48 protein-coding genes and 1 pseudogene (1 of these 49 running past the window's edge) are annotated in these 57,671 nt (G+C 61.0%); 26 read left to right on the top strand and 23 right to left on the bottom strand.

The genetic code is table 11. The features are described 5' to 3' along the window. The 4 genes and pseudogenes from trmD to ffh form a co-directional block, all read right to left on the bottom strand. Nucleotides 1–562, bottom strand: the 5' portion of a protein-coding gene (trmD, locus tag SH809_21130) for a tRNA (guanosine(37)-N1)-methyltransferase TrmD (GenBank protein MDZ4702227.1). The gene continues 137 nt to the left of window position 1, outside the view; 562 of the gene's 699 nt are visible here — the first part of the coding sequence; the start codon lies at nucleotides 560–562; the stop codon falls past the left edge of the window. 26 nt (nucleotides 563–588) lie between these two features. After that, a complete protein-coding gene (gene rimM / locus SH809_21125; protein ID MDZ4702226.1) occupies nucleotides 589–1,128 on the bottom strand; it encodes a ribosome maturation factor RimM in 540 nt (179 codons plus the stop codon). Nucleotides 1,129–1,580: 452 nt separating this feature from the next. Continuing rightward, nucleotides 1,581–1,820, bottom strand: a pseudogene (rpsP, locus tag SH809_21120) (30S ribosomal protein S16). 62 nt (nucleotides 1,821–1,882) lie between these two features. Beyond that, a complete protein-coding gene (gene ffh, locus SH809_21115) occupies nucleotides 1,883–3,232 on the bottom strand; it encodes a signal recognition particle protein (protein ID MDZ4702225.1) in 1,350 nt (449 codons plus the stop codon). A gap of 266 nt (nucleotides 3,233–3,498) precedes the next feature. Here ffh and SH809_21110 point away from each other — a divergent pair, with 266 nt between their 5' ends. The 3 genes from SH809_21110 to SH809_21100 all read left to right on the top strand — a co-directional run bounded on the left by SH809_21110 (nucleotide 3,499) and on the right by SH809_21100 (nucleotide 5,219). Next, nucleotides 3,499–4,113: a 5-formyltetrahydrofolate cyclo-ligase gene (locus SH809_21110; GenBank protein MDZ4702224.1), complete on the top strand. Its 615-nt coding sequence runs from the start codon at nucleotides 3,499–3,501 to the stop codon at nucleotides 4,111–4,113. Between the two features lie 138 nt (nucleotides 4,114–4,251). Further along, nucleotides 4,252–4,884 (top strand): PspC domain-containing protein, encoded by a 633-nt coding sequence (locus SH809_21105; protein ID MDZ4702223.1) that lies wholly within the window; start codon nucleotides 4,252–4,254, stop codon nucleotides 4,882–4,884. A gap of 143 nt (nucleotides 4,885–5,027) precedes the next feature. Continuing rightward, the gene (locus tag SH809_21100) at nucleotides 5,028–5,219 is read left to right on the top strand and encodes a PspC domain-containing protein (GenBank protein ID MDZ4702222.1); all 192 of its coding nucleotides are present in this window, start codon (nucleotides 5,028–5,030) and stop codon (nucleotides 5,217–5,219) included. Here the strand turns inward: SH809_21100 and SH809_21095 are convergent. Both SH809_21095 and SH809_21090 read right to left on the bottom strand, forming a co-directional pair. Beyond that, the gene (locus tag SH809_21095; GenBank protein MDZ4702221.1) at nucleotides 5,203–6,486 is read right to left on the bottom strand and encodes a pitrilysin family protein; all 1,284 of its coding nucleotides are present in this window, start codon (nucleotides 6,484–6,486) and stop codon (nucleotides 5,203–5,205) included. The genes SH809_21100 and SH809_21095 overlap by 17 nt on opposite strands. Nucleotides 6,487–6,560: 74 nt before the next feature. Beyond that, nucleotides 6,561–7,886, bottom strand: coding sequence for a pitrilysin family protein (locus SH809_21090; protein ID MDZ4702220.1), 1,326 nt, complete (start codon nucleotides 7,884–7,886; stop codon nucleotides 6,561–6,563). 251 nt (nucleotides 7,887–8,137) lie between these two features. Between SH809_21090 and SH809_21085 the strand changes: the two genes are divergently transcribed. Beyond that, nucleotides 8,138–9,685: a PA14 domain-containing protein gene (locus tag SH809_21085; protein ID MDZ4702219.1), complete on the top strand. Its 1,548-nt coding sequence runs from the start codon at nucleotides 8,138–8,140 to the stop codon at nucleotides 9,683–9,685. Nucleotides 9,686–9,752: 67 nt separating this feature from the next. Here the strand turns inward: SH809_21085 and SH809_21080 are convergent, their stop codons facing one another. The 3 genes from SH809_21080 to polA form a co-directional block, all read right to left on the bottom strand. Then, nucleotides 9,753–11,807 carry a DUF5916 domain-containing protein gene (locus tag SH809_21080; protein ID MDZ4702218.1) on the bottom strand — a complete coding sequence of 685 codons (2,055 nt, stop codon included), beginning with the start codon at nucleotides 11,805–11,807 and terminating at the stop codon, nucleotides 9,753–9,755. 18 nt (nucleotides 11,808–11,825) lie between these two features. Further along, nucleotides 11,826–11,999 (bottom strand): hypothetical protein, encoded by a 174-nt coding sequence (locus SH809_21075; GenBank protein ID MDZ4702217.1) that lies wholly within the window; start codon nucleotides 11,997–11,999, stop codon nucleotides 11,826–11,828. Nucleotides 12,000–12,175: 176 nt separating this feature from the next. Continuing rightward, nucleotides 12,176–14,977, bottom strand: a complete 2,802-nt coding sequence (polA, locus tag SH809_21070) for a DNA polymerase I (GenBank protein MDZ4702216.1) — start codon at nucleotides 14,975–14,977, stop codon at nucleotides 12,176–12,178. 308 nt (nucleotides 14,978–15,285) lie between these two features. Between polA and rfbB the strand changes: the two genes are divergently transcribed. The 3 genes from rfbB (at nucleotide 15,286) to SH809_21055 (ending at nucleotide 18,105) form a co-directional block, all read left to right on the top strand. After that, on the top strand, nucleotides 15,286–16,362 hold the full coding sequence (gene rfbB, locus SH809_21065; GenBank protein ID MDZ4702215.1) for a dTDP-glucose 4,6-dehydratase: 1,077 nt from the start codon (nucleotides 15,286–15,288) through the stop codon (nucleotides 16,360–16,362). A gap of 109 nt (nucleotides 16,363–16,471) precedes the next feature. Then, on the top strand, nucleotides 16,472–17,224 hold the full coding sequence (locus tag SH809_21060) for a sugar phosphate nucleotidyltransferase (GenBank protein MDZ4702214.1): 753 nt from the start codon (nucleotides 16,472–16,474) through the stop codon (nucleotides 17,222–17,224). A 404-nt stretch (nucleotides 17,225–17,628) separates the two neighbouring features. Further along, on the top strand, nucleotides 17,629–18,105 hold the full coding sequence (locus SH809_21055; GenBank protein ID MDZ4702213.1) for a dTDP-4-dehydrorhamnose 3,5-epimerase family protein: 477 nt from the start codon (nucleotides 17,629–17,631) through the stop codon (nucleotides 18,103–18,105). An 80-nt stretch (nucleotides 18,106–18,185) separates the two neighbouring features. On the opposite strand, the gene SH809_21050 is transcribed toward SH809_21055, so the two are convergent. Both SH809_21050 and SH809_21045 read right to left on the bottom strand, forming a co-directional pair. Further along, nucleotides 18,186–18,335 carry a hypothetical protein gene (locus tag SH809_21050; GenBank protein ID MDZ4702212.1) on the bottom strand — a complete coding sequence of 50 codons (150 nt, stop codon included), beginning with the start codon at nucleotides 18,333–18,335 and terminating at the stop codon, nucleotides 18,186–18,188. A gap of 151 nt (nucleotides 18,336–18,486) precedes the next feature. Next, on the bottom strand, nucleotides 18,487–19,095 hold the full coding sequence (locus SH809_21045; GenBank protein MDZ4702211.1) for a T9SS type A sorting domain-containing protein: 609 nt from the start codon (nucleotides 19,093–19,095) through the stop codon (nucleotides 18,487–18,489). A gap of 617 nt (nucleotides 19,096–19,712) precedes the next feature. Between SH809_21045 and SH809_21040 the strand changes: the two genes are divergently transcribed. After that, complete coding sequence (locus SH809_21040) at nucleotides 19,713–20,402, top strand: HAD hydrolase-like protein (protein MDZ4702210.1); 690 nt, start codon at nucleotides 19,713–19,715, stop codon at nucleotides 20,400–20,402. On the opposite strand, the gene SH809_21035 is transcribed toward SH809_21040, so the two are convergent. Continuing rightward, nucleotides 20,374–20,904 (bottom strand): SET domain-containing methyltransferase, encoded by a 531-nt coding sequence (locus tag SH809_21035; GenBank protein ID MDZ4702209.1) that lies wholly within the window; start codon nucleotides 20,902–20,904, stop codon nucleotides 20,374–20,376. The two genes, SH809_21040 and SH809_21035, sit on opposite strands and share 29 nt — an antisense overlap. Before the next feature lie 629 nt (nucleotides 20,905–21,533). After that, the gene (locus SH809_21030) at nucleotides 21,534–22,004 is read right to left on the bottom strand and encodes a low molecular weight protein-tyrosine-phosphatase (GenBank protein MDZ4702208.1); all 471 of its coding nucleotides are present in this window, start codon (nucleotides 22,002–22,004) and stop codon (nucleotides 21,534–21,536) included. 149 nt (nucleotides 22,005–22,153) lie between these two features. Here SH809_21030 and xseA point away from each other — a divergent pair, with 149 nt between their 5' ends. The 4 genes from xseA (at nucleotide 22,154) to SH809_21010 (ending at nucleotide 27,295) form a co-directional block, all read left to right on the top strand. Beyond that, complete coding sequence (xseA, locus tag SH809_21025; protein MDZ4702207.1) at nucleotides 22,154–23,395, top strand: exodeoxyribonuclease VII large subunit; 1,242 nt, start codon at nucleotides 22,154–22,156, stop codon at nucleotides 23,393–23,395. 335 nt (nucleotides 23,396–23,730) lie between these two features. Next, nucleotides 23,731–24,789, top strand: a complete 1,059-nt coding sequence (locus tag SH809_21020) for a hypothetical protein (protein MDZ4702206.1) — start codon at nucleotides 23,731–23,733, stop codon at nucleotides 24,787–24,789. A gap of 492 nt (nucleotides 24,790–25,281) precedes the next feature. Further along, complete coding sequence (locus SH809_21015) at nucleotides 25,282–25,884, top strand: TetR/AcrR family transcriptional regulator (GenBank protein MDZ4702205.1); 603 nt, start codon at nucleotides 25,282–25,284, stop codon at nucleotides 25,882–25,884. A 202-nt stretch (nucleotides 25,885–26,086) separates the two neighbouring features. After that, nucleotides 26,087–27,295 carry a family 16 glycoside hydrolase gene (locus SH809_21010; GenBank protein MDZ4702204.1) on the top strand — a complete coding sequence of 403 codons (1,209 nt, stop codon included), beginning with the start codon at nucleotides 26,087–26,089 and terminating at the stop codon, nucleotides 27,293–27,295. 106 nt (nucleotides 27,296–27,401) lie between these two features. Here SH809_21010 and SH809_21005 read toward each other — a convergent pair whose 3' ends face one another. Next, nucleotides 27,402–27,569 carry a hypothetical protein gene (locus SH809_21005; GenBank protein MDZ4702203.1) on the bottom strand — a complete coding sequence of 56 codons (168 nt, stop codon included), beginning with the start codon at nucleotides 27,567–27,569 and terminating at the stop codon, nucleotides 27,402–27,404. Here SH809_21005 and SH809_21000 point away from each other — a divergent pair. The 4 genes from SH809_21000 (at nucleotide 27,522) to SH809_20985 (ending at nucleotide 34,329) form a co-directional block, all read left to right on the top strand. Next, entirely contained in the window at nucleotides 27,522–28,241 is a 720-nt protein-coding gene (locus SH809_21000) for a DUF6807 family protein (GenBank protein ID MDZ4702202.1), read from the top strand. The two genes, SH809_21005 and SH809_21000, sit on opposite strands and share 48 nt — an antisense overlap. Before the next feature lie 51 nt (nucleotides 28,242–28,292). Next, nucleotides 28,293–30,554, top strand: coding sequence for a PQQ-binding-like beta-propeller repeat protein (locus tag SH809_20995; GenBank protein ID MDZ4702201.1), 2,262 nt, complete (start codon nucleotides 28,293–28,295; stop codon nucleotides 30,552–30,554). A 118-nt stretch (nucleotides 30,555–30,672) separates the two neighbouring features. After that, on the top strand, nucleotides 30,673–31,953 hold the full coding sequence (locus SH809_20990) for a VCBS repeat-containing protein (protein MDZ4702200.1): 1,281 nt from the start codon (nucleotides 30,673–30,675) through the stop codon (nucleotides 31,951–31,953). An 828-nt stretch (nucleotides 31,954–32,781) separates the two neighbouring features. Further along, nucleotides 32,782–34,329 (top strand): FAD-dependent oxidoreductase, encoded by a 1,548-nt coding sequence (locus SH809_20985; protein MDZ4702199.1) that lies wholly within the window; start codon nucleotides 32,782–32,784, stop codon nucleotides 34,327–34,329. A 300-nt stretch (nucleotides 34,330–34,629) separates the two neighbouring features. Here SH809_20985 and SH809_20980 read toward each other — a convergent pair whose 3' ends face one another. Continuing rightward, entirely contained in the window at nucleotides 34,630–35,409 is a 780-nt protein-coding gene (locus SH809_20980; protein MDZ4702198.1) for an SDR family oxidoreductase, read from the bottom strand. Nucleotides 35,410–35,625: 216 nt separating this feature from the next. On the opposite strand from SH809_20980, the gene xseB reads away from it, so the two are divergent. Further along, nucleotides 35,626–35,835 carry an exodeoxyribonuclease VII small subunit gene (xseB, locus tag SH809_20975; GenBank protein ID MDZ4702197.1) on the top strand — a complete coding sequence of 70 codons (210 nt, stop codon included), beginning with the start codon at nucleotides 35,626–35,628 and terminating at the stop codon, nucleotides 35,833–35,835. After that, on the top strand, nucleotides 35,750–36,613 hold the full coding sequence (locus SH809_20970) for a tetratricopeptide repeat protein (protein ID MDZ4702196.1): 864 nt from the start codon (nucleotides 35,750–35,752) through the stop codon (nucleotides 36,611–36,613). The genes xseB and SH809_20970 overlap by 86 nt, the downstream gene beginning before the upstream one ends. Nucleotides 36,614–36,620: 7 nt before the next feature. On the opposite strand, the gene SH809_20965 is transcribed toward SH809_20970, so the two are convergent. Together SH809_20965 and SH809_20960 are read right to left on the bottom strand one after the other, a co-directional pair. Then, the gene (locus SH809_20965) at nucleotides 36,621–37,454 is read right to left on the bottom strand and encodes an MBL fold metallo-hydrolase (protein MDZ4702195.1); all 834 of its coding nucleotides are present in this window, start codon (nucleotides 37,452–37,454) and stop codon (nucleotides 36,621–36,623) included. A gap of 58 nt (nucleotides 37,455–37,512) precedes the next feature. Then, nucleotides 37,513–38,307: a DUF5706 domain-containing protein gene (locus SH809_20960; GenBank protein ID MDZ4702194.1), complete on the bottom strand. Its 795-nt coding sequence runs from the start codon at nucleotides 38,305–38,307 to the stop codon at nucleotides 37,513–37,515. A gap of 233 nt (nucleotides 38,308–38,540) precedes the next feature. Here SH809_20960 and SH809_20955 point away from each other — a divergent pair, with 233 nt between their 5' ends. Continuing rightward, entirely contained in the window at nucleotides 38,541–39,446 is a 906-nt protein-coding gene (locus SH809_20955; GenBank protein MDZ4702193.1) for an SdiA-regulated domain-containing protein, read from the top strand. A 34-nt stretch (nucleotides 39,447–39,480) separates the two neighbouring features. Then, a complete protein-coding gene (locus SH809_20950; protein MDZ4702192.1) occupies nucleotides 39,481–43,209 on the top strand; it encodes a BamA/TamA family outer membrane protein in 3,729 nt (1,242 codons plus the stop codon). Nucleotides 43,210–43,230: 21 nt separating this feature from the next. Here the strand turns inward: SH809_20950 and SH809_20945 are convergent, their stop codons facing one another. Next, on the bottom strand, nucleotides 43,231–44,085 hold the full coding sequence (locus SH809_20945; protein ID MDZ4702191.1) for a phosphatidylinositol-specific phospholipase C/glycerophosphodiester phosphodiesterase family protein: 855 nt from the start codon (nucleotides 44,083–44,085) through the stop codon (nucleotides 43,231–43,233). Nucleotides 44,086–44,225: 140 nt separating this feature from the next. Between SH809_20945 and SH809_20940 the strand changes: the two genes are divergently transcribed. Then, entirely contained in the window at nucleotides 44,226–45,602 is a 1,377-nt protein-coding gene (locus SH809_20940) for a DUF839 domain-containing protein (protein ID MDZ4702190.1), read from the top strand. Here SH809_20940 and ppk1 read toward each other — a convergent pair. Together ppk1 and folB are read right to left on the bottom strand one after the other, a co-directional pair. Further along, entirely contained in the window at nucleotides 45,571–47,631 is a 2,061-nt protein-coding gene (gene ppk1, locus SH809_20935; GenBank protein MDZ4702189.1) for a polyphosphate kinase 1, read from the bottom strand. The genes SH809_20940 and ppk1 overlap by 32 nt on opposite strands. Before the next feature lie 4 nt (nucleotides 47,632–47,635). Then, nucleotides 47,636–48,007 (bottom strand): dihydroneopterin aldolase, encoded by a 372-nt coding sequence (gene folB, locus SH809_20930; GenBank protein ID MDZ4702188.1) that lies wholly within the window; start codon nucleotides 48,005–48,007, stop codon nucleotides 47,636–47,638. 504 nt (nucleotides 48,008–48,511) lie between these two features. On the opposite strand from folB, the gene SH809_20925 reads away from it, so the two are divergent. Continuing rightward, the gene (locus SH809_20925; protein ID MDZ4702187.1) at nucleotides 48,512–48,994 is read left to right on the top strand and encodes a hypothetical protein; all 483 of its coding nucleotides are present in this window, start codon (nucleotides 48,512–48,514) and stop codon (nucleotides 48,992–48,994) included. On the opposite strand, the gene SH809_20920 is transcribed toward SH809_20925, so the two are convergent. The 3 genes from SH809_20920 to SH809_20910 all read right to left on the bottom strand — a co-directional run bounded on the left by SH809_20920 (nucleotide 48,980) and on the right by SH809_20910 (nucleotide 51,090). Beyond that, nucleotides 48,980–49,930 carry a PfkB family carbohydrate kinase gene (locus SH809_20920; protein MDZ4702186.1) on the bottom strand — a complete coding sequence of 317 codons (951 nt, stop codon included), beginning with the start codon at nucleotides 49,928–49,930 and terminating at the stop codon, nucleotides 48,980–48,982. The two genes, SH809_20925 and SH809_20920, sit on opposite strands and share 15 nt — an antisense overlap. 108 nt (nucleotides 49,931–50,038) lie before the next feature. Next, nucleotides 50,039–50,776, bottom strand: coding sequence for a hypothetical protein (locus SH809_20915; protein ID MDZ4702185.1), 738 nt, complete (start codon nucleotides 50,774–50,776; stop codon nucleotides 50,039–50,041). Nucleotides 50,777–50,856: 80 nt separating this feature from the next. Further along, on the bottom strand, nucleotides 50,857–51,090 hold the full coding sequence (locus tag SH809_20910) for a hypothetical protein (protein MDZ4702184.1): 234 nt from the start codon (nucleotides 51,088–51,090) through the stop codon (nucleotides 50,857–50,859). 85 nt (nucleotides 51,091–51,175) lie between these two features. Between SH809_20910 and SH809_20905 the strand changes: the two genes are divergently transcribed. The 4 genes from SH809_20905 to SH809_20890 form a co-directional block, all read left to right on the top strand. After that, on the top strand, nucleotides 51,176–54,208 hold the full coding sequence (locus tag SH809_20905; protein ID MDZ4702183.1) for a tetratricopeptide repeat protein: 3,033 nt from the start codon (nucleotides 51,176–51,178) through the stop codon (nucleotides 54,206–54,208). A gap of 11 nt (nucleotides 54,209–54,219) precedes the next feature. After that, the gene (locus tag SH809_20900; GenBank protein ID MDZ4702182.1) at nucleotides 54,220–55,971 is read left to right on the top strand and encodes a hypothetical protein; all 1,752 of its coding nucleotides are present in this window, start codon (nucleotides 54,220–54,222) and stop codon (nucleotides 55,969–55,971) included. A 185-nt stretch (nucleotides 55,972–56,156) separates the two neighbouring features. Further along, the gene (locus tag SH809_20895; protein ID MDZ4702181.1) at nucleotides 56,157–56,363 is read left to right on the top strand and encodes an HU family DNA-binding protein; all 207 of its coding nucleotides are present in this window, start codon (nucleotides 56,157–56,159) and stop codon (nucleotides 56,361–56,363) included. 49 nt (nucleotides 56,364–56,412) lie between these two features. Beyond that, nucleotides 56,413–57,671 (top strand): hypothetical protein (locus SH809_20890; protein ID MDZ4702180.1); only part of this gene is annotated, 1,259 nt, incomplete at its 3' end.

Raw genomic sequence — 57,671 nt, 5'->3', positions numbered from 1 at the left:
GGCGGGTGTAGACGGGTGGCGCAAGGAGGCCGTCCTGGTGCGAATCGGTTAGCGCCGACGACGCATCGCCGAGCACCCCCGGCACAAGCCGAACGAGGGCATCGACGAGGACGAGGGCAGGCAGCTCACCACCGCTCAGCACATAGTCCCCGATCGAAATCTCGCGGGTAACGAGGGCATCGCGCACACGCTGATCGACGCCTTTATAGTGGCCGGCGAGCAGGATCAGATGGCGCCGCAAGGAGAGCTGGTTGGCTATCGCTTGCTGGAACACTTCGCCATCCGGCGTGAGGTACACTACCTCGTCTACCGGTTCGCCGCGCTGTTCCGCCTCCGCCTGGATCGCTTCGATGCAGGCGAAGATCGGCTCCGGCTTGAGCACCATGCCGGCGCCTCCGCCGAACGGGTAATCGTCCACTTGTCGATGCTTATCGAACGTGAAGTCCCGTATGTCGTGCACAACAATCGACACGATCCCGGCAGCGCGGGCGCGTTGGATGATGCTGTGTTCGAGCGGACCGCGGACGATGTCCGGCAGTGCGGTGACGATATCGATTCGCACGGATCGGAACCCGGTATGCGCTCGCCTCAGTCTTCCAACAGGCCCTCGATGGGCCGGATGACCAGACGGCCGGCGGCAAGATCAATCGTTTCAATGAACGCTGGCACAGCCGGCACGAGGGCATCGGGCCGACCTTCCCGCGCAATCACGAGCACGTGATGCGCGGGCATTTCCAGCACATCGTGGATACGGCCAATGGGCGCGCCGTCGGCAAAGGCTTCGAGCCCGACCAGCAGGTCGCGATCGTATGCTTCGCCATCGGATACCGGTAGGTCTGCCGCCGCCGCGAATACCTCGCGACCACGCATCGCCTCCGCGGCCTCGCGGCCCACGACTCCGGCCACTCGCAGGAGAACGAGCCGGCCTTTCGCGTTATGCTGAAAGCGGACGCACTCCACGGCGTGTGCCGTTGCCTGATCCGGCGCTCCGCCGATCCAGACCCGAGGGAGTGTCGCCAGACCCTCGATATCCGCAACCGACGGCAATACCTTCAGCTCCCCCAGGACGCCGTGCGCGCGTAAGATCCGCCCGATGCGGCGTAACGAATGCGCGTCCGTAGCTGACATGGGATGGCCTCTGGCGCGTGTCAGCTGGCGTTGGTCTCACCGGCCGCGGGTTCATCAGCGGCAGGCGTTTCTGCGGGCGCCTCAGCGGCAGCGTCGGCGGCAGGCGCTGCTTCAGCCGGCGTTTCCGCGCCGGCCTGAGCCGCATTGGCTGCTTCCTGCGCGGCTTTGGCTTCGGCCGCAGCGGCTTCCTTCTGCCTCAGACGCTCTTCAGCGGCCATTCGGCGCGCGGCATCGGCTTCGGCTTCGGCTTTCGCCTCGGCTTCGGCGCGGGCCTTTGCGTTCTCGACTTCACGCTTGGAGGCTTCCTGGCGTTCGAGGGCGAGCGCGTCGCGACGCTGGTCGGCGACCGTGCGCTTACGCGGCTGCTTGTCCGCGCGCTGTGTCAGGAACGCCTGGACGGCTTCCTCGACTTCCGCTTCGGATTTGCCCTTTCGGCGCAGGTTGGCCGCCAGCATGAGGCCATGCCGGCTGAAGATGCTGCGCACGGTATCGGTCGGCTGCGCGCCCTGTGAGAGCCAGTAGAGGATCCGATCGCGCTGAAGTTCAACACGAACCGGCTCATCGACGGCATAATAGCGGCCCAGGTCCTCGATGTATTTACCATCGCGGGGGTTGCGCTCATCGGTCGCCACTACGGCGTAGATCGGGTGTTTTTTACGCCCCATGCGGCGTAGACGGAGTTTTACTGCCACCTTGCTTCTCTCCTTTGTATCGCTTCTTGGTTACGAAGTGAACTCGTGTTGTGCTCGTACGGCTATCGCGCCCCCAGGAGCCCCTGGAGGTCGACATTTCTACCTTTACCCATCAACTTGGACATCGTCTTCATCATCTTTTTCATCTCATGAAACTGCTTGATGAGCTGATTGACGTCCTTGACCTCCATGCCACAGCCGTCGGCAATGCGCCGGCGACGGTTACCGTTAAGCAGATCCGGCTTGCGCCGTTCCAGGGGGGTCATGGAGTTGATGATGGCCTCGATGTGTTTAAACGCGTCGTCGTCCACGTCCAGGTCTCGGACCTGCTTGCCGACTCCAGGGATCATGCCGAGCAGATCTTTCAGCGAGCCCATGCTCTTGATGCGCTGCAGCTGTTCGTAAAAATCCTCGAGGTTAAAATCCTCCGAGCGGATCTGCCGCTGGAGTTTATCGGCCTCTTTCTCATCGAACTGCTCCTGGGCGCGCTCGACGAAGGAGACGACGTCCCCCATACCCAGAATCCGCTGCGCCATCCGATCCGGATAAAACGGCGTCAGCGCGTCTAACTTCTCACCCGTCGAGGCAAACTTGATCGGTTTCTGAACCACCGAGCGGATAGAGAGCGCAGCGCCGCCGCGGGTGTCTCCATCGAGTTTCGTAAGCACGACGCCGTCGAAGTTCAGCCGCTTATTAAACTCGAGCGCCGTATTGACGGCATCCTGACCCGTCATGCTGTCGACGACGAACAAGATCTCGGTAGGCGAAACGGCGTCCCTGATCTGCTCGACTTCGCGCATCATCTCCTCATCCACATGCAAGCGGCCTGCGGTGTCGATGATGAGCAGGTTACGCGCGGTCCGACGCGCTTCAGCCAGCGCTTCACGGGCCACGCGAACGGCATCGCGGACAACCACCCCGTCCTCCACGATCGCATACACCGGCACGTCGATGGAGGCGGCGAGGGTTTTGAGCTGATCCACAGCCGCGGGACGGTATACGTCCGCCGCGGCGAGCATGGGGGCAAAACCTTTGGCTTTATAATAAGCGGCGAGTTTACCGCAAAACGTCGTTTTTCCTGAGCCCTGGAGGCCGGCGACCAGCACCACCGTCGGCGGCTTGGCCGACGTCTTGATCTCTACCTGGACCGACCCGAGCAGGTCCACCAGCTCATCGTAGATGATCTTCACGAGCTGCTGCCCCGGCGAGACCGCGTTGAGCACCTTGCTCCCGAGAACCTGGTCTTTTACCTTGTCCGTAAACTCCCGCGCCACCTGATAATTGACGTCCGCATCGAGCAATGCACGCCGGATCTCACGCATCGTCTCGGCGATGTTGAGTTCGTTGATGCGCCCCTGCCCCGCGAGGGACTTTAACGCAACGTCCAGCTTGTCGCTCAGATTTTCGAACATTCCGGGATTTCCAGGTGATGTATTCAGCGCGTGCGATCAGTGAGCTCGCAGGTGCCAGGCCCATTCATTGGCGCTTAACGTATGGCTCGCTTCCTTCGCTTCGTTTACATCGCGCGTTTACTCTACAGCGTAGAAAGGCCAAAATAGATGATACAAACGGCTAATCCAACGTCGCCGACGCTTTCACGTTCTGAACAAACATCGAATTTTTGACGAGTTAGGGAACGCACGTCCCTCGCCACGCCTTCATTTTTGCGCCTACCACCTTGACGACCTCCACAGCCCAGCACGAAAAAAACAGCTATCGCGCCCGTTTTGATGCCTATCGGCGTAGTCTGAGCGCCGATACCCACGCCGTCTGTTCAGCCGCCATTGTCGAACGCATCGAGGCCTTGCCGGCATACCGGTCCGCTCGATGTATTCATGCCTACTGGCCGATGGTCCACCGCGGCGAAATCGATATTCGCCCGCTTCTGCTCGCCGGCCACCGTGCCGGAAAACAAATTCTGCTGCCGGCGGTCACATCGAGCCAGGGCGCCGTTATGACGCCCCGTATGACGCCCCGTATGACACACCGCCTCTTTGAAGGCGAAGATCGGCTCCAACCGGGTCCGTGGGGCGTGCATGAACCCATGGAGGGCAAAACCGTTCCAGATAAGGCGATCGACCTGGTTCTGACGCCAGCGCTTGGAGCGGATCTGCTGGGTTTTCGGTTGGGCTATGGAAAAGGATATTACGATAGCTTCCTGGCCGGCCTCGGTGCGACGGTCGTCTGTCCGGTATTCGATGCGTGTGTGGTTGATCTACTACCCCATGAACCGCATGACATCCCGGTTTCGTATCTTGCGACGGAAAGTCGTCTACTCCGCGTTCTTGAGTGAACGTTACGCGTGGGCTGTACGGAGACACGATGTTTTGTGTCTCTACTCCCGTCGATGCGTAACACCCCTCCTAAAATCGACGCAACATCCCGGTCATCGGCCTCGTAACGGCCGGGTACCTGTTTAGCAACCTGTACCATGAAGACACGCACACGAAAACAGAACGAAGACCATCTCAGTTTCGGATCCGAAAACAACGAGTTGAACCTCGAACAGCTGTCGGATGAGGAACTGGAGAGCTTGTTGTTCGAGGACGAGCCCAAAAAGAAGGAGGGGATATTTAACCTCCCGACCGTCGCCGGCCTCTCGCTCATTCTCGTGGGCATCGCCTACATTCTGCAGGAGCTCGGGTGGCAGGGCATCGGCTTTCCGAACCTGGACGCCCTCGTGGGCATGTTGCCCTGGCTGGCCGGCATCTTGATCATTCTGCTCGGCTTCGGCGTGCTCTCGTGGCGGCCGAAAAAGAAAAAGAGCAAGGTCAAGGTCCGGGTAGCCAGCCGCACCATCGAAACCGAGGCGCCCCCCGAGGTCACCGGAAAGGAGAAGCGGAAACTGTGGAAGTCGCGTGATAAAAAGGTGGCCGGCGTTGCCGGCGGGATCGCGGAATATTTCAGCATCGACCCCACGCTGGTTCGCATCGCGTTTGTGATCGGTACCATCGTCACCGAAGGCGGCTTCCTCCTGGCTTACCTTATTCTTTCCGCCGTGATGCCCAAGCCCGAATCCCGCCCCCGGGAGAAACAGATCACCATCATTCGGGATCAGGGATGATCACTAAAAAGTGAAAAGTGAAAAGTGAAAAGTGAAAAGTGGAAAGTGGAAATTACGATGATTGGGCAGTTACCTGATCAATCATCGTCTGTAATGTCCAATTTTTGACTTTTAATCGCTTTCCCAAGCAAACGAGGCGGACCATGAGCGAAAAAAAAATCCATCGATCGATGGACAACAAGATGATTGCCGGCGTCTGCGCCGGGCTGGCGGATTATTTTGAAATCGACCCCACCCTGGTGCGTGTGGCCTATGTGCTGCTCAGCTTCATCATGGTGGGCTTTCCCGGGCTGATCCTCTACATCATCCTCGCGGTGGTTATTCCGGAGGGATAACGCTCCTGTCGGGCAGGGTGCCGGCGATGGCGACATCGAAGTGATCGGGCGCAAAATACCGGGCGATGGCCGCGCGCGTCTCGGCCTCTGTCAGCGACGCGATTCGCTCTGGCCAAGCGTCCAGATGCCCTGTCCCGGCCCCGATCTTTAGCCCTCCCAGGATGGCATCGGCCAACCCACCGGTCGTGGCAAGCTTGACCTTGTATGAGCCGGTAATCGTGGTGATGTTTTCTTCTAACTCGCGCGCGGTCGGGCCCTCGTCCACGAAACGGGTCACCTCGGCAAGGGTGGCCGCGATGCCACGCTCGAGGTTTTCCTGGCTGAGGGTGACGGAGATGTTCCAGTGGCCGTCGTACCGCGAGGAGATTCCTGCAATGGTCGAGTGGATACCGTACGTGAGGCCCATATCGTCCCGCACGATGTCCATCAGGCGAGATGAAAAGTTGCCTCCCAGGATGTGATTGGCCAGATACAGCGGCGCGTAGTCGGGCGAATCGCGACGTAGGCGGAGCGCGTGGCCGATGCGGACATCCAGATTCATGCGGTCCGGCATGGCATGCACGAGGCGGGCGCCGCCAGTTGTCGGATGGGCCTCTGCAGCATAACCGGCCGGCGTCGGGCGCCCCTCCCACGACTCGAGCCCCTCGCGGGCGGCGTTCAGCGCCTGGCCCTCGTCGAGGTCGCCCACCATGACCATCAGCAGCTCGTTCGCGCCCACATGGCGCTCGTAAAACGCGATCACCTCCTCGCGTTGGACGCGCCGCAACTGGTCGAGCTCTTCCTCGGACGACAGGCTGTAGTTCGGGTGGGCCGGCGGATAAAGCCGGCGCAGGATCTGGCTCGAAGCCTGATGCCCGGTGCTTTCCATCCCACGACGCACGGACGCCGTAAGCCGTTGCCGGGCTTTCTCAAATTCATCGGCGTCAAACAACGGCTCCCGCAACTGCTCGGCCATGACGCCCAGAACGGTCGACACATCTCCCTTAAGCGCGCGCCCCCAGAACCCGATCCGCAACCCGCTGACGTTGAAGCCCAGCTGGGCCCCGCGGTTTTCGAGCACATCGGCGATGGCGAATCGATCCCGCCGCTTCGTGCCCTTATCCAGCAACGCGACCAGGAGATGCATCAGCATCTCATCCCCCCGATCAAACACCGGATTCGCCACAATCACTCCCCGCCAGGAGACGACGTCCTCGATCCCGGTCTGCAACGTGTAGAGCTTGCCCGACCCGATGGAATGCTCGTGAATCCTATCTTGAAAACGCATGGGGAAAGGAAAAAGGAAAAAGAGAAAAGGAAAAACAGGTCGTATTCCAATCGATAATCGCTACTTCTTGATCGCTAATCGCCACTCTCCCCCGCTTCCGGTACATAGTATCCGACGGTGCAGCGGTCGTCGATCAGATAGGTTTGGGCGACACGGTGAACGTCTTCCGTTGTCACTTGGTTGACGCGTTCCATGTACGAGGTATACAGTTTCCAATCGCCGGCGGCGATGGCTTCGTTGAGGTGAGAGGCAACCGCAAACGGACCATCCCGGCCGAACGCTTCGTGGGCGTGCATAACACTTTTTGCGCGCGCCAGTTCATCCTCGGTGACCCCATCCTTCCTGAGGATAGCGATGGTTTCCCGGAGAGCGGACTCCACCTGCGCGTGGGTATAATCTGGCGCCAGAAACGCGTACAGGGAAAACAGCCCGGGGTCGCGGAACGAGGTCATCGAGGCGGAAGCATTGGTGGTGAGGCCACGATCCGTCAGCCGCTGGAAAAGTCGGCTTCGTTTGCCGCTGCCAAGTACCACCGAGAGGACGTCAAGCGCATCGGCGTCCGGGTGGCGGGCCTCGGGAGCTTTGTAGGCGAGCATGAGGGAGCCGAGTTCGCCGGCCTTTTTGACGACGACACGCCGCTCGCCCCGCTGCTCAGGTTCATCGACGCGAAGTGTGGGAATGGGATGTGGTGAAGCGGGGATGGCGCCGAAGCGTTCCGCCACCTGGCGGAGCACGTCGTAGGTATCCACATCTCCGATGACAGAGATCACCGCGTTGTTCGGCCAGTAGTAGGTGTCGTAAAACTGGCGGAGGCCGGCCGGCGTCACCTGCTCAATGTCGGACCGCCAGCCGAGCGTCGGATGATGGTAGGGATGAGCAAGGTAGGCAAGGCTCCAGACCGTCTGGTACAACTTCCGAAACGGCTCGTTATCCCCCCGGTCGTACTCGTTCAAAATAACAGTACGTTCATGTTCCATCTCAACAGGATCGATCAGCGCCCCCCGCATCCGATCCGCCTCGATGTCGATGGCCAGGCCGAGGCTTTCGCGCGGCAGCAACTCGTAGTAGTTCGTGCGATCGTTCCAGGTCGTCGCATTGATCTGCGCGCCGACGCGCTGGAGGGCACGGTCGATCGTCAGGCCGGCCGTTTTATTATAGCGCTCGGTACCCTTGAACATGAGATGTTCGAGGAAGTGGGTGGCGCCCGTAGTTCCAATCGACTCGTTTCGACTGCCTACCAGGTAGGTGATCATGAACGTGGCCACGGGCGCGGCAGCGTTCGGCAGGACGAGGACCGTAAGGCCATTGGTATCCAGCACGTAGTGCGAAACGCCGCCGGAGGTTTCGACAAAACGGAACCCGGCCGGCGGCGTGGGCGCGTCATGGGAAGAGTGGGACATGAATCCGGTTCAGCGTGAGATCGAAACAGGGATGGGGAGATTCCTGTCGTCTAACCGAAGCCTCTCGCCGCTGTTTCCGTCGGACGGCTGAAGGCGGCAAACCTCCGCCAGGGGTCTCGCGGGTCGAAAGTCGGGAGGTATGGCGTATCGCGGCATGCGCTTTTGGCGCATAACTATGTTTTTGGTAGGATCTGGCATATTCCTTGGGTAATGCCTTTTTGCTTTCCGCCCCATCCCCCACGTACAGCCCTATGACGTTCACGCCATCCGCTTCACATTTCGCCAGCCGCCTGCCGGCGCTATTTCTCGCGCTCGTTGCCCTCGTTGCCGGGCCCCGCTACACCCTCGCCCAGGGCGCGGTGTATCTGCCGCAGAACGGCCTTGTAGTGGTGCAGGCCGAGTCGCTGCCCCTGACGGGCCAATGGGTAATCGAGTCCTCCGAGGCCGGCCACACCGGAAGTGGCTATCTGCGATATGACGGTCCGAACTCCCTGAACACACCCGGCAACGGGACGCTCGCCCTTTCGTTTCGGGTGGATGATCCCGGCGAGTACTTTGTCAAGCTCCGCATGTCGCATCTGGGGGCGCCGGCCGGCGACCAGGAAAACGACTGCTGGCTGAAGGTGAACGACGGCGATTGGGACAAAGCCGTTCACCCGAGCGGCCGCATGAACGAGGGATTCACGTTCCACACCGTAATGGAGCCCAGTGGCGGCGTGTTCACCAGCCCGTTGTTTGATCTCGCCGCCGGCGTCAACACCGTCTATCTGTCCGGCCGCTCGAACAACTTCCGTGTGGACCGCATCCACATTTACAAAAGCTCGGGCGTCTCCGATCCCGAGAATCTCACCTACCCGGAATCGCCAAAAGAAGGCGCCGGAGGCGGCAGCGGCTCGCTCACCGTGGTAAATGGCACGGGAGACGGCACGTACCCGCCGGGAACGACGATCACGGTCCGCGCCGACGCCGCGCCGGCCGACCAGGTGTTCGATCGGTGGACCGGCGCCACGACGCACCTCGCCAACGCCCTGGCCGCGACGACGACCCTCACGATGCCGGCGTTTGACGTGTCTATCACGGCAACGTACAAGAACGAAGGGACGGTGGGCGACCTGCGCGAGCCCGAAAACCCGGCCGGCGCCGTGCAGGGCATCGCGTTCGAGTATTATGAGCAGACCTGGGATTTTCTGGGGGATTTCGACGCTCTGACGCCAGTCGCGACGGGTGTGACAGATGACATCGACCTGGACGAGTCGATCATCGCCGACGGCTACCTCCTCCGCTTCACCGGCTACCTCAACGCCCCTAACGACGGCCAGTACACGCTCTACACCGCCTCCGACGACGGTAGCCAAATGTATATCGGGGACCGGCTGGTGGTGGACAATGACAGCATCCAGTCCATTCAGGAACGCAGCGGAACGATCGGGCTCAAGGCCGGCCTGCACGCCATCACGGTCGGCTATTTCGAGCGCACCGGCGACGCCGCGTTATCCACCAGCTGGGCCGGACCGGGCTTTTCGAAAACCGAGATCCCGGCCACGGCCTTCTTCTACGCAGGCGGAGGCGGTGGGCCGGCGCTGGGCGATGTGTCGCTGAATGGTACGATCTCCGCGCTGGACGCCTCACAGATTCTCATCCACGCCGTCGGGCAGATCCTGCTCGAGCCGGCTTCGCTGGCCGTGGGTGATGTATCCGGAAATGGCGACGTATCTGCGTTTGACGCCGCGCTGATCCTGCAATTCGTCGCCGGCCTGCGGACGTGTTTCCCGGTCGAGGCGGGATGTACGGATGGGTGAAGGGAGATGGTTGATGGATGATTTTCTGCCATCGACCATGAACAATCGACCATCAATCCCCCTTTCGTTACCGGATAAACGTGTACGTGTACTTCACCAGCACTGTCCGGAAGTCCAGTTCAGGCAAGATAGGCGTCACGGCGTAGCGGTCCGTGAATCGTCCTTCGTTGTACACCAGCCAGAGGTCGCTCCCCTCGCGGAAGTTATACCGGAATCGAAAATTGCTGGTAAAAGAATCCGTGGATGTGTTGTATTGCAAGAAGGTGCTCAGCGACATCCTCGTCGTGAAACCGAGTTGTGCACGCACGCGGGCGAGGTGAACATAAAACTCCTCCTGGCGCTCGGGGAATCGAACGCGGTTAAACTGGTAGGTGGCCCCCAACTCGAGCAAGCGCGACACGTTCCAGGTAGGTTCGGCCTGGATGCCTACGTTCCAGCCGTCGAAAAACGCGCCGGCCGTCACCTGGGCGTTGGTGCGGAGCAGACTGCCGTCACGCATCCGGAATTCCCACTGGACCGACGGATAGAGGTAGTCACCGGCGGGTACCAGGGTATTTTCAGGAAAATCGACCGGTTCGCGGAGGTCTTCATAGGCGGTTTCGATCTGTAACGTGTGCATATCGCCGGACTTCATGAGCATCTCGAATTCGGCCTGGTACATGCCCGACTCGAGGACGCCGTCGGCGTTGCGTACATAGGTATTGGCGAAGAGGCCGGGCCGCAGCGAGCGAATGCGGGAGCTTTCGCCGGCGAACCAGCCATACGACACCCGAAAAAAGGGCTGCACGAAGTCGGTCCGCGACACAAACCCGATGCCCGGGTTGAAGTCGGCCCCCTGCCAGGTTACCAATGCGATATAGGACAGGCCAATCACTCCGCGTCGTTCGATCCGGGCGCGCCCGTATCCGGTCTGGGAAGGGGCGTACCCGCGGCCGTTGTTGGTGGAGTCGTCAAAGGACTGCGCCCACTTGATCTCCATGTACTCGGCTGCCCCGACGCGTACGATCGCGTCGAGCCCGTAGGCGTAGTTCGAGCTGCCATCTTCTCCGAGGCGTGAGGTGAACATGCCGCCCCCGTACGAATTGGCATTAAGCACTTGCCGCCGGAACCGGAACACCCCGAAATTCTCCGACGGCAGCAGGGTGTGCCGGGCCGTTTGCATGTCGATGAGGCCCATATCCCACTTACCTACCCGGCCCACCATGCGTGCGCCGGCGATGATGGGGATGGTCTGGCCCTCGTATAGGCCGATCTGGCGGGTGTTAAAGAGGCGGTCGTCGCGGCCCTGCGTTCGAAAATCGAACAGGCCGGCTCGCTCCTGGAAGAATTGCCGTTTTTCGGGGAAAAACAGCGAGAACCGGGTGAGGTTCACCTGCTCGTCGTCGGACTCGGCCTGCGCGAAATCGGTATTAACGGTCAGGTCGAGGGTGAGGTTGCTGGTCAGGTTATACTTGAGATCCACCCCCACGTCCCCGGTGGCGTCATCGCCGCGGACGTACGCGGTTCCGTCCGGATTAAGGGCATTCACCTGCGAGAGCCCGCCGGCGGCGTACGGCGTTACGTATAGCGGCCGCTGGCTACGAGCGCCCCGGAGGCGGACAGCCTGGAACAGGGAGGGTTTTAGAAAGGCCTGCATCCAATTAGGCGGTACGGCCGGAAATACGTGGCGTTCGTTTTTACGCGCGATATACCGGTGGGCGCTGATGCCCATTTCTACCACGCCATTGCGGTCCTGGAAACCGAGGCTTGAAAACGGGATACGCATTTCGGCGAACCAGCCCTCGGCGGTTCGGGTGGTGGCGACATCCCAGTAGGTGTTCCAGCTTGAGCTGACGTTGCGCCCGAAAGGCGCTGCTCGGTTCGTGCCGCCGCCCCCCATCTCACCATCGTTCGAAATCGCCAGATCGAGCCGGATGCCGTTGGGTGTGGTCATGAACCACAACGCGTTTTCCCGGTCGTTGAAGGTATCCACGATCAGCGCGAACGTATCGTCCCCACTGTACAGGTCGCGGTACATGGAGTTCGCCCGGATGCCGGCCGGCTCCGAGTCGAACATCTTTCCCGATACATACAGGAACTGATCGTCGTATCCAATGCGGATTTCCGTGTGTTCGGTTTTCACCCCACCGAAGCTCGGCTCTTACATGGTAAGCGGCAGCGGTGCGACGGCGTCCCATGCCGCCTCGTCCACGACTCCGTCCAGGTTAACGGCCTCCGTCAGGCGCGTGATCTCCAGCACCCCGCCCACTTCCTGAGCTCCCACATGTCGCCCGGTCACGCTCAACAGCAGCAGAAATACAACAAATTTCGACATCAATTTATATGAAGGTACCGTAAGGCCACGCGATGGCTTCTCCCCACAGGCTTTTCCCGGCCATCGCGCGTCTCGGGCTAAGCAAAAGAGAATACACCCCGGGTTCCGGTATTCAAGAGGCGTTTTATTACATCCGTACGGCGCGTTTTTCGATTTATTCGAGTCCGCTGAACGGATCAATGGGCATCCAGCCAGTTGTTCGCCACGTTGATGTCTACCTCGATCGGCAGATCCAGACGCAGCGCATTGACCATTTCATGTTCTACGAGTCCCCGGATCGCATCCACTTCCGCCGGCGGAAGCGTGAGCACCAGTTCGTCGTGCACCTGCAGGATCATCCGGGCGGCGCGTTGCTCGGCGTGGAGGCGGTTGTAGATACGGATCATGGCGAGCTTGATCATGTCCGCCTGGGTGCCCTGGATGGGCATGTTGACGGAGATCCGCTCGGCGGAGGAACGTTCGTTCCGGTTGCGGGCGTTGATGTTCGGGACATACCGCCGGCGCCCGAGCAGCGTCTCGCAATACCCTTTTTCACGGGCTTTTTCCACCTGGGCCGCCAGAAAGCCGGCGACCGCCGGGTAAGCCTGCTGGTACTGGTCGATCAGCATCTGCGCCTCGGCACGCGGGCACCGCAGCCGCTGGGCGAGCCCAAAGGCCGAGATGCCGTACGGGATGCCATAGTTCACCTCCTTCGCCTTCCGGCGCTGGTCCTTCGTCACCTGGTCGATGGGGATTTTATAGACCAGCGCGGCGGTGGCCGTGTGGATGTCCTCCCCCTTCTCGAACGCGGCCTTGAGCCCCGGGTCGCCGCTCATGTGAGCGAGGATGCGGAGTTCAATCTGGACATAGTCCGCCGCCATCAACACATGGCCTTCGATGGGGATAAAGGCTTTGCGGACAGCCTGGCCCTGCGGGGTGCGGACGGGGATGTTCTGGAGGTTCGGGTTGGTGGACGAGAGCCGGCCCGTCGCCGCGATCGTCTGGTTGTAGTTCGTGTGGATCCGGCCGGTCTCGGGGTTGACGAGCTCGGGCAGGCTGTCGACATACGTGCTTTTGAGCTTGGCCAGCTCGCGCCAGTCCAGGATGAGGCCCGGTAGCGGATGTTCGGTCGCCAGCTCCTCGAGGACGCGCTCACGGGTCGAGGCCTGGCCCTTCGGCGTTTTTTCGATGACCGGCAGGCCCAGTTTATCGAACAGGATGACACCGAGTTGAACGGGCGAGCCGATGTTGAAGGATTCGCCGGCGGCCTCGTAAATCTGCTTCTCGAACGCCGCGATGTCGATCTCCATCTGCTTCGAAAGCCGGGCAAGCACGTCGCGGTCCACGCGAACGCCCGTCATCTCCATCTCCACCAAGACATCCATCAGCGGAAATTCGATGCCGTCGGCGATCTTCCGGAGGTCTTCCCGGTCCAGGTCCGCCGCGAGGATGTCCGCCAGCTGCAGGGCGATATCCGCATCCTCGGCGGCATACGGCCCGATCTGGTCGAGCGGGACGTCGCGCATCGACATCTGGTTTTTGCCGGTCCCGATGAGGTCGCTGATCGGGATCATCTTGTAGCCGAGGACCGCCTGGGCGACGAAGTCGAGCCCGTGTTGCTCGTCTGGCGCCAGCAAGTAGTGCGCGATCATCGTGTCGAAATACGGCCCCACCACCTCCACCCCGTGCCGGCGGAATACCGTGATGTCGTACTTCAAGTTGTGACCGATCTTCTCTTTTTTAACTTGCAATAACGGACCAATAACGGCGAGGATATCTGGAGTCGAGGTACCGTCGGGCAGCGGCGTGGGGATAAAGACGCCCTGGTCGGCCTCCCATGCGAACGACATCCCGACGAGCGCGGCGGACATGGCGTCGACGGAGGTGGTTTCGGTGTCGAAGGCGAACCGCGGCTGCGCGGCGAGGGTTTTCGCCACTCCCTCCAGCTCCTGCCGGTTGCGGACGATCTGGTAGCGGGCCCGTGCGGGGTCGTGGCGGCGGAGGGTTTCGGGCGCGCCGAGGTCGAGCGAGAGGGTCTGCCCCACCTCGGGCTCCGCCGGCGCTTTCGGCCGGGCGAACAGGGTGCCGGCGTCTTCTTCGCCGAGGATCATCCGGGCCTTCGTGAGCAGTTTTTCACGGAGGCCTCCAAATTCCATGAGCTGGCAGATCCGGTCGATCTCGGTGAGGTTTGGCTTCTCGATGCGTAGCTGGTGCCAGTCGAGATCCACATCCAGATCCGTCACGATCGTTACCAGCTTCTTGCTCAGCAGCGCCGCCTCGCGGTGTTCGATGAGCCCTTCGCGCGCCCGTTTGGCCTTGATCTCCGGAGCGCGTTCGACGAGCGCCTCGACGCTCCCGTATTCTTGCACGAGCTGGATGGCCCCTTTTTCGCCGATCCCTGGCACGCCGGGGACGTTGTCGGCCGTATCCCCCATCAAGGCCAGGATGTCGATAAACTGGATGGGCTCGACGCCGAATTTCTCGCGGAAACGTTCGAGCGTGATCGGGTCGAACTCCTCGCCCCGGTACGCCGGCCGGTACTGGGTGATTTTTTCGGAGATGAGCTGCTGGAAGTCCTTGTCGGGAGAGACAATGACCACCTTCTGTCCGTCCGCTTCCGCGAGGCGGGCCAGCGTGCCGATGACGTCATCCGCCTCGAACCCTTCCCGTTCGACGACCGGGATGTCGAACGCCTGGACGAGGGCTTTGATGACCGGGATGTTGGCGAGGAGTTCTTCGGGGGGCGGGTCGCGGTGCGCCTTATAGTCGCCATACAGCTCGTCGCGAAAGGTGCCGCCTTCGCCCATCACGTCGAACACGACGGCGATGTGGTCGATCTTGTGGTCCTCGATGAGTTTCAACAGCGCCGAGGCGAAGCCGTAGGTGGCGGAGGTGTTCTGTCCTTTGGAGTTGATGAGGGGCCGGCTGATGAAGATAAAATGCGAGCGATAGGCGAGGGCCATCGCGTCCAGAAGGTAGAGGGTGTTGTTGGTGGCCACGGCGGAAGCTTGGTCGAGTGGAACGGGGAGGCAATGTACGAAGGGGCCGTGGGATTTCGCGAATCGCCCTCTCGTCATCCCGCACTTGAAGCGGGATCCAGACGAATTGCAAGCCGGATGAATCCCCGTTCTAAGCCTGCGGCAGGCACCGAACCCGAACCGGGCTAGCGTCGTTGGAGAGTCACCTATGTTTTGGCCAGAATCCTCCCAATGTAAACTTGTCATCCCGCACTCGATGCGGGATCCAGACGAATTGCAAGTCGGCTGGATCCCCGATCGGGGTCGGGGATGACGCCTGGAAAAGGAATTTGCGACAGACGAATACAACCCATCGCCCAGAGCGCGTCCTGGTGACGGGCGGCGCCGGCTTCATCGGGTCCAACCTGCTGCTTCACTTGGTGCCACGGCATCCCGAGGTGGTGTTTGTCAATCTGGATAAACTCACCTACGCCGGCAACCTGGCGAACCTGCGGGCCATCGAGACGGCGCCCAACTACCACTTCGTGCAGGGAGATATCGGGGATCTGGAGGCGCTCCATGCCCTGTTCGACGAACACCGCTTCACGACGGTGATCCACCTCGCGGCGGAGTCGCATGTGGACCGCTCGATCCTGGACCCGCTGGCGTTTGCGCGGACGAACGTGATGGGGACGATGGCGCTGCTGGAGGCCGCCCGCCGGCACTGGACGGACGGGGGCGATTACCGCTTCTACCACGTCTCCACCGACGAGGTCTTTGGCAGCCTCGGCGACGAGGGCTCCTTCAGCGAAACGACCCCCTACGACCCCCGTTCGCCGTACTCAGCCTCCAAGGCGGCGTCCGACCATTTCGTGCGTGCCTACCACCACACCTACCGGCTGCCGGTTGTCCTCTCCAATTGCTCGAATAATTACGGCCCGTACCAGTTTCCCGAGAAGCTCATCCCGCTGTTTATCCTCAACGCGCTGCACGGAAAACCGGTGCCGGTCTACGGCCAGGGGAAAAATGTGCGGGACTGGCTGTATGTGGAGGACCACGCCGAGGCCATCGAAACCATCCTCCTCCATGGCGAAACGGGCGCGACGTACGCCATCGGCGGCGACAGCGAGCGGCCCAACATCGAACTCGTCCGGCTCCTGCTGGATCTCGTGGATGAACTCACGGGTTCACCCGCCGGCACCAGCCAGCGCCTGATCACCTACGTGACCGACCGCGCCGGCCACGACTTCCGCTATGCGATGGACCACGCGCGCCTGACCGAGGCCCTGGGCTGGAAACCCCGCCACACCCTCGAAACCGGGCTGCGACGGACGGTCGACTGGTACCTGGCAAACCAGGACTGGCTTGCGGCCGTTGTGGACAAATCGTACCTGGAGTATTACACCAGGCAATACCACGGGAGGTAGGTAGTTGCAGGTTACAGGTTTTCAGGTTGCAGGTTATTATACTGCAATCATGTGCCACCTGTTACCCGTATCCCCTGCCAACTTGCCAACCTGAAACCTGCCAACCAATTTGAACCCCTTAAAAGGCATCGTCCTCGCCGGCGGGACTGGCAGCCGACTCTATCCGCTGACAAAGGTTACGAACAAGCACCTGTTACCGGTGGGGCTGTATCCCATGATCTACCACCCGCTGATGCGGCTCCGACGGGCCGGCGTGCGCGAGGTGGCGATTGTCACGAGCCCCGAACACATGGGCGACGTGGTCAACCTCCTCGGCAGCGGCCGGGCGTTGGGGCTGGACCTCACGTACCGCGTGCAGGACGAACCCGGCGGCATCGCCCAGGCCATGGCGCTGTGTGAGGTATACACCGGAGCCGACCCGTTCCTGGTGATCCTGGGCGACAACATCCTCGCCGAGGACATCACGGATGAAGTGGCGGCGTACCGGGATCAGCTCGCGCGTGACGGCGGCGGGGCGCGGATCCTGCTCAAAGAAGTGCATGACCCCGAGCGCTACGGCGTCCCGCGGTTCGAGGACGGGCGGATTATCGAGATCATCGAAAAGCCGGCGCAGCCGCCGAGTAATTTCTCCGTCACCGGCATCTATTTTTACGACGCCACGGTGTACGACATCATCCGCGCCCTCAAACCGAGCGCCCGCGGCGAATACGAGGTGAGCGATGTGAGCAGCGCCTACGTGCGCCAGGGCCGGCTCACGCACGGCGTCCTGAAGGGCTGGTGGGGCGATGCCGGCACGCTGGAGGGGTGGCACGAGGCCAACGAGCTGGCGCGGGACCTGGTGTATGAAGAGCTGGGAGAGTAGCGATTAGCGAATAGACGATTAGCGAGTAATGCGAATCAGGAGTTGGATTACATATTTTCCGTGGTTTCAGGCCACATAACAATTCAAATTCATCAAAAATCCCGTCATCCCCGCGAAAGCGGGGAACCATGCGAGCTTCACTGATGGCGAAGTTGCGAGCAAGGAACAGCAAGTGAGCTATTCTCAACTGTTTTATGGATCCCCGATCGGGGTCGGGGATGACGAACCGAGTAGTAGGAACCATTGGTTCAACCTTTTCAACTCCTGATTCGCATGAGTAGCGATTTATGCGAAAGCAGTACTCAAGCCCCCCAAAAAAATGTCATCTCGACCGGAGTCGACGGCTTGCCGGCGACGAAGCGGAGAGACCTCCTTAAGCCGAGCAATATCCGATCTCACCTCCCATGACCTCCTGGACCGACGGCGCCATCGCCGGCATCACCCTAACTCCCCTCCGGAAGTTCACCGATTCCCGGGGCTGGCTGGGGGAGTTTTTTCGGCATGACGAGCTGCCGGCGGGCCTCCACCCGGCGATGGGGTACCTCTCCCTCACCCGCCCCGGCGTGGCGCGGGGGCCGCACGAACATGTGGATCAGACGGACCTTTTCCTCTTTTACAGCGGCACATTCCGCCTCTACCTGTGGGATGCCCGCGAGGCGTCGCCCACCTACGGCGTCCGCACCGTTATCGATGTCGGCGAGGCCCATCCAATCATCGCCATCGTCCCGCCCGGCGTGGTGCATGCCTACCGCAACATCGGGGAAGTCGACGCGCTGGTGGTGAACTGCCCGAACCGGCTGTACGCCGGCGAGGGCAAACGCGGTCCGGTGGATGAAATCCGCCACGAGGAGCGGGAGGGGTCGGGGTTTGTGATGGAGTGAGGGGGCAAGGCAAAAGGGAAAAGGCAAAAGGGAAAAGGAAAAAGAAACACTGTTTTGCCTTTTACCTTTTACCCTTTGCCTTATTTCAACAGCGTCAGCGTCCGGCTCTGCGTCTCCATCCGGCCGTCACCCGCCACGAATCGGGCGCGGACGAGGTAGATGCCGCTGGAGAGCCGGCCGGCATCAAACGTCACCGAATAGGCGCTGTAATGCCCCAGCTGATTGCGCACTTACGCTAGAAGGTGTGGCAATGATCATGATCATCCCTACAGTAACAATTACATGTTTCATTAGTATTCTCCGGCTAAAACCCTTGGCGGTACTACCAATATTCTGAGGTCTACAAAGCTGCTTATTCAACATACCGTTTAACCAATCTTGCTACGGAGCTACAACCCAATTTTGAGTTCTGAGCGGCACTCCATCACGGCTCAGTCGAATGAAATAAACACCGGAAGTCATACTACTCCGTTCCTCAATTTCTACATTCCAGCGCTGGTCGGTAGGCATGAGCTGCATCGATCTAAACAGGTACCGCCCGAGGGTGTCATAAACATCAATCTGGTACAAACCTGTTTCTCCGGACTGCACAACGATAGATGTTCTATTTCCGTGCGATGGATTAGGGTACACATCTACGGAGGCCTCATCGAAACTTGGCCGTGGAGCGGACTGGGTTAACACGACATTTCGAATAAGTCCGGTGTCCGCATACTCCCGTCCGTTCACCAGGGCACCGACGAGCCCTTCCCCCTTTCCAATCTGGTAAATGTACTGGCCTTCGAATAAGACATCCGCATAAATGGACAGTAAAAAATTTGTTGAATCTTCTGGCTGACCATCCGGATTATCCAAAAGCTCTACAACCACGGGATCGAAGGCTCGCCGAGTCTTTAGCGTATCCGTCCACGCCGTGACAAGGAATACGGAATGTGGCGTCGTGATGAGCACCGTGTCCGCCGAAACGAGGTCAGGCTTCGTATTGAGCAAGAGATAGTGGTCTGTGGTGAAGTGATACCAGAGTGGAGGCTTCGGGCAGAATGGGCCTACACCGCAGTATGCTGTATCAATTTCAGTCCATCTTGCCATTCCGACTACAGTATCGCGCGTTGTTGCAAGTATAACGTCTGTTGTATTGCCAAACCCATCTTCACTAAGGTAGTGCCAATAATTCCCTAGCTCAAGCGGAAACCATCGTTGTGGATTGAATTGAGGAACCTGGCCTGATTGTGATATGGCGCTTTGTGATATTAAACAACCAGCGAAGCATACCATAATTGCTATGATGGGCCGTGATCGGGCATATCGTATAATTGTTCTCATTCGCAGGGATGCATGGGTCACAGAATACAATGAGAGATGAGAAGTTATCTACTCCTTTGTCCCGAAACGACATGAGTACAGATAAGGCACAGTATGTTGCATTACCTAACATAATACTCCCCCCTCCCAGCAGAAAGCAAGACGCCGGCCTATTAAGTTTTTACAGCCGCTCGGTTTTACGTCGAGGAGACCTTTCGGGTCTCCAAGACCCGAAAGGTCTGGCGCGGGCAACCTTTCCCCCCGCGCGTCGTTGGGGGCGGATCTCAACACCCACCCGCAACGGCATGAAACTCCTTCTGTTCGACATCGACGGCACCATGCTCTTCACCCGCGGCGTCGGCCGGCGGGCGATGGAACGGAGCATCCAGCACCTCATCGGCCGGCCGGTCACGACGCAGGGCGTCGACTTCTCCGGCCGCACCGATCCCCAGATCATGCGGGATATCCTGCTCCTCAACGGCGTCCCGGATGCGGAAGTCGAGGGGCTGCTCACTGAAACGCTGACGCTGTTCGTCGAACACTTCTCCGATCTCATCACACCCGGCGATACCACCATGCTCCCGGGCGTGGACACGCTGGTGAAACGCCTGGCGGAGCGCGATGACGTGCAGCTCGCCCTCCTCACCGGCAACCTCCAGCCGACCGCCTACCTAAAGGTCGGCGCCATCGGACTGGCCGAGTACTTCCCCTTCGGCGCCTTCGGCAGCGACCATGCCGACCGCTACCAGCTCACCCCCTTCGCGCTCGACCGCGCCGAGGCACACACGTCGCGCCGCTTCGAGGGCAAGGACGTCGTCATCATCGGCGACACCAAACACGACATCCTCTGCGGCCGGTCACTGAATGTGTTCTCGGTGGCGGTCTGCACCGGGCACCACACGCGGGATTTCCTCGTTTCGCACGGCCCGGATCTGATGCTGGAGGACCTCAGCGACGCGGACGCGTTTATCGAACAGGTGGTGCTGGCGAGCTAACGTCCGGCATTTTCTCCGCGATGTGCCGCAGCGTGTGGCCGGCGTATCGCTCGGCGAACCAGGGCTCCAGGTGCTCGCGTCCGGTGACGCGTTTGCGGCAGGCCGGCGAGCCGCAGGCACAGTCGAACAGGGTGTCTTCGTCCTGGCTGGTCGCGTAGTCGTAGGTAATCTCCTCGCCGGCGGCGATGTCCCGCATCGCCACCATCCGGGTGTCGGACACGAACCAGGTGTTCGGGTCACACGCGTGGTTCATGTAGAGCGACGGATCCTCCTCCTGGTCGCCACCGACCCAGTGGGTGTCGTCCACTTTGTAAGAGTGGAAGAAAAACGCCCGCTGGCGCTCCTCGGGCCACATCGCGATCTCCGCCTCGGTGAATAACCGATCCGGACTGTCCCACCCTGCATCCGCCCCCCAGGTGATTTCGCCCTTCCGAATGGGCGCCGAGGCGAAAAGGCCCAGGCCGTGGGGTCCTTCGCGGACGATGATGTGGGGGTGGAGCATGGGGATGGCTGAAGGTTTAAGATTCGGGGTTTAGAAACTGTTGGGATTTCCACAATCCAAGGCATAGTCATCCCCGCGCAGGCGGGGATCCAGCCATCAGATTGGCATTTTTCTGGGTCCCCGCCTGCGCGGGGATGACTTGCTCCTTGTGCAATACGCAAATCTCAACAGTTTCTTAAGGTTTAAGGGCAGGGCGGCCTGCATTCGTTTACGCAGGTCGCTCAATTCTGAAAGAATGCACTGTAATCTCGGCCAGAACACTGCCCATTCCAATGAGGTCCCTCCGCTCCCGCATCGGCTGGCGCCCACGCGTGCGGTCGGGATGACAGGCCGTATGCTGAAAACACCACTCGGCGCTTCCCCGACACCCACACCGTCAAACTCCACATCGAATTGTAACCCATGCGATACGAGGTATCCACCCTGGCGCCGAGTGGTGTTCTAAATACCAGGCCTGTCATCCCAACCAAACGCAGCGGCGTTAGCCGATGCGGGAGTGGAGGGACCTCCCAGGGGTGGAGCATGGGGATGGCTGAAGGTTTAAGGTTCGGGGTTTAAGGTTTAAAGGCAGGGCAGGCGAAAGGCATCAGACGTCATTAAACCTTGCAGTTTACATCTTATAACGGCGCTCATTCATCGCGCAGCGATTGAAGAAGCGCCCTGGCCGTGCGGTGCACTATCCCATACACCTCCTCGAACCCATCGGCGTCGCCATAATACGGATCCGGGACGGCGCCGTCGCCGGGGATGGGGTCGTGGGTGCGGAAGAGCGCGAGTTTCTGGTGATGCTCGGGCCGGCGGGCCATGGCCTGGAGGTAGCGCAGGTTCTGGGCGTCCATGGCCAGGATGAGGTCGTACGTATCCAGATGGGCCGGCGTCACCACCTGCGCCCGCTGGTCCTCGAGCGACACCCCGTGTCGGGTGGCCGTCTGCCGCATCCGGCGGTCGGGCGGATGGCCCACGTGCCAGTCGCCCGTGCCGGCCGAGGCGATCTCGAAGTGATCTTCCAGGCCGGCTTCGCGCGCGAGGTGGCGAAAAACGCCCTCGGCGAGGGGGCTGCGGCAGATGTTGCCCATGCAGACGAAGAGGATGCGGGGCATAGGTTTGCAGGTGTGTTGGTTACAGGTTGGCAAGTTGGTTGATGTTACGAAACCTGCCAACTTGTAACATGCCAACCCGTAACTCCTTCCCGGGAGCCAGAACCCGCGGCGGGCGTTTTGTTTCCATCTTCATCACGAGCAGGTAACCCATGGCAGAACCACCCAGAGCGACAGCCGGCCGGACGCCCGTGTGGTCGGTATCCGACTTCATCGGCCAGGCGCGTCGGCATATCGAGACAGCGTTTGGCGACCTGTGTATCGTAGGGGAGTTGTCGAACTTCAAGCGGCACACCTCCGGGCACTGTTACTTCACCCTCAAGGACGCCGACGCCCAGGTGCGGTGCGTGATGTGGCAGCAGCAGGCGCGGGCCGTCTATTTCCAGCCACAGGATGGGATGTTCGTCCAGCTGTACGGTCGCGCGTCGGTGTACGAACCACGCGGAGACCTGCAGGTCGTCGCCCGGGCGCTGCGGCTGGGGGGCGAGGGGGCGTTGCAGCAGGCGTTTAACGCGCTCAAGGAGAAACTCGCCGCCGAAGGGTTGTTCGACGCCGGCCGGAAACGGCCGCTGCCGGCGTTCCCGCGGCGGGTGGGGATCGTCACCTCCGGCTCCGGGGCGGCCCTGCAGGATCTCCTCTCCATCCTCGAACGCCGGTATCCCCTGCTCGAAGTACTCGTTTGCCCGGTGCAGGTACAGGGCATCGGAGCCGCCGAGACCATCGTCGAGGCCATCGCCGCCTTTAACAGCATCCCGCCAGACGACCCCCTCCGGCCGGACGTCCTGATTGTCGGCCGCGGGGGTGGCTCGGCGGAGGACCTGTGGGCGTTTAACGAGGAGATCCTCGCGCGCGCCATCTTTTCCTCCGACATCCCGATCGTGAGCGCCGTGGGGCACGAGACCGATTTCACGATCGCCGACTACGTGGCCGACGTCCGCGCCGCCACGCCGTCGATGGCCGCCGAGATCGTCGCGCCCGACCAGCGCGAGCTCCAGGCCTTCCTGCGCGGTGTCGAGGGCCGGCTGGCGGATCTGCTCCGGCAACGGATCGACGAGGGCCGGCAACGCCTTCGGACTCTCGTCAACGCCTATGGCTTCCGCCAACCCGTGTACCTGCTCGACCAGCACCGCCAGCGAATCGACGAACTCGCCCGCCGGCTCCAGCGCACCGCCCCTCGCGCCATCGCCCTCCAACAAACCCGCCTCGCCTCGATCCACCATCGCCTGACCCTGCTGGACCCCTCGCGGCCGCTCCGCCAGGGCTATGTGGTCGTCGAACAGGAGGGCCGGCGGTTGTTCTCCGCAGGCGAGGTTGCGCCAGAAGGCGACCTCACGCTGCGCTTCTGGGACGGTAAAAAAGCCGCCCGGGTGGTCGATCTTGATGATGAGACGTGAAATGGTTTAGAAACTGTTGAGATTTCCACAATCAAAGGCATCGTCATCCCCGCGAAGGCGGGGATCCAGCCATCAAACTGGCATTTTTCTGGGTCCCCGCCTGCGCGGGGATGACTTGCTCCTTATGAAATACACAAATCTCAACAGTCTCTTAAGGTTCAACGGTTTAACGTTCAACGCTGGTTAGTCATCGAACCGGACGCGCGGTGTAACGTAAAACGAGTCGTTCGCGTATCCACCCGCCACGCGATCCACCCTATCGCTCCACGACGATTGACATTTCGACGGATTCGCTGTAGCCTTCACCGAATTTTCGTCCTTGATACCGAGTCCACATGGCTGCAATCAGCTTAGAGCTTACGCCGTCGTCGCGTTTCGACGTCATCGACATCTCTTCCCGGCTGAAAGAACACGACGAGGCCTTTTTCCGCACCTACGAAAAAGCGCTCTACTGTTCCTTCCATACCACGGCCGGATATTTCGAACAAAGCGTGTGCGACCGGCTGAATCACAGTCCGGACTCCCTCCGGGCCTACGTGGATGGTTTCCACGAGCTCTTCCCGCCCCTCGCGAACTACTGCCACGACAAGCTGCACCTTCGTACCGAGCTCACCGAGGAGCAGAAGCGTTCCGAACCCCTGAACGGGGATTCCCATCTGACCTACATCGGATCCGGGCTCGAGAACTGTGTCACCTACAAGCACCGGGGGGAGATGCCGGTGTACTTTGTCGACCTCGATGGCGAGTGTGACGGGACGAAGCGCCGGCGCAAGACCACCGTCATCGGCTACAACCGCGAGGTGCCCGTCCACACCATCCCCCTTATTGTGCCCGTGTCGGGCCATCGGGTGGATTCCGTCAACCTGAAGGACCCGCGGTTGGGGTTGATGGACCAGCTCGACCACGAGGTGCGCCGGCTCGGGATCCAGCAGGGGCGGATCGAAATCAGCCTCGCGCCCGACGAACAGGGCGCCGCGCTGACGGTGAACGAATACGAGACGCTGCTCATGCAGTACGACCTCGCCGAGGTGCTCCACAATCCCATGCGGTTCATGGCCCAAAAGGGCTGGCACATGCTCAAGGACCCGCGCGCCGTGCCGAACAAGATGCTCAATTACGCCAAGTACGATCTGGTGCACGTCGTCAACCGCACGCTCGACCGCCTCGGCCTCAGCACCTCCCTGTTTGGGCGCGGCATCCAGAAAGTGCTCGCCGCCCAGGCCGCGCGCGCCCTCCAAATGAAGCGCTCCGTCCGCTTCCTCGTCGCCGATCCGCAACAGACCGACCAGCCGGCTATACTCCACGGCACCTACCAGAGCCCCATCCTCATCCAGTGGAACCGGAAGCAAGACCGCCAGCGCCGGCTCGTGGCGACGGTCATGGCGTTTGAGTAGATTTGCAAGCACGTCCTCCTGCCTGTCACAACACAGCATCAGGAACTGGCAAGGCGTTTTGATTCCCTCGACAAGCAGCACGTCGCTGAAGATCAATGCTTCAAATATCCTGGTCGGCTCTTTTCACCGACTCGTCCGTCATCCATAATCTTGGGGAAGACGGTCAATCAGCATAGGGGGTATCTTTCAATAGGCGTCTCCACTCAACCACGTATGCGTAGGGGCAGCGGTGTCAAACCAACCCATTACCCTGTGCGGCGCTAACATAAAGACTGGATCAAAGAACGAGGGCATTCCACGCAAAAGAACCACCACCCGAGACAGTGGTCGTTGATTCTCAAAAGAAAGCTTCAAGAAAACAGCATTTTCAATTTAGATTCCGCGCAGTAAGCTACTGCGGATCTTGTAATAAATTAAGGCAACGATTGACTGATCGATCAGTCAATCGTATATACAGAATATATTCCTTCCCAAGTATCGAGCTTCATCTTGATGGAAGACCTCTCCACAGCCCTTACTCGCTCACGGAACGGTGTTACAGATAAACGAGCCGCACTCCTCATAGCTGCGACCGAATTGTTTGCCCGTAATGGTCTACAAAGTGTGTCGACTGCAGCCATCGCGCGGAAGGCTGGGGTCGCGAATGGGACGCTCTTCGTTTATTTCGAGACCAAAGAGCAGCTCCTCAACGAGCTCTACGTGGAGATTGTAGCCGAGTTTGTTGGATCTTGTAAGGCCAATATGGGTCTGGCGGATTCGCCGAAAGAGCGTCTGCGAGCGTACTGGTTTGGCTTTGCGAGATGGTATTTCAATCATCGTGATGCTGCTACCGTCAAGATACAGTGTGAAATATCGTCTGTTCTTAGACCAGAGATGGAAGCTCGGAAGGATGCCATGGAAGCCGAAATGATCAGGGCTTGCTTTCCGGGCTTATTGGAACGATTTGAAGGGACTTTAATGCGATATGTGAACTATGCATTTATCGCGGGTCCGGTTCAGGTCCTCGCCCAGATGGAGGATAAGGGCGAGATCGAGATAACGGAAGAACTTCTGGAGGAGGTTTTTGAGCGTGTCGAGAAGGTCGTGTTACTATAATGTAGATGGTGTAGCTCAGCGATGAGTGACAGGCGAAGCCAGCAGTGCGAAACCATGGTCATGGCCACACTTCCGAACACCCTTACCCAGATCGACACTCCGCTCGCGTTCGGAGCGGCACCGCTTCACAACAATGTGTGAAAACGAGTAGAGATTCGACATGAGACCAGCGCGACAATCCTACGCCTCCATTGCACTTGCCATGAGCCTGCTCATCTCTGCATCCACTACCAGGGCGCAGGACATGACTAACGGGGCGAGTAGCGGATGGAGAAGCCTTTTTAACGGAGAGGATCTGACGGGATGGAAGCAGCTGAACGGCGCACACATCTTCGAGGCCAAGGACGGAGCAATCGTCGGGACGACCGTTCCGGGTGAGCCGAACGGATTCCTGGTCACCGAGGAAGAGTTCGGCGACTTTATCCTGGAATTCGAAGTCAGGTCGGACCTGCTGATGAATAACTCTGGTGTCCAATTTCGGAGCCTCAGCCACGATGGATACCAGGAAGGAAGGGTTCACGGTTACCAGGCGGAAATAGATACCAAGCCGCAAAAGTGGAGCGGCAGTATCTATGACGAAGCGCGGAGGGGATGGCTTGTCACGACGGACATACATCCTGAATCCAAGAGGGCGTTCGTCAACAATCAATGGAATAGCTACCGAATCGAGGCCATCGGCACCACCAACCGGGTCTGGGTGAACGGTATTCCCACGGCCAACCTGGAAGACAATCTGACCACGAGGGGCTTCATCGGCCTGCAATTACACGCCAACCAGCCCAACATCGACCCGGAAGGAGCCAGGCAGATCAGGTGGCGAAACTTCCGGATCAAAACAACGGACCTGCAGCCTTCGCCGTTTGACGACCTGTTCGTGACGAACCTGATCCCCAACAACCTCTCTCCGCAGGAGAAGGAGAACGGCTACCGGCTGCTATGGGATGGTAAGAGCCTGGATGGATGGACGGGGGACACAAACGCCGGCTTCGAGATCGTTGACGGCGCCATCTCCGTCGGCGCTTCAGGCACCCCGGATGCTCCCAGTGACCAGCAGCTCGTCACCAACGCCCCGTCCGTGCCGTTTGAGCTGAAATTTGAGTTCATGTCCGCAACGGATGACGCCGTCTGCGGCCTCGGTTATGCAGAGGCTGGGTCAAATGTGCCTGGGTCAGGCGAGGGTGGCGATGCGCTTACCTTCTGTCACCTGGCATCCAAGAAGGCGATACCGGATCGTTGGAATCGCGCGGTCATACGGATGATGTCCAATGGTCGAACGGAGTACTGGCTCAACGGGGCTCACATCCTGGAGTACCAGCGAAATTCGGATGAGGGCGTCAGGTGGAATATCCTGATCCGTCCCGTGGCGGATGACATGTCCTATCGAAGCATCAAGATCAAGGAGGTCGACTAAGATGCGGCTAGCGAGCGTCGCTCTACTTCTTGCAGGCCTTGCCAGCGCCGGGCTAGGCGACCCGGGCTCTGCGGATTGCACACCACCGGGAGCGGGTGTTCCTGGATCACTGTGCATCCAGCATGATCAGGAGGCCGGCACCATTTCTATCTTTCGTTATGGAGAGGCGCAGGCTATCCTTACCCAGGTCGCTCAGGAGGATGCACGTCCCTACATTCACCCGATAGTGGCTCCGGATGGGCGAGGCGTACTCACGGAGTACAGGCCGGCACATCACAGGCACCAAACGGGCCTGTACTGGGGCCTGAAGTTGGTGAATGGCCGAGACTACTTCATGGCCTGCTGCATCGAGGGCCGGTCTCAGAGTGACTACTACCGCCGCGTTTCGGCCGGCGTGCTCGTGGGCACGGGTGAGCAGGTTAAGTGGCAGACGGTATACGATCTTCTGGACGAGAACGGAAACACCACGCTTACCGAAACACAGACATGGGCCATGCGGGAAGTGCACGGCAGGTACGTTCTCGATCTCGCATGGGTAGGCGAGGCCAAGACCGACATCACATTTGGCAAGTTCTTCGTCGGAGGGCTGTTCCTCCGCATGCCCTGGCACGAGCAGTCTGTAGGCGAGGTGGTTAACGCGGCGGGTCAGCGAAATAACGAGGCCGAGGCTCAGCGTGCGATCTGGACCGATGTGGGCATACGGGTGGAGGGGCGCAACGACCCGGCGCACATAGCCTTCTTCGATCACCCCAAGAATGCCGGCTTCCCCATTTCCTGGCGTGTCGACGGCGAGTTGGGAGTGGGGCCGTCGCTGCAGATCATGGGGGATTGGAAGCTCGCCAGGGGTGAGGCGAAAACCTTCCGGTACCGTCTGTTGGCTTACACCGGCAACCTGGACCACATCGAGCTATCGCGCGCATGGACGGAGTATGCCACGTCGAATTGACCAAAGCAGCCGATTTTCTACGCGTTTAACCTACACGGGCTTCGTACTACCATGAGACATCGCCGCATTCCCGCTGTCGCGCTCCTCGGAGGCACGTTGGCTCTGTCGCTGTTTGTGTACGGGATTGACGCCAACGACCTGATACCCTCGGATAATCGTACGGCGCCACCCGAGCCGGAGTGGGAGGACCGGCTCAATAACTTCCGCGATTGGGCAATTTACCGGGGGGACAAGACGGCCATACAGTACTCCGAGCTCTCGCAAATCAACCTCGGCAATGTCAATAAACTGGAGAAGGCCTGGGAATACAAACACGGCAATCCGGTGGGCCCTGGGATGTACAGCAACCCTATCATAGTGGACGGGTTACTGTATTTTACCACGCCCGAAATCAACGCCATTGCATTGAATGCGGCGACGGGAGAGGAGGTCTGGAAATTTGTGCCTTCGAAGTACATCAACTCGGAGCGAGTATTTCACGGCCGCAACCGTGGCCTGGTCTACTGGGAAGGCGCCAGTGGGGGGAAGAAAAGGATCTTGAACTTCGTGAAGGACAGGGTTTATGCGCTGGACGCCAGGACGGGTGCACTCATAGAGTCGTTCGGGGAAGGGGGGTTTATTGATCTGCGCAAGAATCTTCCCATTGCACCTGAGTTGGCATCCATCGAGGTGACGACCCCCGGCATCGCGTACAAAAACTTCCTCATCGTCGGCTCCCGCGTACCGGAGGAGCACGATTCAACACCAGGCGATGTGCGTGCCTACGACATGGAAACCGGTGAGTTCAAGTGGATCTTCCACACGGTACCCGTAAAGGGCGAGTTCGGGTACGATACGTGGGAATGGGAGGAAGGGGAGATGTACGGCGGCGCCAACCCGTGGGGCGGCCTGACCGTTGATGACAAGAGGGGCTGGGTGTTCTTCGCTACCGGGTCGGCGGCGGGCGATTTTATCTACGGCGGCACGCGGAAAGGGGCTAACCTCTTTGCCAACAGCGTGGTGGCCCTGGACGCCACCACCGGAGAGCGGAAGTGGCACTACCAGACCATCCACCACGACATCTTTGACTACGACAGTCCTCCCGCGCCCATCCTTGCGACGGTGAACTCCGGCGACACGCCCAGAGATATCGTCGTACAGCTGACGAAGCAGGGCTTGACGTTCGTCCTGGACCGGGACACGGGGGAGCCTGTTTTCCCGGTTGTCGAACTCCCCGTGCCGGCCTCGACGGTGCCGGGTGAGGAAGCATGGCCGACCCAGCCGTTTCCTCTCAGGCCGCCGCCTCTGGTTCGGACGCACCTGACGGAATCAGAGCTGAGCAATATTGACCCGGAGACCCATGCGTACGTCCTGAACGAGTTCAGGAAATACGAGACCGGGGGGTTGTACACACCCGCGTCACTGAAAGGCGTCATCACGCTGCCCGGCCACCAGGGAGGTGTGGAGTGGGGAGGCGCTGCCTTCGACCCTCGGACCAACGTGATGTTTGTCAATGCCAACGAAGCGCCCACCATCCATACGCTGAAGCCCTTAACGGACGTGGACGTCGCAAGTAGTTCGCCCGTCGATCGTGGTAGGGCGTTGTACGACCAGAACTGCACGGCATGCCATGGGCTCAACCGAGAGGGCAATCCGCCGGCCCACCCTCCGCTTACGAACCTCGCCATAAGCAACGACTCGATGGTGACCGTTATCCGTCACGGCCGCAACATGATGCCGCCCTTCCCCCAGCTCGCGGATGGGCAGGTAAGCGACCTCACGGCTTTCCTGAAGAGCGCGGTTCAGGAATCGGAGCCGGCCGGAGGGGTAAAGGCGTCCGAACAAACGGCAGCGGTCACAACCAGCGATGGAGGCACAGGCAAGAGCCCGCGTTACGCCAACATCGCTCCCTTCTTCGTAGATCAGAACGGGTATCCGGCGATCGCGCCCCCGTGGGGGACGCTCAGCGCCGTGGACCTGGCGAAAGGCGAGATTCTCTGGAAAGTCCCTCTCGGTGAATACCCCGAACTGGTCGCGAAAGGGATCCGCAACACGGGGTCCAAGAACTTCGGCGGCCCGGTCGTGACGGCCGGCGATGTGATCTTTATAGCGGCCACCGCCGACGAGAAAATCCGCGCCTTCGATAAGCATACCGGCAGGGTCGTTTGGGAGTACCAGTTGCCGGCCGGCGGCTACGCGACGCCGAGTGTGTACATGATCGACGGCAAACAGTTCGTCGTGATCGCGGCCGGCGGCGGAGGGAAACTGGGTACAAAGCACGGCGACTCGATCATAGCGTTCGCGCTGCCCGAGGCCGCGCGGTCGATCAGGTAAGCGGGGTCGGAACCCGATACGTGAAAGATGCCGCTCATTCACCATTCTACCTAAACGGGTAAAGCTCACGATGAGACACCACCTCTGGACCAGCCTCTTATTTGCTCTGTCTGCCCTTTTGATTACACCATTTGCGGAAGCTCAGCAGCTGACGGTGCGCGACCCCGCCACGGATGCGTTTACCCCGATTCCCGAACGACCCTCGTCGTTATTCGTGGATGCCACTTCGACGCACGTGCCCCTTGCGCCGAGCCTGCATTCTTCTCACTCTGTCTTCGTCGACGTCAACAACGACGGGCATCTCGATGTAGCGGTGTCCGTCGAGCACGGGGTGAACCGGCTGTATATGAACGACGGCACGGGAAAGCTGAGCTACCAGCCTGACGCGTTTGGGATCGTCAGTCACGACAACGAACATGTGGGGGCGGCAGACTTCGATGGGGATGGAAACATGGACGTTGTCTTTGTCGCGGAGTCGGACGAGACCCATCAATTGTTTCTGGGTGATGGTAAGGGCGGCTTCGAAGATGCCAGCGATCGATTGCCCGCCACGAGCCAGGGCAATGCGCTTGCGGTCGGCGACGTCAACGGGGACGGCCGGCCGGACATTGTGGTTGGCAGCACCGGCGAGAAGGGCTTCGGACCCGGCATGAAGCTCTACCCTGCCCACAATCTGCTATTTCTCAACAATCCGGATCGTCCGGGTCACTTCATCGACGCCTCCGGAACGCACCTGCCGCAATCCGACGACCAGACCGAGGGATTGGCCCTGGCAGACATGGACCGGGACGGCCATCTCGACCTCGTCATCGCCAGTCCTTCCTATCCCAATCGTTTGCTGATCAATAGCGGGGACGGTCACTTCACCGATGCGTCCGACCGTTTAGATCTGCGCGTGCCCATGGAGACCCGCGAGGTACATGTGTTAGACGTCAACGGGGATGGGAACAACGACATCGTATTCCTCAACATCACCAGCAACAATCAGGCGTGGGACAAGGACCCCCAGACGCGCCTTTTGGTAAATGATGGCGAGGGAAATTTCCGCGATGAAACGGAGCAGCGCCTGCCGGCTCACACCTTCTCGAGTTGGGCCGCGAGCGTTGTCGATTTTAACAACGACGGTGCGCCAGATCTCCTCGTGGGGGCCATCCAGGTCCCCGGCTTCGTCCCTCTCCAACTTCGAGCCTGGCAGAACGATGGCAAAGGGACCTTCACGGACGTCACGCTCGATGTCGTCCCCGGCATCACGGTCGGGCGCAGCTGGAGCATGGGATCGGGCGACCTGGACGGAGACGGCAAGACGGATGTTCTCATTGGCGGCTGGGGAACGCAGGCCAGACTGCTATTGACCGACATAACGCGTTATCGGGCTTCGCTGCCGGCTAGACGCCCCTGAACCTACATCAGTGGGCCTGCTATGCGGCGGACCCGTTGACAAAGGTGCTTAGTTTGCCGAACGCATTGGCTGCAAGATGATGGTGAAATTGAGATCACGGACTGGCTCCTGGAAGGGGTCTTTGCAGGCATCGGACAGCTCGTGCTTCTTACCCTAAGCGCTACGGATGCGGTTACCTGATAACCCTACAAAAAGAAAAATAGAGTAGTGATTCACGTGTTACACGGACGGCTTACGGTCCAATCGAATGCTCACACCCCAACATCCATCACCATGAAACCCCATTTAAGAACTGGTTTAGTGTTAATTGCTGTCACGTTATTGGCATCGTGTACGTCAGAACTCGGTCAATTCGAGGGCCACACAGACATCGGAGATATTGCCATCCCCGGCACCATTTCCTACAGCGAACCGGACTACACGAACAGAAGCACCCGGGCTGGATGATGAGCCGGACTACTCCCCCGATGGCGCGTACATTTACTTCAACTCCGTCCGCACGGACACCATTCATATCTACCGAATGAAAGCCGATGGAAGCGAAGAAGAACAAATGACTCATGACGCCTCAATGACTGGTTTCCCCATCCATCACCGGACGGGAAGTGGATCGTGTTCCTCTCCTACGATCCACACGTCGAAGGGCTTCCGGCAAATCAAGGTGTAATGTTGCTGCTGATGCCCGTGGGTGGTGGTGAGATCCGCGCACTCGCCCAGTTTTTTGGTGGACAGGGAACGATCAACGTCCCTTCCTGGTCGCCCGATAGTCGGGAAGTGACTTTTGTGAGCTACACGCTTTCACACGAACTATAGCCAGACTAAACGGCGATGCACATTGATGCCCGAACACTCGAGGATGGATCGCTCATCGAAGGCGATATCTGTATTGTTGGAGCCGGCGCCGCCGGCATAAGTATGGCGCTCGAATGCGTGGGCACCCCTTACAACGTCATTCTCCTGGAAGGAGGTGGATTTGATTACGACACGGAGATGCAGGATCGATATGCCGGCGAAACTACAGGCCGCGACTATCATCTACTCCAATCGACGCGCATGCACATGTTTGGGGGGACTACAGGCCACTGGGCGGGAATGTGTTCGCCGTATGATGAAGTCGACTTTATCAAGCGAGACTGGGTGCCGCATAGCGGTTGGCCGATCCAGCGAAAGGACCTGGATGTTTTCTACGCTCGGGCGCATAAATGGCTCGAACTCGGGCCGTATGAATATAGCACTGAATACTGGGAAAAGAAGGAGCCGATCAGGCCACAGCTTCCGTTCGACAAGGCGAAAGTCTACACGAAGATGTGGCAACTGAGCCCCCCGACGCGGTTCGGAACCCGGTATCGAGAAGACATCGTCTCGGCAAAAAACATTCATCTGTACACGTATGCGGCCGTCACAAACATCGCCGCCAATGAATCTGTCTCTTCGGTGGATGAACTGGAGATTAAATGCCTCAACGGTAAACAACACCGCGTGAAGGCCCGTGTGTATGCGCTGGCAACGGGAACGATTCAGAATGCTCGCCTCTTGCTGGCGTCGAACAGACAGGCTCGCAACGGACTGGGAAACGACCTGGATCTTGTAGGGAGATTCTTTATGGACCACCCGGAGGTGAGTTCTGCCTTTCTGGCGATTCCCGAGACGCGAAACCTGGATCTGTATATGCAGAATTTGGGATTCGCATCGAGAAACTACAGAGGCGAACTCACGCTGAACCGGGCCACTCAGGAGGAACTGCGTATTCTAAATATCACGGCCGGACTTTATCCCGCAACCAGTACGGAGACGGCGGATATTCGTAGTAACATTCAGCGCCAGTATCCGAATGCAAAAGTGTTTAAGGATCAGTTCGACGACAATCTGGAACGGATAAAAGCCGGGGAAAAAACCCCGACCATTTCAACGGAAAGCACGATTTTTCGCCTGTTCACCCGTATTGAACAGGCGCCAAATCCTGCTTCCAGAATCACATTAGGCCCTGAGCGGGACGAGCTGGGAGTTCCGCGTGTGCAACTGAACTGGCAATTAACCAATCTGGACAAACGCACCATCCGCGACTTCTATCATACCCTCGGCGAGGAAGTTGGCCGGCATGGATTCGGCCGCATTATGATCATGGATTGGGTGGAAGAACCGGACGACGTGTGGCCTCCTTTCCTGGGGACCGGATGGCATCACATGGGCACCACGCGTATGCATGAGGATTCCAAACAGGGCGTTGTTGACGTCAACTGTAAGGTGCATGGTCTGTCGAATCTCTACGTGGCCGGCGCCGCCGCATTCACGACTGCGGGAGCAGCTAACCCCACCCTGACGCTCGTCGCATTGTCGCTCCGATTATCGGATCATCTGAAAGAAACGATGAATTAAGCCATCAGTAAATGCAATGGGTTGTGGCAATCTCTACAGTTTCTAAGCTCGACTTTGCCCAATTCCGAGAAGCACGTTGAGGAGTTGCCCTCGAAACAGTTTACAGATACTGGCGCGGGCGCGCGTCGCGTAGCGACGCCCTCTCATAGCCGGCCCGGAGTTTTCCCCGATGCGGAGGATGTATTTTTTAAATGTCGCACCCAACAAAGGACATTGAAAAATATCAGATTTATTTCGAAAGGCCAATTCTAGAGCGCAATATCTCTATTTCGCATGGACAAAGTCGAGCTAAGCCTCTTCTCAAATCAACGAGCGCGACTGGGATCCATCCACCGTAATACATGCGCCGGTTACCAGGCTGGCGCGATCGCTGACGAGGAACGTCACCACATCCGCCACCTCCTCCGCCGTTCCGAAGCGGCCGATGGGGAGGTTTTGTTCGACGAATTTCGCCATGCCCTCAGGGTCGTCGATGCAGCGTTTGTCCCAGCTGCTGCCCGGGAAGCGGATCGAGCCGGGGGCGACGGTATTTACGCGGATCCCATCGCCGGCCACCTCGATAGCCAGAATCTTGGCCATGCTGATCAGGGCGGACTTGGTGGTGTTGTAGATCGATAGTCCCGGCCCGCCGGCTTCGCGGCCGAAGATGCTGGAGACAAACACCATGGACCCGCCGCCGGCCTGTTTCATCGCCGGCAATACGGCCCGCGCGCACCGGATATGGCCCATCAGGTTGAGATCGATGAGCTGCGACCAGTCCTCGTCCGTCGTATCCACCAGGGGTTTGCGGCGGTTGCCGCCAGCGTTGCCGACCAGGATATCTATCCCCCCGAACCGGCGCTTCGCCGCCTCAACGAGTCGGGCGGCCGCGTCGGGCGAGGTGATATCGGCTGCGACCGGCTCTACGGCCGTACCCGTCTGGCGAGTGATGTCTTCGGCGGCTTCCGTAAGTCGGCCGGGCTCGCGGGCGCAAAGCACGATCCGGCATCCCTCACGCGCCAGCTCCAACGCGATGGCTTTTCCGATCCCACGGCTGGCGCCTGTGACGATCGCTGTTTTTCCGGTAAGACGAAGGTTCATGGCAAAAGGAAAAAGGAAAAAGGAAAAAGGGAAAACCAGATTGGTTGCCCGATAGATCGCTGGTTCGGAGGAGCTCCTATTTGTATTCGGTGGAGGGGTACTCGTACGCATCGAAGCGGCACACGTTCTGTGCGACTCGCGAGTAGGGTGAGCAAGAACCCATCGCGGCCGGCGGGGTATGTAGCCCTGCCCTCGCCATTAACCCGATCCGACCCGATGTCCAGCGACGAAGCTCAGGCCCATGATTCGCTCAGCTTCGAAGAAGCGTTGCAGCGGCTCGAACAGATCATTGAAACACTCGAAAACGACCCTCCAGGGATCGAGGAGGCCGTCCGAACCTATGAAGAGGGTATTGCACTGGTCCGCCACTGCCAGGAACGGCTCGAAAAGGCCGAACTGCGGGTGCAGGAGCTTCGGCTGGAATAACACGTTTGTCGGCATCACGCTCCTGGCGGTCTGGTTATCCGGCCAGGCCGAGGCCCAGACGCCGCCCTATGCCCGACCCCTTGCCGCCGCCGAAGCCGCTTACGCCCGGTATGAGCCTCGAGCCGCGCTGAGTTCTTACGAAGAGGCCAGCCGGCTCGCCGGCGCTGCGGTATTCGCCATCGATCTGGGCATGGCGCGGACGCACTACGACATCGGGCTCGACCTGCTCGCGGAGCCCGGGCCCAGATCCGGGACCGAATCCTCCGAAACCCATTTCCGCCTCGCCGTGGCCAGCGCCGAACGATTGCTGGCCGCCTATCCTGAAAGCGCGGTGGCCCATTTTATGATGGCCGCCACACTGGGCAACCTGGCCCAGTTCAGGGGTGGCAAGGAACGGATCATGCTGGCGCGGAAGGTCGAGCACCACAGTCGCGCCGCCATCGCCATCGACTCGCTGCTGGCCTATCCCTACATATCACTTGGGATCCTGTACCGTGAGCTGGCCGGACTGACGTGGGTCGAGCAAACCTGGGCGCGGCTATTTTACGGCGAAGTACCCCCGGCTTCACGCGATGAGGCGATCGAACTGCTCCGTCGGGCCGCCGCACTGGACCCCCTGAATCCCTTCGTGCATCACGAGCTGGCGCAGACCTATCTCGATGCCGGCGACACCGAATCCGGCACGGCCCACCTCCGCCAGCTGCTGGTCTTACGGCCACAAACCACGCAGGACATCCGCAATCAAACGAACGCGAGGCTGTGGCTGCGGGACCGATAGAACCTCGCTACCCCCCCAGATTAAACGTGAGCCCCTCGTACGCGGCCGTACACTCGATGCCGTGGGGTTGCAGGCGGGCGCGGGCGCGGTCTTGGAGCGTGTCGATCGCGTCGTCGGTGCGCTCGGGGTCGTGGTGAAAGAGGACGAGGTGGCGGACGCCGGCGTCGATCGCAAGCTGGCAGGTCTGGTCGAGCTGGCTGTGGCCCCACCCCCACTTCGCCGGCAGGTCATCGCTCGTGTACATGGCGTCGTGTGAAAGGACATCCGCGCCGCGGCAGAAACGGACAAATTCGGCGTACGGGACCGTATGCTCGGAGTCCGGCGGGTTCAGTTCGTTGTCCGGTATATGGACAAACACTCGCCCCCGGTGCGCCACTCGGTACCCGTACGCGCCACCGGGGTGATTGGCCGGCACCGCCGAGACGTCGAGCCCGCGCGCGCAGAGATAATCGGGGCCGAATTCCGAAACCGCCACATAATCCGCCACGATCGACGAAGGCCGCATGGGGTAGTGGACGCCATCCAGCATGGCCAGTGGGGACCACGCTTGCCGGTCTTGCCGGTAGTCGATGAGATGGACGCGGTGGCCGGGGTGGTAAAGGGGCGTAAAAAACGGGAATCCTTCGATGTGATCGTTGTGCAGGTGGGTCAGCAGCAGGTAAATAGGCTGCGTGGCGCCGAGCAACGCCTTGCCCAGCTGACGGGCACCCGTGCCGGCATCGATCACTACGATGCCCGTGTCGACAGAAACGCTCACGCACGACGTATTGCCGCCGTACCGGAGCATGTGGGGATGCGGCGTGGGGAATGAACCTCGGACCCCCCAGAATTTGACCGTCATACCGTCATCGGGTTTGTCCTTTCGTACAACGTCATCATGCTACGCCCCCGTTCCCTCCTTACGGCACCAACGATCCACCCCGTGCGGGCGGAAACAAGACAACCCATAGGTAGACCAGGTTAAACAGGAGCACACCCGAAATGAGCCCGAACATGAAAACGGTGTACGAAACGCGCAAGAGTTCGTACTTCTTGATCAGTACAAGACCCAGGCCATAAATATCCTTGATCATCTGCTCGCGCAAGGTATCGGAATTCTGCAGCAGTTCTTTCATACCCACGATGTATTCTCGCTCCCTCAGGCTGACAAAATTGCCAAAAAAGAGGATATTCGCGGTATTATTTCGCACTTCCTCCAGCGTGATTACGTTTTTATGCACGCGGGGCCGGGCCGACAGCACGGCGTACACGATCGACACGAGGCAGCTCAGCAGCAGCACGGTCGTCGGCAGAATCAGCCATGGGTTGGCGTCGATTTTAGGGGAGATCGACGCCAGGATGATAGAGATGATGATGCCGTTGATGCTGATCATGATGTTCGCCTTCGTGTCGGCCAGCGAACTCAGATCCATATTTGTCCGATAGGACGTGCGGAACAGCGTCTCGATGCCCCGAGCGGAACCGGACGCCGGCACCTCCTTCACCTGTTCCGGCTTCTTGCCCTTCTTTTTTTTCTTCTTTTTGGCCCGTTTGAGATCGCCGGCTCCCGCCTCGTCCCTCCAGGCGTCGCCGTCGTCGTCCACTACCCCGGACATTTCCAGCACGTCGTTTTCGTCGTGGCCGGCCGGCGCCAGAAAGGCGCCTCGCTCGTCGGGTGAATCCAAAGCGGCTGTCTTGCGTTTTTTCTCGTGCATAGGTCGTTGGCCGGCCCCGACGTCGCGACCGTCGTCGGGTCGTCCCCGGTTGGTGCGCGCCCAGCGCGATCCGGCGGTCATCGCTCCGGACATCGCGAAGGGTCCTCTATGATGTACGTTGTGTAATGTACTACCTTCCTCTCGTGCGTCCAACCGGCGCGGTGCGTCGTTCTCGGGCTCCAGGCTGCGGAAAAACATGCCCCGGATCTCCACCCAATCCGACCCGTACTCCCATGTGTAACGCTTTTATGGCCCCCGCCATCGCTGTCATCGCGCTGGCGATGGCGTCCGGCTGCGAACATCCCCGGGCGCAGCCGGCAGCCGAACCCGAGGCGCCGCCGGCAGCCGCGTACGACCTGGAGCGCCCCGACGCCGTGTTCGAACTTCCCCGGTCGCTCACCGAAATCTCAGGCCTGACCGTCCTGGAAGAAGGACGTCTCGGCGCCATCCAGGACGAAAAGGGGCACCTGTATATCCTCGATGTCGAAACAGGGGGGATTGTTCGCGAAACGCGCTTTGGAAAAGACGGCGATTACGAAGATCTCGAGCTGACGCCCGAAGGGCTGTTTATCCTGGAGAGTAATGGCACGCTCCATCACATCGCCGACTGGCGCAGTGAGACGCTCGACGCCACGCCCATCAAAACCGGCCTCTCCGCCCGACATGACACCGAAGGACTCGCCTACGACGCCGCGCATAACCGTCTGCTCATCGCCTGCAAGGAGTTCGCCGGCCAAGGGCTGAAGAACAAACGGGCGATCTACGCTTACGACCTGGCGACGGGCGCTCTATCTCCAAAACCTGTCTATCTGGTCGATCTCGAGGCCATCGCTCACCTCGACAGCCATCCGCTCAACCGGGTGATCCGTCTCGCGCTAGGCCCATTGCTCGACGCGAGCGCCTTCAAGCCGGCCGCTCTCGCTATTCACCCCGCCAACCGACAGATGTATCTCATCTCATCCGTGTTAAAAAGCGTGGTTGTCCTGAACCCACAGGGCGACCTCATGGCCGCGGTGCCTATCCCCGATAACCTGTTCCGACAACCGGAAGGCATGGCGTTCACCGGCAACGGCGATCTGTATATCGCCAACGAAGGGGGCGAAGGACGCGCTACGTTGCTTCGCTTCATGTCGCGCTAGGCGGCTCCGTACCCACACACCCGTTGCTCCCGTTATGTCTACCGTCATCCACGCCGGCATCGGACTGCTACTGCTGCTGGTTTCCAGCTGCTCGGCCTCCCGTCCCTTCGTCGCTTCGACGTACGAAGGGTGGGAGACCCTCTTGCCTCCCCCCGACACGCAGCTCGCCTATCGCGTGTTTCTCATCGGCGATGCCGGCAGCCCGGCGCGGGAAGGGTACAAGGACCCTCTGCCACTCCTGCTTTCCCGGATGGAAGCCGCCGGCGAACACAGCGCCGTCGTTTTTTTAGGAGATACTATTTATTGCTGTGGCCTGCCCGATTCCTCCGACCCCGGCCGTGCGACGGCCGAGGCGCGGCTTCGCCGGCAGCTCGATGCCGTCCGCGCCCACCCAGGTCGTGTGGTCTTTATCCCGGGCAATCACGACTGGAACAACTCCGCCCCCGGGGGCCTCGCCACCCTGCGGCGCCAGGAAGCCTATGTCGAGGCCTACCTGGACCGCGGCAATGTCTTTCTGCCAGACGACGGCTTCCCGGGGCCGGCGGTGGTCGAACTCACGCCGGAGATCACCCTCGTCGCCCTCGATACCGAGTGGTGGCTGACGGAAGAGGGACGGCCGACCGGTGACGCCGGCGACTATGATGTCGAGGAGGAGGGCGACGTGCTCCTCCAGCTCAGCGAGACGGTGGCCGAGCATAACGACCGGCACGTACTGGTCGTCGGCCATCATCCGCTGTATTCGAATGGCTCCCACGCCGGCCGGTTTCCGCTCAAAACCCACCTTTTTCCGCTCACCGCCCTCTGGAAAAATGCCTATCTCCCCCTCCCGCTCGTCGGCTCGCTCTACCCGCTCTTCATCCGCGTTTTCGGCAGCCGGCAGGACCTTGCGCATCCCGCCTACCGGGCGCTCCGCACGGGGCTTGAACGGTCGTTCGGCGAACATGAATCGGTCATTTATGCCTCCGGACATGAACACAGCCTCCAGTACTTCAAGGGGATGTTGCATGACTTCATCGTGAGCGGCGGCGGGGCGAGGCCTGAATTCGTGGCTCGCGGTGGCCAGGCCGGCTTTGCACACTCGAACACCGGGTTCGTCACCCTGCACTACTACTCCGACGGCTCGGTCTGGATGGAATTCCTCGAACCGGATGCACCCGACGACAGCGTCGTGTTTCGAACCGAGATTCAGGGACCGACGCGCGAAGCGGTGGACCCCGGCGTGCCGTCGGCTGAAGCCACATCCTATCCCGACTACACGGACAGCACGCAAACCCTCGCCGCCAACCCTAACTACAAAAAGGGCCCTCTGCACGAACTCCTCCTCGGCCGTCACAACCGGGATGTCTGGGCGCTGCCCGTCACCGTGCCCTACCTGGACCTCGGCCGAGAAGCCGGCGGCCTCACTCCCATGAAGCGCGGCGGTGGGATGCAGACGTTTTCCCTGCGCCTCCTGGGCGCCGACGGACGGGAATACAGCCTGCGGTCGATCGACAAAGATCCGTCCGTATCGCTCCCGCCGGCGCTTCGAGAGACCGTGGCCCGAGACATCGTACAGGACCAGATCGCCTCGATCCATCCCTACGGCGCCTTCGCCATCCCCCCACTCGCCCGGGCCGCCGGCGTCTACCACTCCGAACCCCGCCTCGTCTTCGTCCCGGACGACCCGCGCCTGGGCGTCTTCCGGGAGACCTTTGGCAACCAGCTCATGATGTTCGAGCTGCGACCGGACGAAGACATGTCCGACTACCCGAATGTCGGCTCCTCCGAAGACGTCGTGAGCGTCGAGAAGATGTATGAGGAGATCGAAGAAGACAACGACAACCGGATCGATGTCGAGGCGTTCGTCCGCGCCCGGCTGTTCGATATGTTGCTCAGCGACTGGGACCGGCACAAAAACCAGTGGCTCTGGGCCGAGTTCGACGATTCGGACGGCCAGGGCAAGCTCTACCGGCCCGTCCCCAAAGACCGCGACTGGGCATTCAACCGGTTCGATGGCGTGCTCCCGACTCTCGTTCGGATCGGTTTCGACCCCAAATTCCAGCCGTTCGAGGACGACTTTGGCAACCTGAAGGGGCTAACGCTGAATGGTCTGCCGCAGGATCGCCGGCTCGCCGGCCCGGCCGATCGGTCCGTATGGATCGAACAGGCGGCGGTCATCCAGACCGCCCTCACCGACGCGGTCATCGAGGCCGGTATCGCCGCTCTTCCGCAGGCCGTGATCGACTTCCACGGCCCAGCGCTTGTCGAGACCCTCAAAAAACGGCGAGACCGTCTGCCGGCCGCCGCCGAGGCGTTCTACCGGATCGCTTCCCGCCGGGTCGATCTCTTCGGTTCGCTCAAACACGAGCAATTCGAGGTCAACCGAATCGACAACGAGACCACCGAGATCGTCGTCTACAAAATCACTCAGGAGGGCGAGCAACGCTCGGAGATGTACCGCCGGACGTTCCACCGGAGCGAGACCAGCGAGGTGGTGCTGTACGGACTCGACGGCGACGACCGGTTCATGTTCGCCGGCGAGGTGGGGACGAGCATCGCCATACGGGTGGTGGGCGGTGAAGGGGACGATACGTTTGTGGACCGCTCGCTCGTGCATATGGGTGGCGACAAGGCCATCTTCTACGACACGCGGACCAATGCGCCCGTCGCCACGGCCGGCCCGAGCTCACGCATCGTCCGCTCGGACGACCCCGCCGTAAACGCCTATAACCCGCTGGGCTTTCAATACAACGCGAAACTGCCGCAAGTGTATTTCGGCTACAACGACGATGACGGGCTCTATGTCGGCGGCGGGATGATGCTTCAGCTCCATGGCTTCCGGAAAACGCCGTACGCCGCCAACCATCGGTTCGTGGCGAACGCCGCCGCACGCACAGGCGCCTACAACGTGGTGTATGAGGGTCACTTCGTCGACATCATCAACAGCGTCGACATCGCGCTCGAGGCCACCGTCCGCTCGCCGCGCAACATCCGCAACTTCTTCGGCCTCGGGAACGCCACACCGAGGATCCAGCCGGATGACCGGTTTTATCAGGCCCGCTTCGAGCAGGCCACGCTCGCGCCGGCATTCGTTTTTGGCAATCCCGGCGCCCGGGTGTCGGTGGGTGGTCACCTGCGTTACACAGAAATCGAGGACTCCTCCGGCGATTTCTTCACGCAATTCGGGCTGGATAGCGATGAAAACCAGGATCAGGTACATGTCGGCGTTGATGCCGTGCTGGATATCGAACAAACGGATCGCGCCATCAACCCCCGGCAGGGCCTACGCTGGGTGACAGACGCCCGGGTGAGCGCCGGCGTCCTGCGCGACGAAAAGCCCTTTACCCGGCTCTCAACCGCTCTTACGATCTATTACTCCCCCTCCCTATCCCCCCAGGTCACCCTGGCTACTCGAGTCGGAGCCGCACACACCATCGGCGACTTCCCGTTTTACGAGGCGAATACGATCGGCGGAAGCGGCACCGTGCGCGGCTGGCGGAGCCATCGGTTTGCCGGCCGCACCAGCGCCTACGCCAATACCGAACTCCGCGTCAAGCTGCTGGATTTCTCCACCTACGTTGCGATGGGTAGCCTCGGGGCGCTCGGCTTCTTCGACGTGGGGCGGGTGTGGACCGAGGTGGATGCGCACGTGGGCAGGCTTTGGCATCCCGGATACGGCGGCGGGCTCTGGGTGGATATGTTCGATGCGGTCGTGCTTTCGAGTACGTACGGCGTGTCCCCGGAACAGGGCGTATTCACCCTTTCGTTCGGCTTTTTGTATTGATCGCCTGTCACTACAGCCCCATCACCGCGACCGAAGGAACGCTTCGAGGTCGGCCAGACGATCCGTGTTGATATAGTCCACGCCGGCGCGGTACAGAAACACCCACAACGCTTCGGATTCCGGCGTGGCCCAGAAGCGTACTTTTTTGCCCTGGCTGTGCGCCTGTTCAACGAGGCCTCGGATGCGCCGGCGGACGCTGGGCGGCGGTACGGATGCGCCTGAAAACGGCGCCACACTTTGCCAGCTGGCGCTCACGAGCGGCATAAACGTCGCCGACTCCGGCGGCGTGGTCCCCAGATCGTCGATCCGACCGTCGTAAAACGCATAGCGGACCGCCTGCCGCCGCATCGTCTCCCGGGGGCGGTTGCCCGAAACGACGACGGTGACGAGGCCGGCGTACACCACGCCGTCTTCGTAGCGCGTGAGGAGGTGGCGATATCCGGCCAGAACCTGCTCGAGCACGCGATACGTCGATTCCGCATCGGTTTTGAAGTCCACCAGCAACTGCAGGGAGGTCGTGTCGGTGAACAGCCGGCCCCCGTGGGTGGCGGCGCGGGCGGCGATTGGATCCAGGTAGAGGGAGCCGAGGCTGCGGTCCGCGCGCACGTCCTCGGCATCGTGGCCGACAAGCAGGGCACCGTCCCGTTCGTGGACATCCACCTCGATACTCGTAAAACCGAGGTCCAGCGCATCGAGGAGTGGGCGTGGATGCTCGTAGTCGTTGTGCGCGTGGGCCCGGTGCAGCGGCGCCGGCTGGGCCTGGCTCACGCCGGCGTAAGGAGCCGCCAGCACCACACTGGCGAGGACGATGGGTAGGCGATGGCGTAGGAAATCCAGTCCGTACACGCCGCTGGCCGTGGGTCGTAGCCGGGGCATAGGATTAAGCTTTGATTATAGATGAAAACGCTCATGCACTCCTCATGCGAGTGGGGCGCGAGTCATCGTATATTGCGCGACACCGCCCTGCTTCAGGATACCATTCGCACGGAACTTCATCCACCCCTTCTTCTGCTTTCATGAGCTCTCGCCGATATTTTCTGCGTCAGGCCGGCGCCGTTTCGCTGGGTTTCGCCGGCCTACATCGGTTGTTCGATCCCCTTCTGGCCGCCGAGTCCCGCCGCTACAACCCCTCGCTGACGCCCGATCCGCGGCAGATCCTCGATCTTCCCCCCGGCTTTTCCTACCAGGTGATTTCCCGCGCCGGGGACCCCATGGCGGACGGATTCGTCGTCCCGGCACGGCCCGATGGCATGGCGGCGTTCCCGGGGCCAGGCGGCCTGACGATTCTATTACGCAACCACGAAACGGCCCTCACGCCAGGCGAAGGCGCCTATGGGGCCGGCAACGCCCGGTTCTCTCAGATCGACCCGGCCCTGGTGTACGACGCTGGCTTCGGCGCGAAGCCCTCGCTGGGCGGAACGTCGACGCTCGTCTTCGACACGCGGACGCAGACCGTCGTGCGCGAGTACCTCTCCCTGGCCGGCACCCAGCGCAACTGCGCCGGCGGCCCGACGCCCTGGAACAGCTGGATCACGTGCGAAGAGACCGTCGAACGCGCCGGCGATGTCAACGAAAAAGACCACGGCTACAACTTCGAGGTGCCGGCCTCGGCCACGCCGCGCCTCACGCCTCCCGTGCCGCTCAAGGCCATGGGCCGCTTCAACCACGAGGCGATCGCCGTCGACCCCGCCAGCGGCGTCGTCTACCAGACGGAGGACCGTCATGACGGGCTCATCTACCGGTTTATCCCGACCGAGCCTGGCCGCCTCGACCGCGGCGGCCGGCTTCAGGCGCTGGTGGTTGTCGACCAACCTTCGCTGGACACTCGAAATTGGGAGGAGGGCGGGGCGCCGGTGCAGCGCAACGCGCCCATGGCCGTCCGCTGGATTGATCTGGACAATGTCGAGGCGCCGGAAGACGACCTGCGGACGCGCGGCTCCGCCGCCGGCGCGGCGCGGTTCGCGCGCGGCGAGGGCATGTGGTACGCCAGCGGAACGGTCTATTTCGCGTGCACCAACGGCGGGCGGGAGAAAAAAGGGCAGATCTGGAAATACGTCCCGAGCCCCTTTGAAGGGACGCACCGAGAGCCCGAACAGCCGGCGACGCTCGCCCTCTTTGTCGAGCCCAATGACGGCTCGATCATCGAAAACGCCGACAACCTGACCGTTGCGCCCTGGGGCGACCTCGTGGTGTGCGAAGACGGGCCGGGCAGCCAGCACCTGCTGCGCATCACCCCGGCCGGCGACGTCATTCGGTTCGCGACCAACGTGGCGAGTGAGTCCGAACTGGCCGGCTCGGTGTTTTCACCGGATGGATCGACGCTGTTCGTGAACGTCCAGACCGACGGCCTCACGCTCGCGATCACGGGGCCGTGGGCGACGCTGGCGGTGTAAGCCAGGCGTAGCACGCATACTGGGCGCGGACGGGGGGATTGGCGTTGGCGACGTAGGCGTTCGTCTGGCCGGCGTCGACGATTCGCGCCTTGACCGAGTCGGCCAGCTGGAAGTCGAGTACCGTGCGCAGTTCGCGACGGAGCGCGGGGTCGTAGACCGGGAAGGCGACTTCCACGCGCCGGCTCAGGTTGCGCTCCATCCAGTCCGCCGAGGCGAGGTAATACGCCTCGTCGCCGGCGTTGTGGAACACGAATAGGCGGGCGTGTTCCAGGTAGCGGTCGACGATGCTCGTGACGACAATCGTCTCACTCTGCCCGGGCACACCCGGCACGAGCCGGCAGATCCCTCGGACGACGATGCGAATCGGGACGCCGGCTCGGCTCGCGGCGTAGAGCCGAGCGATGATGTCTGCGTCTTCCAGGCTATTCAGCTTGAGGATGATGCCCGAGGGAAGTCCGGCGCCGGCATGTTCGATTTCCCGATCGATCAACCGGTAGAGTCCGTTGCGAAGCGCAAACGGGGCTACGAGCAGATGATCGAGTTTGGGCCGTTTTTTCTTCCCCTCCAGGTAGCTGAACACGAGGCGTACGTCGCGGGTGAGGCGCGGGTCCGCGGTAAACAGTCCTTCATCCACATAAAGGCGCGCCGTCTTTTCGTTGAAGTTGCCCGTGCCGAGGTAGGCCTGAAGGTGTGTTTCACCGTCGATGCGGCGGCGGATCAGGGCGATTTTGGCGTGGACTTTTAGTCCAGGCAGGCTGTAGAGCACGCGTACGCCGGCCGCCTCCATCCGATCGGCCCAGTGCAGGTTCGCGGCTTCGTCGAACCGAGCCTTGATCTCCACAAACGCCGTCACTTCCTTGCCCCGGTGTCGCGCGTCGATGAGCGCCCGCGCAATGGCCGAATCCGAGGCGAGGCGATACAGCGACACCCAGATGGCGTCGACGGTCGGATCGGTGGCCGCTTCCTGGAAAAAACGGACGACATACGTGTAGGACTGATACGGCATATGCAGCATCCGATCCCCTGCTTCGATCGCGGCCATAAGACTGGGCGCGGCGTCCAGCGCGGGCACGGGATGAGGAGGTTGCGGCTCGTAGAGGAGGCCGGCCCGGCCGGCGGTCGGAAAGGCGAAGAGGTCGTGCAGATTGTGGTAACGCCCGCCCGGCACCATGTCCTCGTCGTCGAGCGCCAGGCGTTCCTTGAGTCGGTTCGCGAGCGCGAACGGCATGGCCGGGTCGTAAAGGAACCGGCAAGGGGCGCCGGATTCACGGCGGCCGAGGCTTTTGCGGATGGCCTCGACGAGGTCGCCGGCGTACTCGTCGTCCAGATACAACTCGGCGTCGCGCGAGAGCTTGACGGCAAACGTCTGCCCGACGGAGTAGCCCGGGTAGAGGGCGGGGACGTGGCGACGGAGCAGGTCGTCCAGGAACACGACGCCCTGTGACCCCCCGCTTTCGGGGAGGAGGATAAAGCGATCGAGCGGCGGCGCCGGCACTTCGAGCACGCCGTGAAGCGGCTCGTCGCCGTCGCCCCAGAGTTCCGTGACGAGGTAGGAGGTCCGGTTCTTAAGCGTCAAGTCGCCGGTCTCTTCGCCGAGGAGTGTCGGCTGCAGATGGGGGCGGACGACTTCCGAGAAGTAGGTCTGCAACGCGGCGAGCGTCTCGGCCGAACCCTCTGAAGGCTGCAGGAGGACGAGGCCCTGTTCGGCCAGCGCCGGCAGCAGGGTATCGCGGAGGATCCGGCCAAAGGTCTCCTGCTGGCGGAGAACGATCTGATTGATGTCGCGCAGCCGCCGCGCCGGCGCGATGCCCAGCGCCACCGCCCGCTTCGGCTTGAGACGCACAAGACTCCGTAGCGAGGCTACACGCACGCGAAAAAACTCATCGAGGTTCGAGGAGTAGATCGCGAGAAAATGGAGGCGTTGCACGAGCGGCACCCGTACGTCGGCGGCTTCCTGCAGCACCCGCTCGTTAAACGCAAGCCAGCTCAGGTCGCGATCCACGAGGAGGTCTTTTGTCGGCTTCGTCATCGGCTCACGCAGCTCGCTGGCGTCGGTAACAGGCCTCGGCGCGGTCGCAGGTGCCTCCCACGGGCGGGTTCGGCTTGCGGACGACGACTTCGACGGCGTCGATAAATCCGTAGGATGTCAGCACCTCTTCTCCGATCAAAAACGCCAGTTTTTCGATGAGGTAAAACCGGTTTTCGGTAACGATCCGCTGAACGAGTCGGTAGACGGCTTCGTAATCCACCGTCTTCGCCAGATTGTCTTCGCGGGCGGCGGCTTCGATATCCAGTTCCATCGAGACATCGACTTCATACCGACCTCCGATGCGGTGTTCTTCCTGCATTACCCCGTGATGGGCGTAAAATACGGCGTTGATGAGCCGAACGGTGCCAGTGGCCATGATCCAATCCCCAGAGTGTATGTGATAGCGAGTGCGTTGCGCGTGCCGGCGAAAGATAGCGATTGGCGGATAGCGATCGGCAGAAACGGTATGGAGCTGTGGCTAATTCACGCGTGCACACTTGCGCAATTGGCGCATCTGATTTAAGCTTGAACTTACCGAAGATTCCATCGGCGCACCGTACGTTACGTGGCATGAACGGGTCGGCCGTGACGTACGGATACGAATGTCCGCGAGCGGTCATCGTATGGAGTGCCCCCGAGTTGTCACGGCACGAAGTGTGTCGCATGACCGGAAGCGGTATTTCTTCCCGGGTTCAGAAACCGGGCCGCGCGCCCTGTTCATCGGCCGAATAGGCCGGCATACATCGGTCCTTGAATCCAGTACGGAGTCCGTTCTCGCGCCGCCATGGCGCGCGCGAAGCGGCAGGGTTTGCCCGTTGAGCGGAACGCATTCCCCGATCTTGATCCCGCTTGGAATCCAAAACACAGCATTCCAGTGAGCATGTCTTTATTTGCCCTCCTTTCTACAGCTGTAGCGATACCGCTGGGAATCGCCAGCGTAGTGATCGTCTTTTTCTATTTGAGAGCCCGCTCTGTGGAGCGTAAAAAAGCGGCATTGGAGCAACGCCGGCAGGAGCGGCAAGCGGTCCGTGAGGCCGTGCGTCCGGCGTACACGGTGAACGCGACCACATCGTTCAGCCGGCCGGTCACGATTTCGGGGGATTCGATGCCGGAATTTCGGCCATTATCCTTTTATATGATGGAATCATCGCAGGCGTCGGCGGGCCATACGCTAGCCGAGATTCCGGGCCTGGACGCCCGGTTGCAGCACGCGCTGAACGACCTTGGCTACACATCGGTCGAGCAGGTGGCGCGGTGGGGACGAGCGGATGTTCGCACCGTATCGGCGATCCTGGGCGTGGAACAGGGGGTGATCGAAGGGACGTGGATCGTACACGCGCGCACGCTCCTATCCGTGGTATGATCCGTTGGTCCAGGTAAGGGGTTGGACATCCGGCAGATGGGTGATTCGTCGGTAGGCGGCCATGCGCTCGTTGATTTCCTCCGGGCGGAGGTGGAGGAGGCGTTCGGGCCCGAAGCGCTCGACCGTGAAGGAGGCTAGCGCACTGCCGTACATGATAGCGCGACGGATGCTGTCGCTCGTGAAGGTGGTATGGCGTGTGAGATAGCCGGCAAAGCCCCCCATAAAGGTATCGCCGGCGCCGGTGGGATCCTGGATGTGTTCGAGGGGGAAGGCCGGGAAAGCAAAGACCGATGTTTCGTCCAGCACGATGGCGCCGTGTTCGCCTTTCTTGATCACCAGGATCCGGGGACCTTTCGCCATGATGGCGCGAGCGGCGAGCATCAGGTTGGATTCGCCGGCCAGCTGACGGGCTTCCTCGTCGTTGATCATCAGGCAGTCGATCCGGCCGAGGAGCGCCTCGAGGGCTTCCGGCGTGTGATCGATCCAGAAGTTCATCGTGTCGCAGATGACCAGTTCCGGCGCATCCATCTGGTCGAGCACCTGCATCTGGATGGAGGGGTCGAGGTTGCCCAGGCAGACGATGCGGCTATCGCGGAAGCGCGCCGGCAATATCGGAGAAAACGTCTGGAGGACGTTGAGGTGGGTGGCGAGGGTATCGCGGCCGTTCATGTCCGCATGGTACCGGCCGGCCCAGGCAAAGGTCGCCCCGTCTGGGTCGACCTCCAGGCCGTCCAGATCGATCCCGCATCTCCGCAAGGACTCAATATAGGGTGCGGGAAAGTCCGCCCCGACGACACCGACGAGGCGGACCGGCTCGCAGAAAAAGCGCGCTGCCAGGGTGATGTAGGTAGCGCTTCCCCCCAGGACGCGGTCAGCCGACCCGGTGGGGGTTTCGATGGAGTCGAACGCGACGGTTCCGATAGCCAGGATACTCAAGGGTCAGCCCTGCTCTCCAGCCCGTGACGACGCGTTGGCGAGGCCCGTTAGCCGGCGGTCCATGTGTAACAAGGCGGGGACGATCCCCGCAACCGGCCAGCAAACCCATCAATAGCGTTCCTTGATCCAATCCGACACCTTCTTGAATGCGATGACGCCCATGATGGTCTGCACGGCTTTCTGAAGTCCATCGCGGAGCGAGCTATGAGCGGGTACGCGTTGGGCGACGGCCGCCGACGCTTCGCGTGCCGCATGTTGGAGCGAGTGGGTGGCATTCTGGGCGGACTCCGAGAGGGAGGCGATCCAATCGCTGGCGCGGCGCAGGCTATCGGCGCCTCGTTCGGAAGCCTGACGGGCCAGTTCGGACGAGAGGTCGCCGGCCTGCTCGTGGACCCGGCCACCGAGCGTGCGGGCGCGGGAGACGGCATAGTCGCTCGATTCCGCCAACTGGCGGGCAGCGCGGTCGGCCGCATGATCGGCCATGCGACGGGCTTCCGACGTAAACCGGCCGGCACGGCGCTGGAGACGTTCCGTGAACGTGGGCGGGTCTTTGTGGAGGGCGTCCGTCAGGACTTTGCCGAGAAGGACGCCGGCGCCGGCCGCGAGGAGCAGGGAAAACCCCGGATTTTCGCGGACCCACTGACGAGCCGATTCGCCGGCTTCACGTGCGTCAAAGTCCCGAATTTCGCCGCGCAACCGCTCCGTGGCCTCGCTCAAGTCCTGGCGGGCGCGGGCGTAAGCTGAGCGGGCTTCATCGAGCAGCGCCCTGGCGCGCGCCGTCGCTTCCTGGGTGATGGTTTCTTGTGGTTCTTCGGAAGGCGATGTATTGCTATGGAGGTCGTTCATGATCGTGAGTTTAAGTTCGATTGGGGGGAAAGGGAACTGCTTTACCGGAGATTCTTATCATGTGCCATACCGCAACTACGCTATTTGCGGAGCAACACGCCAAGAAACACGCCTATACCAAACGCGCCAAGCAGCGCGACGGTCTGATTCGCCCGCACCCAGCGGGTGGCGTCGTCGAGGATCGCCTCGAGGACGGCCTCATCCTCCGGTTGTTTTTCGTCGCTTCGTACGGAAGCCTCTGGCACGATGCCGGGCTTCTCACCGGGGGCCGGCCGCGTCGTCTGCGGCTCGTATGCTTGCTTTGTTTTTTTCATGGTCGTCTCTAGTTTGGCTCGGATGTATATTCCGAACGCTATCCATAGAAGATACCGGAATCCCCGCTATATCCTGCTCGTCTACATGCTAACTGCCAATCGCCCTTCGACGACTGTCCCGGCTCGATGGCTCCCCGGCCTCCTTATCCTGACGCTGACCTTCTGTTTGCCGGCTTCGGCTCAGTTTGCGCCCGCGACACCCGAGCGGGTCTACTCCGAAGCCTTCAAGCTGTATGCGGATCAGTTGTATGTGCAGGCGATCGATGCGTTTGAGGACTTTCGCACCCGGTACCCGCACCACATCAGCACGCCGGAAGCGTTGTATTACCAGGCCGAGTCCGCGCTGATCGTGGGCCGCGAGGAGCAGGCCATCGCCCTGTTCACCCTTTTTGAGGATCAATATCCCTCCCATCCCCTTTCGTATGACGCGCGATTGGCGCTGGGGACGTATTATTACGCGGAAGGCAACTACGACCGGGCGATCACGACGCTGGCACGGGTTATTCAACAGTCCCCGCCGGATGAAGTTGCCGCCAAGGCGCTTTACTGGATGGGCGAATCGGCCACGCATCTGAACAACATGCCCGAGGCGATCCGGTATTATGAGCGTGCGGCGCTCGAATATCCGGAGACGACGACGGCGCCCATCGCCCTCTACGCCATCGCGACGCTGCAAATCGAACAGGGCGACCCGGAGGCCGCCGCGCGGTTCTTCGAGTTACTGACGGCGCGGTACCCGAACTCGACGTACACCCAGGGTCTCGGGCTGGCCCTCGCCGAGGTCTATTACGAGCAGGGCGAATACCAGCGCGCGATCGACGAAGTGAACCGGCGGATGCCGAACCTCGACAGTTACTCGCAGGACCGAGGTCATTTCTTACTGGCGGAGTCGTACAACCAGCTGCGCAACAGCGACCTCGCTATTGTGCACTACCGGCGCTTCACCGAAAACAGTCCGGACAGCCCCTACTACCGAAACGCGCTGTACGGCCTGGCGTGGAATTACCATTTCCAGGGCGCCTACCAGTGGGCGGCTGACAACTTCGGCCTGGCCAAGCAGGACAACCGCGACGCGCTCGCCGGCAAGTCGGCCTATTACCAGGCCGTCAACACCAAACTCGCCCGGAATCTGCCCGAATCGCTCAACCTCTTTCGGGAAGCCGTAGACCAGTTTCCTCGGATTTCGATGGCGGACACCGTGTTGTACGAATACGGGATGACAGCCTACGAACTGGGTAATTGGGAAGTGACCCGCGACGCCCTCACCCGGCTGTTGAACGACCACCCGAACTCGGCGCTTTTAGGCGAGGCGTTTTACCGGCGCGGCAGCGCGCTCATCGCGCTGGGCGATTTCGATGCGGCGCTCAGCAACTTCGACCGCGCCATCGCGCTCAACGCGGCGCCGGCGGATCTGAAGAACGAGGTCATCTTCCAGAAAGCGTGGCTCCAGTACCGGTACGAGGATTACGCGAACGCCGCGCCGGCCTTCATGAGCCTGCACGACAGCGCGCCAACCTCCACCTGGGGCAACGACGCCCTGTTCTGGGCGGCGGAGAGTTACCATCAGGCCGGCGACTTCAACCGCGCGGCCAGCCTGTTCCGGCAGTACCTGCGCGGCGGCCGTAGCGGCAAACACGTGGACGCCGCGCATTACGCCCTGGGGTGGACCTACTTCAAACAGGGCAACTACCAGGACGCCATCACCGAATTCCGGACGTTCCTGCGGGAATACCGCGAGTCGGATGGCTTCGTCCCCTACCGCACCGACTCTCAATTGCGCTTGGCGGACAGCTACTACGCCCTCAAGCGTTACCCCGAAGCCATCCAGGCCTACCAGCAGGTGGGCGGACAGGATAGCGACGACTATTCGCTCTATCAGATCGGCCAGGCCTATAATAACGCCGGCGAGCAGCTCGACGCCATCGCGACGTTCCGCAGGTTGCTCAGCGATTTTCCCGAAAGCGACTGGAAGGAAGAAGCCCAGTACAACCTCGGCTACCTGTACTTCCTGAACCAGGACTACCCGCAGGCCATCACGGCCTACCAGACCCTGATCCGGAACTACCCACGCGACATCCTGGCGGCGAAGAGCCAGTACGGGATCGGGGATGCGCTGTTTAATGCCGATCGGCTTCAAGAGGCCGTCGCGGCGTACGAAACCGTGCTCAAGAACTACCCGACCAGCCCGTTCGCGTCTGACGCCGCCGCCGGCATCCAGCTTGCCCTCGACGCCCTGGACGATACGGCCGGCGCCTCCAGGATCATCGAGGAGTTCACGGCGGCGAACCCCGAGTCTCCGGTGGCCGACCAGCTGCGCTTCCGGCAGGCGGAGGTGAAGTATCAGACGGGCCGTACGAGCGAGGCGCTGGTCGATTTCCAGCGGTTTGTGCGCGAGTCCGACAACATCCAACTGCTACCCGACGCCTATTACTATATCGGGACGATCCTTACGGAGGACAACAAACCTGCCGAGGCCGAGACGTATCTGCAGCAGCTCGTGACGCGGTATCCGGACAGCCAGCGCCGGCCGCAGGCGACGCTCACGCTCGGCCAGATCTATCTCGAACAGGGCCGCAATCAAGATGCTCTGGAGTTGTTCAAAAACCTGGAGACCATGCGCGGTGCGGATCCGCAGGTGATGGCTCAGGCCCGTTACGGACAAGCCAAGGCCCTGATGAACCTCGGCCGGCACGGCGAGGCCGAGCGGCAGCTGACGGAACTGACGAGCGCCAACACCAACCGAACCCAGATGGGGCCGGCGTTGTTGGGTCTTGCGCGCGTATACGAGACCTCTGGCCGGGGACAGGAAGCGATCCAGCTTTACCGCCAGATTTCCAACGACAGCGCGGATGAAACCGGCGCCGAGGCCCTCTTCCGCCTGGGCGACCTGCTCATCCGCCAGGGCCAGGCGCGGGCGGCCGTCGATGAACTTGGCCGGATGTCCGTGTTGTTCAACGGCTACTCCAACTGGCTGGCCGAGAGTTATCTCGCCCAGGGACGTGCGTTTATGGCCATGGGCCAACGCGGCGACGCCAGCCAGATGTACGACCGCGTCCTTGAAGAATTCCGAGGCACGATTTATGCTGATCGTGCCGCTAAAGAAAAAGCCGCTATCTGATGGCCCGATCGATGATTCGCATCCTATTGCTGATGGCCTTTCTAACGCCGGGCATAAGCGCCCTGGCCCAGACGGTCGACACCACGCGTACGATCCTGCCGGACATCTCCCCACGTGAGGTGGAGATCCTCGGCCAGCTCGAAATCAGCTTCCCGTCGCTCCAGCGCCAGCCGATGATCGGGTTTAACCCGCCGCCACGCGTACCTGATATTCCGGCCGGCCGTCAGCCACTGTCCGAAAATTATAAGCAAGCCAAGGCCGATCTTCCCGGCGCCGCCGTGAGCCGGCCGGAACCGCCCCGCGTATCCTTCCTCGGCGGCGTGCAGCCGCTGAGTGGAGAACTCGAGGCCAGCGCAGGGCGCTACCTGAGCCGGCACATCGCGGCGCGTTTGCATATACCCATCCGCCAGCGGGCCTCAGTTCATGCGCGGGTGGACTACGAAGGCACCGAAGGCCACGCCCTACAAAAAGCCGACGAGTTCAACGAGCTCAAGAACCCGTACGACGTCAGCAGCGGCGAGATCGGCGTGCGGCGGATGGGGCCCCGGTTTGCGTATGGCCTCGGGGTGGACGGCGCCGTAGCCGCCTACACCCTCTCCGGCACCAATCTGCTTCAGTCCGGCGCCATCGCGACGCCGATCGTATTGCCGAACCGTAACGGCCGTATGGGCTCCACCTTCCTGTGGCTCAAGTCTCAGTCTGAAGCCAGGCTCGGGCTGGATCTCAAGCTTTCGATGCGCGGCACCCGGTTCAGCACCGAGATATTCGACAACAACCTCGAACCGCTGAGCCAGTTGGAACGCACGGAGAACCGCGCGGAATGGGCCGGCAAGCTCGACATCCCGTTCAGCCTGGGATCCGTCCTGCTGCACACCGACGCCAGCGCCGCCGGCATCGACGGCAAGTTCGACAAGGACGTATTGTACGATTTCAACCTTGGCACCGGCCTGCGGCTGGACCTCGCCCGGAGCTTCCGCGTCACGCTGGTCGGCCGTTTCCTCGGGTTCTCGGATGTGGAGGGCGAACTGTCGACGTATCCCACCGGGGACGTGTTGCTGGATTTCTATCCCGGACGCGGCCTGCACATCTTTGCCCACAACCGCCCGGATGTCATCCGTAACCGCCTCTGGGATCTGTATCAGGTCAATCCCTTTCTGGTGGATCGGCCCGAACTTCAGGCCACGCTGCGGCCAGTCAACGCCGTGGGCGGATTCAACTGGTTCGCCGGCATCTTCAAGTTGGGTGTTCGTGGCGGCTACGAGTATATCCCGAATTTTCAGTTCTTCGAGACCGAGAGCGACGGTGTCGCAACCGGATACAGCTATCGGCGCGGCATCTTCCCGATTTTTTATGAGGAAGTGGAGATCTACCACGGTGGCGGGAATGTCTCGCTGGTATTCCCGTTCGGATTGCAGGCCGAAGTTGGCGCCACATACCGGGACGGCCGCTTCAAGGACGACGACGCCTCGATCCCGTACTTCTCGCCCGTCGAGGGCCGCGGGATGATCTCGTACCTGTTCAACAAACGACAGACGCTCATCCAGTGGATTGGCACCTACCACAGCCCTCGCCATCGGAGCCGGCTCGAGAGCATCACATTGGATGACTACCTGGAACTCGATCTGTCCCTTTCGCACAAGTTCAATCCGGGCCTGGCGATGATCATCAGGTTGAACAATCTGCTCGGCAGCGACCTGGAGTACTGGGAGCATTACCCCGAGACTCCGTTCACTCTTTCGGCCGGTTTGCGTGTGCTGTGGTAAGCTGTCAGGAACCTATTTTGGTTTTTCGCCATTATAACCGCGTTTATTTTGTCCTAAGTAGTGTATATCTTGTGCATTAGAACACGTTGCACGACATGAGACGCTGAGTCTTGGCTGAACCTTGACCCGTGTCTCCCGTTCGCTTACTCAATTTGCTGCCGCTCTCAACCAACTCGATACGGCATATGCCCGACGCACCGTCCCTTCAGATCAGTGAAGCCCTCGGCAATGTGATCCGCGAAGCGCTGATCCGGCGCGAACAGGTCGATATCCCCGGTCTGGGCACGTTTCGGGTCGAGCGGCGCTCCAGCGAAATGACCGAAGACGCCGACGGGGCGTTGGTCATGAAGCCCCCGCGCGATGAAGTCGTCTTCATTCCCGATTTTCAGTAACCGATCGCACCTGCACCCACGCCTTTCGGTGCGTTAAGCCTCGACACTCATGGCTCTTCCCCTCATCGAGCACCTTGCCCGCCACCTGAATGTCAACCGGCAACAGGCGAGCGAGGCCCTGTTTACCTTCATCGAACAGCTGAAGGCAGACATTTACTCCCAGAAGCGCGCCGAGATACGCGGCGTCGGTTCCCTGCACGCGACGGACGAAGCGATCCTGTTTCGTCCGGACGCCGGCCTGTCGATGCTCGTCAACAACCGATTTGCAGCGCTTGAAACCGAAACCGTGCAGGTGGCCCCCCCTCGCCCGGCCGCCGATCGTACAAACGAAGGGCCGGCCGACAACGGGTTTCACCCGGTTTCCGGCGACACCTTGCCGGACTTCGAGGATGCACTTCCCGACCTCGACGGGTATGACGTCGACGACACGCTGATGGGAGACTCGCTGGACTCCGCCTTCTGGAAGGGCCTGCCGGACGATGCCGGCGAGCATCCGCTGGGTAAAGCGTCCGAGCCCCCATTCGAAGAGGCCGACTTCTCGGTCCTGTTTCCTGCCGCCAACACCTCCAACGACATCACCAATTCCCCAGAATCCGCCATTCCGAGCGAGAAAGGGGCTATTTCCATGAAAGAAGACGATCCCAAAAAGCCGCTTTTCACGGATGATGACGGCCCACAATCCGAAGACGAATGGAGCCCGTTTTTCGAGGAACTTGAAGGCGTGGAATTCGAGGTCGACTCGCCGCTTGACCTCGACGACACCGTCTGGGATGAGGCGAAACCGCCCAAGCCGCCCGCTTCGCCGTTTGCCGGCGACCGCACGGACGACGACGAGTTTTTCTTTGAGTCCGACCGCGACAACGAACTGTTCGGCGCCTCGTTCGACGACGAAATGCCGGAGGATGCCACCTGGGCCAGTTCGCCGATGGAAGACGCCCCGTTTTTTGAAGACAAACCCGGCAAACGGGGGGCACGCCCCAGCCCGCTGGACGAGTTTGGCGACGACGACGAGTTGTTCTCGACCACATCAGGCCCCGGAAGCCGCGGGAAAAACGAAGGCCTGTTCTCGGAGGATGAGTTGTTCAGTAATGCGACCGTCTCGGACGCCGACGAAACGATCTTCCTACCCCCCGACGAACGGGAGAAGCAGTCGATGGAGCGCACGCCGCGATCCCTGGATCGAAAGGCTGTGGACGCCGCGCCCGCCGCTGCGCTGGCCGGCGGCATGCACGCCGCGGCGGCACGCCCCGACCGTCGACCTTACGAACGCCGGCGCTCAAACGCCGGGGGGGCGGGCCTGCTGTGGGC

This window comes from Rhodothermales bacterium (genome assembly GCA_034439735.1).
GTDB lineage: Bacteria > Bacteroidota > Rhodothermia > Rhodothermales > JAHQVL01 > JAWKNW01.
The sequence above is the reverse complement of the archived record's forward strand: the minus strand, read 5'-3'. Positions and strand labels throughout refer to the sequence as shown.

Coding starts and splice junctions, on each gene's coding strand:
- rimM (MDZ4702226.1), bottom strand. CDS start 1,128: ATGTCAGCTACGGACGCGCATTCGTTACGCCGCATCGGGCGGATCTTA.
- ffh (MDZ4702225.1), bottom strand. CDS start 3,232: ATGTTCGAAAATCTGAGCGACAAGCTGGACGTTGCGTTAAAGTCCCTC.
- SH809_21105 (MDZ4702223.1), top strand. CDS start 4,252: ATGAAGACACGCACACGAAAACAGAACGAAGACCATCTCAGTTTCGGA.
- SH809_21100 (MDZ4702222.1), top strand. CDS start 5,028: ATGAGCGAAAAAAAAATCCATCGATCGATGGACAACAAGATGATTGCC.
- SH809_21095 (MDZ4702221.1), bottom strand. CDS start 6,486: ATGCGTTTTCAAGATAGGATTCACGAGCATTCCATCGGGTCGGGCAAG.
- SH809_21090 (MDZ4702220.1), bottom strand. CDS start 7,886: ATGTCCCACTCTTCCCATGACGCGCCCACGCCGCCGGCCGGGTTCCGT.
- SH809_21085 (MDZ4702219.1), top strand. CDS start 8,138: ATGACGTTCACGCCATCCGCTTCACATTTCGCCAGCCGCCTGCCGGCG.
- SH809_21075 (MDZ4702217.1), bottom strand. CDS start 11,999: ATGTCGAAATTTGTTGTATTTCTGCTGCTGTTGAGCGTGACCGGGCGA.
- SH809_21055 (MDZ4702213.1), top strand. CDS start 17,629: ATGACCTCCTGGACCGACGGCGCCATCGCCGGCATCACCCTAACTCCC.
- SH809_21040 (MDZ4702210.1), top strand. CDS start 19,713: ATGAAACTCCTTCTGTTCGACATCGACGGCACCATGCTCTTCACCCGC.
- SH809_21035 (MDZ4702209.1), bottom strand. CDS start 20,904: ATGCTCCACCCCCACATCATCGTCCGCGAAGGACCCCACGGCCTGGGC.
- SH809_21030 (MDZ4702208.1), bottom strand. CDS start 22,004: ATGCCCCGCATCCTCTTCGTCTGCATGGGCAACATCTGCCGCAGCCCC.
- xseA (MDZ4702207.1), top strand. CDS start 22,154: ATGGCAGAACCACCCAGAGCGACAGCCGGCCGGACGCCCGTGTGGTCG.
- SH809_21020 (MDZ4702206.1), top strand. CDS start 23,731: ATGGCTGCAATCAGCTTAGAGCTTACGCCGTCGTCGCGTTTCGACGTC.
- SH809_21015 (MDZ4702205.1), top strand. CDS start 25,282: ATGGAAGACCTCTCCACAGCCCTTACTCGCTCACGGAACGGTGTTACA.
- SH809_21010 (MDZ4702204.1), top strand. CDS start 26,087: ATGAGCCTGCTCATCTCTGCATCCACTACCAGGGCGCAGGACATGACT.
- SH809_21005 (MDZ4702203.1), bottom strand. CDS start 27,569: ATGTGCCGGCCTGTACTCCGTGAGTACGCCTCGCCCATCCGGAGCCAC.
- SH809_20995 (MDZ4702201.1), top strand. CDS start 28,293: ATGAGACATCGCCGCATTCCCGCTGTCGCGCTCCTCGGAGGCACGTTG.
- SH809_20985 (MDZ4702199.1), top strand. CDS start 32,782: ATGCACATTGATGCCCGAACACTCGAGGATGGATCGCTCATCGAAGGC.
- SH809_20980 (MDZ4702198.1), bottom strand. CDS start 35,409: ATGAACCTTCGTCTTACCGGAAAAACAGCGATCGTCACAGGCGCCAGC.
- xseB (MDZ4702197.1), top strand. CDS start 35,626: ATGTCCAGCGACGAAGCTCAGGCCCATGATTCGCTCAGCTTCGAAGAA.
- SH809_20970 (MDZ4702196.1), top strand. CDS start 35,750: ATGAAGAGGGTATTGCACTGGTCCGCCACTGCCAGGAACGGCTCGAAA.
- SH809_20965 (MDZ4702195.1), bottom strand. CDS start 37,454: ATGACGGTCAAATTCTGGGGGGTCCGAGGTTCATTCCCCACGCCGCAT.
- SH809_20960 (MDZ4702194.1), bottom strand. CDS start 38,307: ATGCACGAGAAAAAACGCAAGACAGCCGCTTTGGATTCACCCGACGAG.
- SH809_20955 (MDZ4702193.1), top strand. CDS start 38,541: ATGTGTAACGCTTTTATGGCCCCCGCCATCGCTGTCATCGCGCTGGCG.
- SH809_20950 (MDZ4702192.1), top strand. CDS start 39,481: ATGTCTACCGTCATCCACGCCGGCATCGGACTGCTACTGCTGCTGGTT.
- SH809_20945 (MDZ4702191.1), bottom strand. CDS start 44,085: ATGCCCCGGCTACGACCCACGGCCAGCGGCGTGTACGGACTGGATTTC.
- SH809_20940 (MDZ4702190.1), top strand. CDS start 44,226: ATGAGCTCTCGCCGATATTTTCTGCGTCAGGCCGGCGCCGTTTCGCTG.
- ppk1 (MDZ4702189.1), bottom strand. CDS start 47,631: ATGACGAAGCCGACAAAAGACCTCCTCGTGGATCGCGACCTGAGCTGG.
- folB (MDZ4702188.1), bottom strand. CDS start 48,007: ATGGCCACTGGCACCGTTCGGCTCATCAACGCCGTATTTTACGCCCAT.
- SH809_20925 (MDZ4702187.1), top strand. CDS start 48,512: ATGTCTTTATTTGCCCTCCTTTCTACAGCTGTAGCGATACCGCTGGGA.
- SH809_20915 (MDZ4702185.1), bottom strand. CDS start 50,776: ATGAACGACCTCCATAGCAATACATCGCCTTCCGAAGAACCACAAGAA.
- SH809_20910 (MDZ4702184.1), bottom strand. CDS start 51,090: ATGAAAAAAACAAAGCAAGCATACGAGCCGCAGACGACGCGGCCGGCC.
- SH809_20905 (MDZ4702183.1), top strand. CDS start 51,176: ATGCTAACTGCCAATCGCCCTTCGACGACTGTCCCGGCTCGATGGCTC.
- SH809_20900 (MDZ4702182.1), top strand. CDS start 54,220: ATGATTCGCATCCTATTGCTGATGGCCTTTCTAACGCCGGGCATAAGC.
- SH809_20895 (MDZ4702181.1), top strand. CDS start 56,157: ATGCCCGACGCACCGTCCCTTCAGATCAGTGAAGCCCTCGGCAATGTG.